The organism is Microcoleus sp. D3_18_C2 (genome assembly GCF_036702395.1).
In the GTDB taxonomy this organism is placed as follows: Bacteria; Cyanobacteriota; Cyanobacteriia; order Cyanobacteriales; family Microcoleaceae; genus Microcoleus.
The window spans coordinates 1-46,192 of record NZ_JAUBTG010000051.1 but is presented as its reverse complement, the minus strand read 5'-3'; the positions used below and the strand labels follow the sequence as shown (position 1 = coordinate 46,192).

Here is a 46,192-nt window from a genome sequence, read left to right as displayed (position 1 = left end):
CCCTTCTGGCGCTTTATTAATGTATCAACTCTCCCCAGAGTTGTCAAGCGTTTTGTGAAAATATTTTTGACTTTTTTGGAAAGCTATACACACCAAGGGTTTCGACATTTATCGCCTGCTCCGGTATCCCCTGGCTGACTCCTCTTTTAACTATGGGGTCTTTTTTTCGGCCCAAATACGGCTTTGGGGCGGACTATTTCCCCCGCATGGGTATAAGGACTCAGTGGTTCAACATGATGGGGCTTACTTGGAGTAGAGGTTAGGCAAAGTTAGAGTGTAAGGGGTGAGGCTGGAGCACTGGGTGAGGATGACAGAAGCAGGCTGGTGCATGAGTCATATATATGTAAGTGGTGTGTGCATTTCTGGGACTTTACTGAGGGAGGTTTGGATCTCAGATTGAGCCGATCGCCCTTAACAATTCCTCTGACTCAAAATCCAGAAGTTGACACGACACGGTACTCTAACCCTGATCGAACTCCCAGGAATCGATCGCCCGCAAATACACTCTCCTGAATTACACCCCCAAACTCCTTTAGTTACGCCAGTTATCAGCCTTTGATGAGCGAGCGCGAGTTGGTCTCCTCAACATCTACATCTAAAAAGTGCAAGTGACTCTCTTCCTCAGTATTGACAGCAATCACCAAACCTCTATTCCCCCAAGGAGCTATCGCCCGCGGTGAGGCAGGGCTGCTAAAATTCCCTACTTGAATCCCTTGACTGTTTAACACTTCTATCTGGCCCCCAACATCTGCCAATACCCATCCCCAATTAGCCACACAAGCAGACACGGGCAAAGTTTCAAGAGGAATTCGCGCTACCTTGAGCGGCCACAATTTCATCAACAGCACCGCCGCTTTACCACCTTGAGGAATTCCCAGCAAAGTATAAGGCTCAGGTGTCAACAGCATCTGTCCGACGCTGGCCGACAACCGCACAGAACCCACAGGGGTGCCGCGGCGAGTGTAAACTCTAAAAATAGTTTGGGGATTTTTTGGTTCGTTATCCGGCCAAACTGCTAAGACGTGTCGCCGATCCAGAAACATTAATTCTGGTAAATAGTGTTCTGGTAACGGCACAGTAGCGATCAGCTTCAGGGCTTTTTTCTGATCGCCCGCCGTGCTGTTTCCAGCTAAAGAATAAAAACGCAGTTCGCCGGGAACCGCTACTGTCAACCAGTTGCCGCGAGAGTCTACAGCAGCTTTTAAAGAATCTGGCCCTTGCCTCAAACCCATATCCAGTAAACACTGAGGCTCCCAAGATCGCTCATTGAGCCAGTAAAGTTTTTGGGGAGTGAGAACGCAGCAGCCGTTGGAAACAGGTAAAATGCCGCGCACGATTTCCGCCATTAATGAAATCGAAGTAGACATTTCTCCTGTAACTAGCTGTTTTCCCGGCTGAGACCAAACCTTGACCTCTGTACCTACAGCAGCATAGAGATAGGTTTCAGTGGCAATTAAAGCGGTCAACGGTGCAGGAAGTATCAGTGGCTTGGGCTGCGAAAGCGAATAGCGCACAGTCCGAAGTAAATTAATAGCCGACTGTGATACTTTTTCCTCTTCAACTTCCAGCAAAGAGTCAGTTTCCGACTTCAGACTTTTATCACCACTTGTGGGATTTTCCCAGGGAATAATGCAGTCGCCCAATTGCCTGACAGCGGGGTCGTACATGATCAGCCGCAGAGCTTGAGCCATTTGGGAAGCACTGGCAAAACGGCGGGCTGGCAGCTTTTCTAAAGATTTTTTGACTATTGCTTGCAAAGGTTCGGGGATGGCGTCTGGAAATTGCAAGCGTTGATTGAGGTGGGCCCACCTCAAGTCTCCGGGGGTTCCCCCGAAAGGGCGGTAGCCCATTAGCAATTCAAACAGCAGAATTCCTACTGCATATATATCTGACATCGGAGAAAAAAGACCGTAAAACCGCTCAGGGGCCATGTAAGCGGGGGAACCGACGGTAGCGTCGGGAGAAAGTTCTTGGTGGAGGCGAGTGGTACCAATTTCTGGCAGCCGACGCGCGATGCCAAAGTCAGACAGCCGGGGCGACCAACCTTTGGCCCCTAAAGTTAGGAGGATATTTTCGGGTTTGATGTCGCAGTGAACTACGCCTCGGCGGTGGGCGTAGTCTAAGCCGGCTAAAACTTCCATGACTAGCTGCAAACCTTCGAGCAGACGCAAGGGGCGCTCTTGTTTGAGCAGGTTGCGGAGGGTTCCTCCCTCGCAGTAGTCCATAACCAAGTACCTGCCTGTAGCTGTGTGTTCTAGAGCACGGCAGGTAACGATGTTCGGGTGCTGCAAGGTGATCAGAAACCACAGCTCTCGCAAGAATTCGCTAGTTGGGGCTTTTTGATGACTAAGTTCTTTGAGAGCAACCAGTTGGCTGGTGAGGCGGGAGTCCTGGGCGGGAGCTTCTCGAACGCTGGCACAAAAGACTCGACCAAATTGTCCTTGTCCGACTAGCCCTAAAATGCGGTACTTAGAATGTTGCATCGGTCTAATTATAGAAAAAGCTTGAGCTAGTATTAAAATATGTAAATAATTCTGACAAAAATTCAAATTTTTGAATCGCTCGCCAGGTACAGCCTATGTTATCTCAGGTTCATTCTCAGCCTCCTTGAGAGCGATCGCACAGTCGCACCTACTAAAATCCTTGAGCTTCGGAATCACTATCAATCTTGCCGGATGCCTGTACCCGATCGGGAACTACCTGTGGCTGCTATTTTAGTCGATCGCGACTATTACAGTTTTTTCAATGCCCTCCAGAAAGTTTCTAAGGTTTTAGCTTTTCAAGGCTAAGCTGGGGAATCGGGGCGAGGAAACAGCGATAGGAGCAAAACAGAAGTGCGGTTATGCCATAGGGGTTAGAGAGCCACAAGCCGATGCTGTGGTCAAGGCATCTTAACCTTTTTGAGTGTTAGCTAAATTTATTTGCGCTTTGAATAAGTTGATCGTAACTTGCTAAATACTGAACTTGACAGGAGCAAACATCAATATGGTTAAAATTATTAAACTAGATCCAATTGCGGAGGAAATAGCAGTCGAAACCCGATCGAATATCCTGTCTGCCTTACTTTCCAAAGACTTAGACGTTCTCAAGGAATGCGGGGGGCGGGGAATGTGCGCTACCTGCCATGTTTACATTAAAGAAGGCATGGAAGGCTTGTCGGACATGAACCGCCGCGAGAAAAGGACGTTGGAAGTCATTACTACGGCTAAAGCCAATTCGCGACTTGCTTGTCAGGCTCAAATTATGGGCGAGGGTGTGGTTGTAGAGTTGCCTGCGGGGATGTATATTAATGCTATTGAAAATGTCGAAGCTCTGATCGGCCGCCGAGCCCAGCAAGATTTATTACACCCAATTACGGGTCAAGTAGTTGTAGAATCAGGAAAGTTAATTACTCGTTCTATCGTTACACAGCTTAATGAAACCCGCTTTCAAGTAGGACAGTATTTAGTTCGCACTAAAGAAGCTTAAAACTGATATGTTTGTATTTTAGTAGTAGAGAAGAATCTATGTTGAGCCAACTTGCGCGTTTGAGCACGGAAACAGACGGACGCTACGCCAGTGCCGAAGAACTCCAATTTTTGAAAGACTACTTTCAGTCTTTGAATCACCGGATGAGTGCTTATAAAAAAATTCAAGCCTCTGAAACAGAAATTATGCGGCAAGTGGAAGCACAAATGCTGTCTCTAGACCCTAGTTTATTTAGGCGGGGGGCTAACGATATGACTGAAAAGTGCCGTGGAGATATTGTGCGGGTGTTGAGGCATTCGGCGGCAGCACTGTTGATTAATGATACTGAACGGTTGCGCGATCGGCTACTACTTTGGTTGCAAACTATTTTAGGCGCTGTTCAAGTTAGAAATACTGCGACCGTGACCTACGATGTGATGAAAAAGGTCCTCAAGCAATATCTCACGGTGGAAGAAAGGAACCTATTTTTTCCGATTCTGGACATTAACCGCACATTACTCGGCAAATAATCAAGGGGGTTGACCAGTTAACGCCGATAAACTGTGCCGTTAGGAAGAGTGGCTCCAATCAACTTCGCTCCCGTCAAATCCGCCTCAGTGAGAATCGCTCCCCGGAGGTTGGCTCCTGTCAAGTCAGCTTTCTGCAAGTTGGCTTTACTCAGGTTAGCTTTGGTCAAGTTAATTTCATGCAGGCAAGAATTAGACAGGTCGGCATTGATCAGGTAGGCTAGACTCAGGTTGGCTTTGCTGAGGTTGGCTCCGCTCAAGTTAGCTTCCATCAGATAAGCACCGCTTAAGTTGGCTTCATTCAACAATGCCTCTGCCATATTAATTCCAGTTAAAAGTTTGCGGCTCAAGTCTACACCGCTGAGGTCGGCTCCGCTGAGGTTAATACCGCTTAAGTGGCTACCATTCAAAGTAATGTTTCTCAGATAGGTTTTGCTGAGGTCTGCTTTGCACATATTGGCTCTATCCAAGCAAGCTTCGCTAAGGTCTGATCCGATCAAGCACGCGCCGTTTAAATAGGCTTGAGTGAGGTTAGCCCGCCTGAGATTAGCTTTCAACAGGTTGGCTTTGCTGAGGTTAGCGCGGGTTAAGTTGGCTCCGGCTAGGTTGGCTTTGGATAATTCGGCTCCGGTGAGCTGTGCTTCGGTCAAGTCTGCCTCTTTGAGACTCGCTAGACTTAAGTAAGCATCTTTGAAGTTTGCTCCGTTGAGATTGGATTTAATCAGATAGGCTTTACTGAGATTGGCCTGAGTGAGAACGGCTTTGGTGAGGTTAGCGGCGCTCATATCTGCACCTATGAGATTAGCATTGGGAAGAATTGCTCCGGTCAGGTTTGCCCAATTCAGATGAGATCCGGCTAGGTTGGCGCCGGTGAGATTGGCTCCGATGAGATTGGCTCCACTCAGACTTGCTGCCATGAGGTTGGCGCCGGTGAGATTGGCTCCGCTGAGGTCAGCTTTGCTGAGGTTGGCTCGACTCAGATGGGCTTTGGTGAGGTCTGCCCCGCTGAGGTTAGCACCGATTAAGTAGGGTCGTTGCTGGTGTTGGTTGAGGTTTGCCAAAATTAGAGTTGGGGCATCGCTGGAACGGTATAAATCCATCGGACTCAACACAATACCGCGCAGATTTGCCAGTCTAAAATCTCTTTCGCCGGCTGCATATCGAGTTAGAAGTTCATTGGCGTCCATTAAGTTCTAGCAAAATATTTGAGGTTTTGATTGCTTTTAAATTTTAGGAATTTCTAGAGTAAGTTATGAATTTTATTGCTGCTAGTTATAATCAGGTTTTATTTAAATTGCTAAAACCTAATTTTTTGACTTAGGAGCTTTTTTATAATTTAACTCACAGTTTTGATGATACGGTGGATAATATGACTACCAAAAAATCATTTTGACAGCTATTAGAAACAAAGTAATAGCTGTCAAATAAGTCAGTTTTTTTGGAAAAGTTGAGTGATAATAGCTTCATGGTCTTTTCCTTCTTCGACCATAGAATCTGCTGGTTGGAGGCGATCGCGCAGCCCTAAAATAAAGCGGTTGCAGTCCGAACCCAATGATTCGCAGGATGTTTGCAGGCAGTGAAGTTCTCGACCCGTAAGCTGACTAAAGAACGAACTTAAAATACCTGCTTCTAAAAAACAGGCTGGTCGCTTAGACTTGGGGGCTGTTTTAGCAAAAAGAGAGTTAGCAATTTTTACTATTAAGAATCCATGTTCGGAATAGCTGGGGTCTAGATCAAATGTTCCCCATCCATGAGTTTTCCAACACTGCTGTAAGGACTGAAGAAATTCTACCATTTCCATTTCAGAAACTGGCTGACCGTAGTATTCGCTGACTTCTTCGCAAAAACGCACGTAGAAGTTTTTACCCCACCAGCGACCGCAGTTGAAAAGCACGAGGCGGGAGGCTTGACCTGTTTCTTGTTCTAAGCCGATATAAATGGCTTGAATCAGTGTTTCTGGAAGTGCTAAGAGCCGATCGCCCCGTCGGTTTTCGAGGAGGCCGAGTTCGAGGTCGCCTCGGACGTAGGCATCGCTGGCAAAGTAGTTTCCAGGGAGTCGGGGCTGTTTGAGTAAGTCGGCAATATTAATCATCGGGAATTGGGAATTGGGAATCGGGAATTGGAAATTGGGAAGAAAGCTGATTATTTATTACCTTGATCAATAATAATTGACTGTGCTTGGTCGAAAAATGGTTGCAATATAGCCCGGGCTTGCTCGGAAAGCAATTCTTTTAAACGAGTTTGCAGCAGATTGCAAACAGTTGCTTCGATTTTTTGAGTTTGGTGGGCTTCGACTATGCCGGAAAGCCAGTCTACAAGGCGCTGTTCGAGAAAATTTTGATCGTTCAGCAGCATAGCCATAGCGCAGTACCGCAAGACTAACACCCAGTGTTTGAGCGATCGTTCTAAGGTTTCTTGTTTTTCGTCGGGGAATGTTTCTTGTAGTTGGTTGGCTACTGGTTGGAAGATGCTTGCTTCCTTCTCTCGCAAAAATTCGTAAATTTTTAAGCGCTGAACAAGGGTTACAGCTTGACGCTTAAAAGCTAGGAGTTCTTCGCCTTTTAAAAAGCGGTTTTCTGCCTGATCCAGCAGCGCCTCAATCTCAGGGTGCATGATTTTAATTAAGTGGTAATCGGTAATTGATAAAAGGAAGGAAGTTCGGCAACGAGCAGTGTACGGGATTTAACGGATTTAACGGAGGGATTTTGAAGGATGAGAAAAGAGGGGTGAGGGAAGATGGATGAGGGATTGCTCTATTTTTCATGTTCTATTCCCTAGACAGATTAAAACATATCGAATAGGTCATCAATGGTGACTTCTGCTTGTTCAGTAATAGAAATTACTGGCAAGGGTGGCGGTAGGGGTAGGGCACCTACTTCCGGAATTCCTTCCCAAGAAATAGCTTGAAAAAAGTCTGCTACTGGCTGGGTTAAACTCAGAAGTTGACCGGGGTTCGAGCCAGTTGGGGTTTCTAAAGATTTTCCCAGCCAATTATAGTGACCAAAGAATTCTTGGACGGATTGGCCCAACCATGAAGTTTGACTTTTCATCTTTCTTCCTGCCTGGAGAAATCCACCATTGCACTTTCGATCGCGAAATTGGTGGGAGGAAAGGCAGGGCAGGGAATGTGCCTTTCCAGGTTGTTTACCGCAATATTTCACCGTGTTGCAGTCGATTTTGAATATCGCGGGCGTTGGCACCTTCGTTGAGCCAGAATGCTGCTGCATCAATTTTATCTGGGTTGCCAAGCAGAAACTTGCAATAGGTTTCTCCCATTGAGTAACATTGGAGTTCTATGCAGCTCAGAGGCTTTTTGACTAAAGAGCCAAAGAAACCGGCGAACAAACCGGCGTATAGGTGACAAACCGGTTTGCCTACGTCGCCCAAAGTTCGAGCAACTGCTGAGTCAAAAAGGTTGATGAAGATACAGCCGTGTTTGCGATCGCTCATGTCCACTTCCCAGCGACCCCAACCTTGAGCTGTGAAAGGCCACCACCAAGTTTCTAGCAGAAACATGAGATTTGACTGGCGAATGTTCTGGCTGTATTCGGCACTAAACCATTTTTGAAAAAATTCGGAATCTTGGAGTCCCCATTGGCAACCAATAGTATACATGATGACAGAGGACGCAGGGCCGACTTCTTCTTCGAGTCCCTCCACCAAACCAATAATGAAGTCTTCGCTTGTAAAAATGTTGCGCGACTCGTTCCAGTCGTCAATTGTGCCCATCTGGCGATCGAAGGCAAAAAAATCCTGAAATCTATAGTGGCTATGAGTTTTAGGATGATGTTGCTTTAGTAACGATTCGCTGTGGGGGGAGATTTCTTTTTTCGCGGTAGAGACCATTGGCGGGTTATTCCTTTTTGATGTAGTTTGGTGAAAATTAGAGTCAAATAGACTGGCCTGTGTATCCAATTTAACTTTATTTTTCTAAAGGTAGACACAGGGGAGAATTTTTTACTGCAATATAAAAATTAAAATTTCTAGGATGCTAAATTTGGGCGCTTGTTGGGAGTTCTGCCTTCGGACAACTGCTCTCTGAGTGCTGGCGAAAGTGGGTATAACCTTCAGCGGCTATGTGTTATCGTTTTGTGCAAGCAGTCCACTATATATATAGGGCATATGGGGATGAAAAATCACGCTTGTATTGCAATAGGCATCAATCAATATCAGTTACTCCAGCCTTTGAGTTATGCCCAAGAGGATGCAGAGGCATTGTACGGTTTTTTGACTGAGGATGCGGGTTTTGCGCCGGAGGGATGTCTGCTGATGACCGATAGCTCGCCGTCGCTGTGGGGTCAATCTACATATCCAAATCGGGAAAATATTCTGAGATTGACCCAAAGCCTCTGCGGGGAACATGTGCAAAAGGGAGATTTACTCTGGTGTTTTTTTAGCGGCTACGGTGTCAGCTATGAAGGTAAGGATTATTTGATGCCGATTGACGGCAATCCGGCTGACATTAAGGGTACGGGGATTCCGGTAGAGTTGCTGTTGAATACTCTGAAAAACGCTCCTACGGAAACTGTATTGGTGCTGGTTGATATGAACCGCAGCCAGATTTTGAAAGCGGGGGAAACGATCGGCTCTCAAACGGTCGAGCTGGCGCGGGAACTGGAAATCCCAACGGTGCTTTCTTGCCGCCCGAATCAAGTTTCGCGGGAAACTTCGGCTTTGCGTCAGGGGTTTTTTACGACGGCGCTTTTGGAGGGGCTACGCTCGGGACAGTGCATGACGATTAAGGGTTTAGACCGTTTTTTGAGCGATCGACTGCCTGAGCTGTGTGACCACCATTTGCGTCCGAAACAAGAACCTTTGATGGTGGTGAATCCTCCAGGAAAGGCTAATTTGGTGATTTTGCCCGATGTAGGGGTACCAACTGCTGCGTTGGCCGGACGCAACGGCAATATGACGGTTGGTACGGCTGATGGGTTAGATCGCCCGCAAATGGCGACGGCTAGGGATCGAATGGATCTGCCTCCTGCAGTTCGCAACGCTCAGGATTCGTCGGTTGAGATGCCGCCTGTGTCGCAGCCGAAGGCCGTGGTTCCTGCTGATGGGGGAGGCGATCGACCGAACTTGCAAAAGCCGGAGGATGAAGATAAAGGGGGGTCGGATAAGTCATTTTTGCAGCAGCTAGTTTTGTGGAGTTCCGCTACGGCTTTGGTGTTGCTGTTGGGTGTTTTTGTGACGAACAGATCAATTTTTATTGGTCAGCAGGAAGGAGATCCTCGATCGCCTGCTGAAAATGCCCAAAACTCTGGATCTCAACAATCTACTGGTACTGGGGGGTCTCAGAACCAACCGCGGGCGGTGCAAGCAGGGGCTGGAACCAAGCAGCCACCGTCGAGCCAGCAGGTGTGGGCTGAGGCGAAAACTTTCCTTAAGGATGGTTCGGCTTCTAGTTTTAATAAAGCGGTGGTTAAGGCTCGAACGATTCCGGCTAGCGATCCGCTCTACCCGCAGGCTCAGCAGGATATTGAGCGCTGGAGTTTAACGATTTTGGATATAGCTAACGGGCGGGCTGCTCGGGGCGATTTCCAGGGGGCGATCGGGGCGGCTAAATTAATGCCGGATGTCAATAAGCCTGTTTACAATCAGTCGAAACAGGCGATCGCTCAGTGGGAGGAGCTATCCAAAGACCAGGATGTAAATGCTGCTTTGCTATCGGCTGCTAAGGGTCAAATTAAGCGGGGGGTTGCCTCTTCTTACAGTAAAGGCATCCAGCAAGCTAATAAAATTGAGCCAGGTCAGCCGAAGTATGAAGAAGCTCAACAGTTAATTGGAGAGTGGAGCGAAAGTATTCTCAAAATTGCTCAGTTGCGTGGCTCTCAAGGAAAGCTGAAAGAGGCAGTTGAAGCTGCTTCGCTGGTGCCGTCGGGTACTAAGAGTTATCAGCCGGCTCAGAAGGATATCGCCAATTGGAAAACAAAGCTCCAACGCCAGCAGAAAAAAAGTTGATTTAGTTGATAATTTCTCGGTTTCCCACCGGGAAATTATTTTAGCGACTGACCAACATTAGTCGTTGGCTAGATCGATACCTCTTGATACTGAAAAAAGAGACCTACATATCGATAATTTAAAACCAATAATTTTATTCGCCATTTCCCCTCCCAGCTTCTGCGGGAGGGGTTTTTATCTGTTGGCTGGTCGGTGCGTTTTTGTATAGTGAAAGATATCGTATGAGCTGGTTAATGAGGGTTGCATAATAGGGGAATGATTTTAATGTTTTTTGTGGATGGGGCTATGAGACCGAAGGCGTGTATTTTCACAGCAGGCGGGACGCCCAACCCTAATGCCCAAAATAATCTTCAAATTATGCAACGCCGATTAATTAATATTTTAAATTCACGTCTAGAGTTTTCTGAGCCGAAGCCTCTACCGTCAAAAAATATTTTTCTAACAAAAAAGATGGGTATAAATATAGTTAAAAAATGATAAATAAATCATGAATAAATAGCTTTTATTTGAAATTTAGAAAAAAATCAGTATATTTAATTACTTGTGATTATCAGATTAAGTTATATTTTTTTAACTTAATTTAGTAAGAAGGTTTGCTACATATAATTGCTACCTAATGCAAATCAATGGGGCAAACTCGTCATAAAAACTCGGCTATGCACAGTTAATTTCTTTATCGATTTTGGTAGACTCTTAGGAGCGATCGACGGATGGAAGACTGTTTAAACTTGTACTGTTTTTAAATTATGAACAGTGACCTATCTGTTATGAATTATACAAAATGAGCCGTTACTGACAATTCTCGCGGACGTGCGATCGCCCCCAATGAATTCAGGAAACATATTCACCGCCACACAGCACAAAATATCTGGATTCGCAAGCTGCGAGTCTTCGTTGGCCCGGAGATCACAAAGCTGCCTTAATTAACACAAATAAGGGCTTTGCAAGAAAATCCAAAAAATATTTCCTTGAGAAACAAGAATAAAAACTTGCTCGCTTATTGTAGCCCCGGTAACAACACGTATGCCTAAAGTTATAGTCCACAGCTAAGTCTACAGGACGAGCTAAATCAATAGGGTGATGTGGCAGTGTCGGGGTGTTAAGAGGGGCGATCGAATAGGAATGTTCCCGGAGCCATCGCTTCCCAATCGGGGAGTCTAAAACCTAGGAAGGCAAGGAGTTGGAGACAAGGCTGAACTTTTTGAGGTCAGGAAAGTAGCGTTAGCACTAAACTCTGCCGTATTGTGGAAATCGAGCCAAATTTGTAACAGTTCTTAACTATAAAGAATTCTGCCAAAACTGCTAGCATAGTGACACTTTTGCTAGCAAAAACAGATAAAGTAAATAAAGTTGGCTAGCTCTAGACGCGCCGATCCCCATCCTGGGGATGTTGAATCAATTTGATTCATACCAAGTGGTTTTAGAGTTACAATCGGAATCAAAGCATCGCTATTTAACTGAGTTCTTTACTTACTTTTACTTTCAGCTATGAACGTGGATTTTATCAAAGCCCAAGTCAGGTTGCTACAGGGTGCAAGTTCATCGGAGCGAGAAACCCTTATTAAAAACATCGGCGTCTGTGCTGGCGTGATCCGACCAGGAGAGTACGTGACTCCGCAACGGAAGCACGCTATTACTCTCTGGCTGCAAACAAATGCGGTTCGCCTCCGACTTCCCCAACTTCCTCTGGACTTATCAGGCCAAAAGCCTTAACAGGGAAGTAATCAAGAGGTAGCGACAGAATCAAAGAAATTAGTCAATCTTACCTAAAAGTGCGTTTTTATTGAGCTGTACAGGATCAATGAAACACGATGAAGATTGAAAAAATGTTTGTAGGGAAAGTTGGGCTCGAAAACACGCCTGTGGACAAGAAGCGGCCGACCGCCTTGGTAGAAGCAGGAAGTGAACGTCAAACCTGCTCTAAAAGTAGATTTGAGTAAGTTTCACAGAAAGGATTATTCTGCACAACTATAACCTGGGTTATTTGCTTTTAGATTTGAGATTCACGATGTAGCTGGTATTGGATAAATAGGCTATTTGTGGATCGCCTGAAAAATTATCCTATTCAATAGGTATAACTAATTACAGGGGCAGTCATTGAACTGCCCTTACTTTTGAACCCGATGCGAAACTGTTGCAAGTTACAATAAACGCATCTACTTGTAGATAGAGTTTATGTGAACTCTCGTGTAAGCAGCAGTGGCTCTATATTATTTGGTATGTTCGAGATGGGAGGGAGAGAAGGGGAGAGGGGGAGAGGATTGGACGACTTTTGATAGGGAATTAATATCATCAAACAGAACGAGTTATAGCAATCCTTGCAGGAGTCGTACCAAGATGTAGGGGATAGTACCTTTCTTTGCCTACCCTGGCCTCATGGGGCAACCACGGGGGTTTTGCCCCTACAAGAATGACACAAAGGATTTAGGATGGCTATATTACAATTCACTTGCTTTCTAATATATTTTTCCACAAAAATACTGTGAGCAAAAAACAAAAATTTCCTTATTTAGTTGGTTCCCGATGGACTTCACACCAAAAAACTTGGGGGTGGCGACACTTTCAAGTGGTCAACCGAAAAAACGAAGGTAAATGGGTATTTGCAGAAATGGTGGCGGCTTGCGATCCAAATGTGCGTTTTTGGCTGAACGCCGCACAGCTCAAAGACCGATCGCTCTGGCAAGCTGGATGGCAGTCTACGCAAGAATTAGAGGAATTAGAAACTGCCGACTAAAAGACAGGGCTGTGGGGTAGAGAGAGGGGAAGTTCCCTCGCCTGCTGCTATCGTTCCGATTCAAACCAATACGGAGTGAGACTTTCCCGGTTTTGAAAAATCTTTTACATGACTACAAGTTCGGGAAACCCTTATGTAGCTGCGTTTTTGCTTCAGTAATTAGGTGGGAAAAATCATACAGCATATTCCATGTATATGTGGTAAACACAAGAAGAGCGATCGCCTGCTGTTTGGTGCGTCGCCACCCGTCAATCTGCCATATTTATCAAATATGAAGGAACGACACACCCTACCGATTAACTAAATTAAGCCAAATGACAGAAGCCGCCAGATAAATTCCATCTAAAAGTTTGCAGCGCGTTTGTCATCGCTCGGTACTGCTTGAGATTGACTAAGGTCGATCGTCCCATATTTCCAGCGGCACAGGGCGCAACCTTCCGGCTACTTCAACACTCGGCCAATTCGGATCAAAAGTCAAATTTTCCAAAGTTCCATCGCTGTGAATTAAAAACGTATCCTCAATTTTTGCTCCCGACAAACTCGGATTCCAAGCCACAGCCATATTTTCTGCCAAAATATCTGAAGTAGCCGGATTCGCCACAATTTCGCGCGCCAAATATCCGGTAGTTCCGCCTTGATGGTGTTCCGCAATTGCTTGAGGATATCCGTGCTCTTCGTAAGCAGTTTTAAGCGTATCGTAAACCGCATTCAGCGTTACTCCAGGCCGACACAAATTTAGCGCCGCTGCTTCAATTTCTCTAACTTTTCGGTGCAACTCTGAATGCTTTTCCCCAAGAAAATCGAAACAGACAAATCTTGTTAAATTTGCATACAAACCCCCTCCCCTGGCGCAAAATACTAACATTGCTTGTCGTCCAATTTGTTCGGCGGTTGCTGTGGCGTGGCGGTACAGCGGCAAACGCCTTTCTCCAGCAACTAAGGTAAGTGCTGGATGCAAACCTCTCGCCCACAATGCCTCTGCACCGGCTCCCGCTAGCTGATATTCTGTCCATGTGGGTTTGGCGGCGGAAAGTACCTCTGTCATCGCTTCGCTGGCTAAACGCCCGACTCGCCGGTATCGCTCTAATTCGCTTGACATCATTGTCTGTTTGCGAGACTGTAAAGATGCGATTATTGGCATTTCTTGGGAAGTTGGCCGATCGCTCATCACGTTACCGCCACCAGTAATTTGTTTGACAAAAGCTTCGCGCTGTGCAACATCTGCCCAAGGATAGATGTGCATTTGAAAGTTGGCTGGCAATTCCTCGTCCTGCAAGCGTTGAGCTTCGATTTCATCGGTGAGAACCCAAGCTGTTTCGGCGGTAATTAAAAGTTCTGCCACTCCGGTTTCTGCGGTTAGCAATACTGTATGAGAACCGCCGGCTGTGGCCCAGGCAAACCAGTCTGTACCGCGCAAGCGAAGGGCGATCGCTTTTGTTTCGGTTAAGGCTTTGCGGATGAATTCGAGTTTTAAATCGACTTCTTTGTTGAATGAGTTTATCATATATGAAATAAGAAAGAAGGAAGAAGGAAGAAGGAAGAAAATCACTGATTTTAGTTAACATTTGCTAAATCTAAAATCTACAATCTCTAAAATCTAAAATCTAAAATCTAAAATCGATAGATACTGCTTGCAATTCTTTAGCTTTTTCTTCGGGTAAAGCGTCGTTTGCAAACATTCCGGCGGCGAGTTCGGTTCCTGCTAGGTATTTTAGCCGATCGCTCGATCGATAGGGCGGATAAAATTGGGCGTGCAAATGCGCTTCTGGATGGGGTTTCCCGTCTGTGGGCCCTTGAAACCAAGCCATCAAATAAGGGAACGGGCGATGCCACAAACCGTCGTATTTGAGGGTGACTGTTTTTAAGGCTTTAGCGAGTGATTGCCGCTGTTTTTGGGTCAAATCGACAAATGTAGCAGCGGGGGCGATCGGGGCAATCCACACTTCGTAAGGGTAGCGGGCACAAGCGGGGACAAAGGCGATCGCCTCTTCGTCTAAATAAATAATTCGCTGGTTGTCGGAAATCTCTTTTTGAATCAAATCTTGCAGCAAACCGCTACTGTTTTTTTGATAGTAAACCGATTGACATTCTAACATCCGTGCCGGCACCGGTGGCACGAACGGATAAGCGTAAATTTGACCGTGGGGATGGTGCAAAGTTACTCCGACTTCGACGCCGCGATTTTCAAAGGGCAAGACGTATTCAATTTCGGGATTGCTGCCGATAACTGAAGTGCGATCGGCCCATACTTCTAACAATAATTCTAAATGAGATAACTCCAAAGAACCGAGGGAAGCCAGCGGATCTTGAGTGAAAACCACGACTTCGCAAATGCCTTTAGCTGGCAAAGTTTCGACAATATTTGCAGGTGCGTTTTTTGCTTGCAAAGTCAGCGAGGGAAAGCGGTTGTCAAACACTGCTACATCGTAATCTCCCGGCGGCAATTCTGTCGGAAACTTAGGGTTAATTGTAGCAGCCAGCGGGTTGTATTCTGGCGGCGGCATGAAAGTTCTTCCCTGACGGTGGCTGGCGTATGCTACCCATTCCCCCCGCAAAGGATGCCACCGAAAGTGCGGGTTTGCCTCTACGGGTTCATTGCTGGGACTTACGGCCGCGATACCTTTTGGGATTGGGTAGCGGCTGTACAGTGTGAGTGGGCGGCCGTCTGGTTTTAGCAATGTTTGGGCGTACATTTTTTGTAGGGGCGGGCGATCGCGTTTAATATATGTTAGGAGTATAACTTCGTGTTTTGAGAATCTGCCCCTACCTAAAGTCGCAAATTATTTTAACAAGTTTAAGAATGAGAATTAAATAACTTAGAATGCGTGATGGTTCTTGTGGGATGGGCGTCCCGCCCGCCCTTTCTGGACGGGCGGGACGCCCATCCCACTTTCAAGAGTGTAAATTATTTAATTCGCGATCCTTAGTTGGCAGTACCAACCTCAGCCGATCGTCTGCTATTGTAGAACGGGCTGGAGAGCTCGGATCGGGATTCAATTTAAATGCGTAGCAGCTTACGATCGCAATTCCCAATTACCCAGTATATTTATCGCTCGACTATTCGATCGAGCTTTTCCTTAACCAACAAGTCTAACAACGAGCGCAACACAAACAAACCACCGAATCCCGAAACCGCAAAAGCGGAGATCGCCCCCGTTTGATATCCGCCCACTAGCAGCACTGCACCCGACAAAAAGACAAAACCAGTCAAACAAGCGAAAATTAGAGTTTTCAGGGCTAAATTAATGCGTTTCAAGGCTCTTTCGCTCTCTAGATTTCGCACTCTAATTTGCAGTTCGCCCTCTTCAATTCGCTGCTCCAAACGGTTGAGATAAACTTGCGATTTGCTCGGCTGTCGTAACTTATATGTAATAAAACTTCGCGCTTGCCTTGCCAATTCTCCGATCGCATTTCCCCGCCCCTTGCTCACCGCAATACTCTTGACAAAAGGCTGAGCGGATGCTAGGAAATTGTAGTCAGGGTCGAGAGTTCTAGCAATGCCGTCGAGAGTCGTCACGGACTTGACAATAAACATCATTTCTGCAGGCAAGCGAAACGGTTGCTGCTCAAACATGATGTAAAGTTCGTTCTTAATTTCATTAAAAGCTTGAAAGTCGATCGGCTTATCAATAAACTTATCCAACAGAAAAGCAATCAACCTGCGTACCGGCATCATATCCGGCATCCGCTCAACTAAGCCGATCGTAATTAAAGTATTGAGTACCTCGTCAGTATCCTTTCTCATCACAGCAAAAAACGTTTTGACCATTTGGTCTTTAGCCAGAGACTTCACCTCCGCCATCATCCCAAAATCGTAAAAAATCAAGCTACCATCTTCTGTCACCGCCAAATTTCCCGGATGGGGGTCAGCTTGAAAAAAACCGTCAATTAACAACTGTTTCAAATAACAGCAAATTCCAAGTTGATTGAGCTTCACAATATCGACTCCAATCGCCTCTAAACTAATGCGGTCGTCCACCTTAATCCCTGGTGCGTATTCTAGAGTTAGCACTTTTTTAGTAGTGTATTGCCAGTAGACTTTGGGGACAATAATCTGAGGATATTCTCGAAAATTTTGGCTAAAGCGATCGGAATTTTTACCTTCTTGCAGGTAGTCAATTTCTTGATATAAAATCTTAAAAAACTCGTGATAAATAGATTCTAGGTCGTACTTGCGCGTCCCAGGCAAATAGCGATCGCAAAAACGCATCACTTGGCGCACCGCCTTGACATCCAAATCAAATAAACTTTCCAAACCGGGACGCTGCACCTTTACAATCACATCTTCCCCGGTGTGCAGCCTTGCTTTGTGTACCTGTCCCAGACTCGCAGCAGCCAGTGGCGACGGGTCAAAATCGCGGTACAAAGCATAAATATCCTTGCCTAACTCTGATTCTACAAGAGCGATCGCCTCTTCGGAACTAAACTGAGGAACCCGATCTTGCAACTGTTCGAGTTCCTTGACATACTCAAGCGGCAGCAAATCTGCGCGAGTCGAGAGAGACTGCCCGATTTTAATAAAAGTCGGGCCTAAATTCAGCAAAGTATTGACCAACCAATGAGCGCGAATTCTTCTAGTTTGAGGCGAATTATTTTGCAGCAGTGCGTCCCACCACAAAAAAAACATAAACTTTCCCGCCGCTGCAAAAATGTCTATTTGCCGTGCCAGTGGCGAATATTTAGAACGTTGCCAACGCAGGGTTTTAGGTGCAGCTTTTGTGAGCATAATATTGGCGATCGAATTCCATGCACCGTGACAATTTTTAGGGACAATCCAGGACGCAGAAACCGGCTTGTACGAAAAGACGGGTTGCAGGCCTTTGAAACAGTTAAAAAACTCAGTTTCTTTGGTCTATACTGCGTAATACAGCGGATTCCAGGTTTATAAAGTACACCCCAGAAACCGGGTTTCTTCTGGATTTCTCGCCAGAAACCGGTTTTATTCAAGAAACCCGGTTTCTCTGTACTTCACTTACCTGGAAAGTGCTGTATCATCTCCGGCTATACAATTATAATTAAGTTCATAGTAAGTAATGCCAGTCCTGATTAATTAATAAATAGAGGACAGTCGTACTCACTAAAAACACGCGCTAATTACTGCCCAATAACCAGACATAATATCAGTCCTGGGTAAAATCAGCAATCGAGAACCGGCAATTTAGACAGCAACCAAACAAACAATTCAAAACAGAGGACTTGGTAGTGTTTACAACATTTCCAAATCTCCCTCTTCTGGCAAGTCTTGTCGTTTCGCCTGTTCGCGGCCAATTAAGAGCAGCTTCTCAACCGAACTATTCTTCTACATTACAGAGTTCCGCTGCAAATAGCGGCAGAGTCAGAGTAAAAGATGTGCGCCACAAATTGTCAGCTTCTAAACTTTCTGCCGGACAGCTAGATACATCAATAGTACCATTCAAGTGCTGCACTAAACACTTTACCAGAGCCAGCCCCAAACCCGTACCGGCGATAGCTTGGTCAGTAATGCCAGTGCCACGGCGGAACTTCTCAAAGATGTGGGGCAAATCAGCCGCAGAAATGCCACGCCCGAAATTAGAAAGGCTCAGGACAATATAACCGACTGCCTCAGACACTTCCAAAACTACCGCCGTTCCAGAAGCAGAGTATTTTCCAGCATTCGTCAGCAGTTCCAGCAGTACCCGATTGAGAATGTCCGGGTCAGTTTCCCAGCAAGGGGTCAATTTGGGCAAATCCACCTTAAGAGTCAATTGCTTATCCGCCCACTGTTTTTCAAAATCCCTAACTAAATCTTGAAATAAACGGTTGAGATCGATTTTGATTAGAGAAATTGGGACTTGCTGAGGCTCAAACTGCTTGAGGGCCAGCAAATCGTTAACCAGAGCAGTTTCCTTAGAACACTGCTGTTCTAGAATGTCGAGATACTTAGTCCGATTCGCTGACGGCTGTTCAGCTTGTTTGAGCATCAGAATCGCCAGCTTCATGATTGTTAAAGGGGTACGCAACTCGTGACTCAGAGTGCTGAGAAACTCGTCTTTAACCACCTTCAATTTCCGCATTTGCTCTAGCTGATTGGCAGATTGTTCGTACAGTTTCCCCTGCACGTCGAGACTTTGCTGCAACTGAGCGTTTCTGTCTAAGACTACGGTTTGCAATTCCTTAAGCGTTTGAGTTTGGATCATCATCTTGCTCGCTTGAGCGCTGACTGATTCGAGAACTTCTAGTTCTTCCGGGTTCCAAGTGCGCGGCTTCGAGTGCTGCAAAACCAAGAAACCCAAAACTGTTTCGTGGCAGCTACCGCCCGTGATGGGAACCAGCAGCAAGCCGCGAATGCCTTGGAGTTTCAAAATTTCTGTGGCTACTTCTTGTTCTTTGGCGATTAATTCGCCTGCATCAGCGAGGGCTAGGGGTCGGGGCGCACTGTGGAATGCTTGGTGGCACAAATTAGATTCTGACAGCCAAAAACCTGGATAGTTATTTGGTTTTGAGTTGGGGATTTTGGATGGGGACTTAGCAGTTTTATCCTTGTTTTTTCTTCTGGATGTTGAGCTTTTTTTTTCGACTGCGCTTTGTGTTATTGCCTGTTTATTTGGATCTTTTTTTACAACCGATTCGCAAACTAATTCGACTTTCGCTTTGGGAGTTTGATTGGGGGAGCGAGTTGTAAATAGAGGATCTGTATATTTCAATAGGAGGATTTGGCCTCTATCTACTTCCATGGTATCGACGGTATTTTGAATAACTTGCTGCAATATTCGATCGACTTCTGAATTGGTGCCGAGCGAGACAGCAACTAACCTGAGTAGATTTTTGTATTTAGCTTGTCGCTGTAACTGTTCGTTTAAGCTGGCAATTTCTTGAGTTTTTTGAATGTGAGAAATCGCGCTGCCGATCGCATCTGATGCTGCTTCCAGGCGCTGCCGATCGGCTACCGACCACTCGTAAGGTTGCGACTTACCAACAATTATCATGCCATTTACAGTCCCTCCAAATCGCGCAGGCCCTGCCAAAATTGCCCGAAAAGGCAGCGGAGTCGCAGGGGAATTGGGCGATGAAGCTGCCGGAATATCAAGATAGTCGGATATCACCACTATCTCTCCGTTTGCTAGGACGTTTGCCCAAGCGGGATGTTCGAGTGATATGCTAGGCGGTTTTAATCCTGTAGTTTGGGGGTGTTCCGGTGTTTGAGTCGAATCGGCAACATCCGCAACATAAGGGAGATTGCTCCAATTTTGCCAGTAAGCGTTCGGATGTACTACTTTCTGGTCAACCACAGCAGTAACCAAACAGAAATCTGCCCGCCATGCAGCCCCCAAAGTATTGGCTATTTGCAGCAGCAGGAGTTCTCGATCGAAGCTGGTGGCGAGAATTTGGCAAATTTGTCGCCCGAGAAGGGCAGGATCGACCTGGTACTGCATAAGACGATCCAGAAATTTTGGGACTGAGACTGATTCTGCGATTTGCGGTAAATGCAATGTGCAAGACTCTGACGGCGATCTGTCGATCAAAGTAAAGTCTTGATTTCTCTGGCGATCGATCATGGCAACCAAGCCTTTATTCTAAGATGTTTAAGCCGACTACCGCTGCAACAAATATAGAACCTCTCCATAACTGTCGGCTTAACCATTATGAGTCTGCTTTCTGTGTTTGTGGAGCCGATCGGCGGGTGACTCGATATGTAAAAATATACCCAGATATGACCGAGTTCTATTTTCCTGTTTTCTACGCTTGGATCTGTACGGGATGAACTTTGCCATCCTTGACCGGATGATTATCAATCCCATTCCCCTAATTTTGACCCCCTCGCATCCAGGATACCCGCCACGTGATTCATCCGTCCAAAAATCAAAAACCTGTATCCGATGAAACTTGCCCCCGAATTGATCTGTGGGGTCGCCTCTAAAATCTAAAATCTAAAATCTAAAATCGATTGACGGTTATTAGTAGTATGAATCTTTTCTAGAGACCGCTTAGTGACACCCATCTTCTCACTGTGTGATGTTTCCTATTTAAGTTTGTGATACTAGCAAATTTTTATTGTGATACAAATCCGCCGATCTAGTAACGCCGATCGCAAAAATTCAAAATCCCCAAATTATCACTCATAACGCCGGCTGAGAGTTTCCGAGTTTTGACTCAAAAACTCATTTTTCACAACACCTAGAGCAGCGCGGCGAACTCTCTTGTTAAATTTATTTATTTTGTGCTTCCTGTTGGGCTTTATCGCTATTTTGGCGATAAAGTGCCGTCCGGTTCTGAGCTGTGGTGTAGCGGGGATGTTTGGAAGGCACGGCTGCCATCAAATCGGAAGCTTGCTGCCACTTAGCAGCTACGACTAACCAATCCTCGCGAGATTGAGCGGTTTTGCCCTCGGTGGCTGCTTGTTCGGCTACTCGCACTGCTTGTGCAAAAGAGTCACCAGCAGAATTAACAGTCTCCTTAGAAATTTTCACAGCAGGTTTTGCCTCCGAGGGAGGAGCACTGGCAACTGCTTGGGTGCTGGCTTGTTTAGTGTTTGGCACTTGGGAATTAAGTCCTTTGTAGATGGCGGCCGCTGCAGCGAGCAACAGCACGCTCAAGCTGATGCCGCCGACGATACCGCGCTGAAATTGTTGCGGTTGCTGCATCGATCGAGGTATAGCCATTCTTGGCAAAGCCCGCTTGCCTCCCACAGCTTGTCGTTCGTGATGGGCTGTGGCTAAACGCTTGAACAAATTCGGCTTTCGGAGTTTAATTTCTTGAGACCACAACAGTTGATTTTCGGGATCGCGGCTAATTTCTTCCAGCCACAGCAGTTGGTGTTCTCGGACAAGCCGGCTGTTGATGTTGACTCGGCGAATATTGTGGGGCGAAATGCGTTCCAAAATTGCTCGGACTCGATCGACCAAACTAGACTCTTCGAGCAATTGGGGCGTTGCAGCTTCGCACAGCAGTTGCAACACCCCGTCTGCAAACACAGCTCGGGCCCTGACCCCTACCTGTGCCAGTTCGTCATTAAGGATTTGAATAATCGATGCAACCGAGCCCTCGCGAGCTTGTCGAGCAATGTCATCTATTGGATTTGCCATAAAACTATGTTGACGCTTAGCAACTGTTAATTGTTAACCCAAAGTCTCGGATCTAATTTTTATTCATACAGGTTATCACTGACACTGCCAGGTTAAAATGAACAGATGCAAATCTTGCATACCGATCCACTTAAAATTATCACCACAGCATCGAGCGAGGCTAACAGGAAATAAACTATGGGTAAAGTAATTAGCGGTCAAATTTTTGTTGTAGACGACAACATCGATACAGATCAAATTATCCCTGCCGAATACCTGACCCTGGTTCCCTCGAAGCCGGATGAGTACGAGAAACTAGGCAGTTACGCGATGATTGGGTTGCCCGATCGCTATGGTAAGTTTATCGAATCCGGCGAACAGAAAACCCGGTATCCGATTATCATAGCGGGCGAAAATTTTGGCTGCGGTTCTTCGCGGGAGCACGCTCCGATCGCTCTGGGGGCTGCAGGTGTCACAGCGGTGGTAGCTTTGTCTTACGCGCGCATTTTCTTTCGCAATTGCTCGGCTACTGGCGAATTGTACCCGATCGAATCAGTCGAGCGGCTTTGCGACTTGTTTGTAACGGGCCAAGAAGTGACGATCGACTTTACAGCAGAGGTAATTGTCAACCACACTCTCGATCGAACTTTCTCGCTCAAGCCGTTAGGAGAAGTAGGGCCAGTAATAGATGCCGGAGGGTTGTTTGACTACGCGCGCCAAACCGGAATGATTGCGGCTCGCTCTTAACTTTTAAACCCCCTGCAATGTCAGGGCTGTTTCGGGGCAGCCACGGGGAGTAGGGGTCGGATTGCCCCTACAGAAAACGATGATTTTGACTCTTGTAGTGCTACCCCTACTCCCCGTGCCTACCCTCCCCATCCACGATTTGCTCGTGTTTCAGAGATTGGGGCAGCCACGGGGGGCAGCCCCTACAAGAGGATGAAACAGCTCTGCCTGCAATGTAAGGTGGACGCCTGGGCGCACCTTACGAATATCTCCCTCCTCAAACCCCTGCAATGTGGGGTGAGTGCCAATTTTCTCAAATCGAGTCAATAAAATTCAATAAAATACGTTGGTGAGCAATCCCAAAAGGTCGCACATCTCCTGACTGCTCAGAAAAGCATTTGCCGGCCCGAATCTGCTGGGGTGTCAACAACTTCATATCCCAACCCTCAAGCAAAACTAAATCCTTGACATCCGCACTAAGTTGTGCATAAAAAACGTGGCGAACAACATCTTTTTCGACATCACAACAGAAAAAAGAAACACTTGCAGGAGCATAGCCAATTTCCTCTGATAATTCCCGCACTACAGCAACTTCCGGCGTTTCCCCCGGTTCCAAGTGTCCGCCAAACAAAGCCCAATGTCCGGGATACCTGATATGAGGAATATCGTCTCGCAACTGACAGAGAAACTTGCCGTCTTGGTACAAAATCGCGATCGCAACGTGAATTTTATTCATTTGTTAAAAAGCAGAAAGAAGGAAGAAGGAAGAAGGAATAAATTGCTGTAGGGGCGGGTTCACCAACATCTGTAAAACCCACCAAAAATCTAGGTAAACCCGCCCCGACCATAATATTATGGTTAATGAACTTTGAGGATAAATAAACAGATCCAAATCGCCCAAGCGCAACTATAAACCTTTGATTTTTATGAAATAGAATCACTTAATGAAATAAATTATAGCGGTTCTCAAGCGTGGTGAAATATGGGGGCGAACCCTAGGCCCACGGATCCCTATGACCACCTCATGTTACTGAGAAAGGCTATAGCATCTTCCTATTTTTATTGAGTTGCCGCTGGAGTGCGCTTTAATTGTTCCATTTCCTCAACATAAACTTCACCTAAATCTTTTCCGGCCAAATCCTTCAGAGTAATACTCTTGTAGCGGACTTCTCCCTTCAGCAATACTTCATCGCCAAGCTGGGGCAACTCTTGCTTGGTTAAAATCCAAATACTGCCAGTACCATCCTCAAGTTGATAAGCCGCAGTCCCCACAAACGGAGCGCGATTTTCCACCTTTCCCCGGAGATAAACTTCACCATCGACTTGTCGCTTTTGTTGAATGTCGCCAATGCTAGCAACATTAAAACCAAGATTAAGTTGAGACATGGGTAAATTGCCGCAACTGAAAAAACCGCTGGCGAGGATTAGCGACAAAGAGCTGGTACAGAATCTTTGAACCCAAACTTGCTTAATTGCAGTAGTCATTGTCAACTGATTTGAGATGTGAGATACGACTTACTTTAACAGAATCCCCAGAATCGATCGCAAGTAAGAAATTTCTCTAGTGTAGTCCTTGGCGGGGATTAAGCTAAAATCTAAAATCATCAGCCCCTAACCCAGAGTCTACAATGGATGCCAAAACTGCTCAAATACTAGATGGCAAAGCTTTAGCGACAAAGATTCAAAGCGAGCTGAGCGATCGAGTCCGCGCCCTACAACCCAAAAAGGGTCGTCCTCCGGGACTTGCGGTGCTGATGGTAGGGGACAACCCAGCTAGCGCAGCCTATGTTCGCAATAAAGAGCGAGCCTGCGCTAAAGTTGGGATAGCTTCCTTCGGCCAGCATTACCCAGCCAACGCTACTCAAGCCGAACTAGAACTTGCAATTCGTGCACTCAACGAGGACGATCGAGTAGACGGCATTTTAGTTCAATTACCGCTACCAGAACACTTAGATGCAATTGCGCTGCTGTATCAAATTGCCCCCGATAAAGATGCTGACGGACTTCACCCTGTAAATTTAGGCCGTCTCGTGCGCGGGGAGCAAGGTTTGCGGAGTTGTACTCCCGCCGGAGTGATGCGGTTATTGCAGGAATACCAGATTGATTTGAAAGGAAAAAATGCCGTTGTTTTGGGACGGAGTATTTTGGTGGGTAAACCGATGGCACTGATGCTATTAGAAGCCGATTGTACTGTTACTGTAGCTCATTCGCGATCGCAAAACCTAGAATCGATTACCAATCAAGCCGATATTTTAATAGCCGCAGTCGGCCGCACAGAAATGATTACAGCTAACATGGTTAAACCTGGATCAGTAGTAATTGATGTCGGTATCAACCGCGTCGTCAATCCAGACGGTACGAGTCGTTTAGCCGGAGATGTTGATTTTAATGCGGTTAAAACAGTAGCCGAATTTATCACACCGGTGCCGGGAGGAATCGGGCCGATGACTGTTGCTATGCTTTTGGAAAATACCGTTTCGAGTTACAGCATCAAGTAGTCATTAGTCATCATTACAAATACACTTAACGTAGGGTGCGTCGCTTGCAGAAAATTTCCGTAAAAAATCGAGTTTTGAAGAAGCGACGCACCATACAAAACAATTAACGTAGGGTGCGTCGCTTGCAGAAAAATCGCGTGAAAAATCGAGTTTTGAAGAAGCGACGCACCTGACGATGTTCTCGAATTTGAATATTTGCGATCGCGACGCACCCTACGGCTTGATAGCAACAACGCGAATTCGGCGATAATCTGCAATCCAATTACCATCGCGGTACAACGCCGATCGCAAACGCTCTTCAACTGCGTTAATTACCTGCGATCGCACATCATCAGACAACCCCGACAAAAACCCGCCAGCAAACATCTCAATCCAATTTACCATACCCGCGCTGCCACCTTCTAGGCGAGTCGGGCGATCGAACAAAACCGCATAACCCACATCAAATCCCTGCTTTTCCAAAAGCCCAGCATACTCGCCAATACTCGGAAAATACCAAGGATTAAGCGCTTCAGGCTCAAGCGGGCCAATTTCTGACAAAACACTCAAAAGTGCCCGGACGATCGCCCCCACGTTCCCCTTACCGCCAAACTCAGCCACAAAACGCCCTCCCCGCTTCAGCGCTTTTTCCACACAATCGATCGCAGCATCCGGCTGTTTAATCCAGTGTAAAACCGCATTAGAAAACACAGCATCTAACGGCTCTTCTACTTGAAAACTCCTCGCATCTGCGACAGAAAAGTTAATGTGAGGATAGTTAACATTTGCCGTAGAAATCATCGACAAAGATGAATCAATCCCATACACAAAAGCCCCACTTTCAGCAATCTTTTCAGTTAACTGTCCCGTACCGCAACCTAAATCTAAAATACGTTCACCAACCTTCGGAGCCAGTAATTTCAAAAGCGATTCGCCGTATTGCCAAACAAAAGCGTGCTGTTGTTCGTAGAGATTTGTATTCCAAGAATCTTGTGTCATCATAACTACTCTAAACCTTTCATCTCTCTCTGTGTTCTCTGTGTACTCTGCGGTAAAAAAAAATCCTTATTCACAAAACCAACCAACTTATTTGTTAGCGAGTTGGGCTATCGCACGTCCCTCGATGCGGCAAACCCTAATATTTTCCAAAATCCGCGCTCCCTGCTTTTCATAAAAAGCAATTCCCGGTGCATTTGCAGTATTAACAGTCCACTCAATCCGCCCGCAATTTGTGGACTCAGCAATTTGTGCCAAAGACTTTAACAGCGCTGTGCCGACTCCCATACCGCGCATAGGAGCTTGCACAAATAAATCATCAAGCCACAGGCAAGGCTGCGCCAACAAACTTGAATAAGAAGCATAAAACATAGCAAATCCTACCGCTGTTCCCGCAACTTCAGCCAACAAAACCCGCACTAGCGGAGGCTGGCAAAACAACGTTTGCTGCAATTTATCTGCTGTTGCTGTCAACAGGTTTTTAGCTCCATCGAACTCGCTTTTTTGTGAAATAAAATCCACAATTAATTCCAAATCTTCCAGCTCGGCTTCTCTAATCCTGATATCCAAATTAGCCATTGTTTAATTCTCAATCTCGCCTATTAATCACTGTATTAAATGCCATCATAAATGTCCAATATATGTTTAACTAACCACTTATACTTTTAAAATATCAATGATTGGGGAGCTATGGAACTTCGGCATTTGCGTTATTTCATTGCAGTTGCAGAGGAACTGAATTTCACTCGCGCAGCGGAAAAACTGCATATTGCCCAACCTCCGCTGAGTCAACAAATCCAGCATTTAGAGGCAGAGTTGGGGTTTCAACTGTTTCGCCGCACCAAGCGGACGGTGCATTTAACGGCTGCGGGACAGGTTTTTTTCGAGGAAGCCGGGAAAATTCTGCAGCAAGTCGATCGAGCAATTCAACTCGGCCGCCAAACCAGTCGGGGCCAACTCGGCCAACTGACGATCGGCTTTGTGAGTTCTGCTGCACACAACGTGGTTCCAGCCATTTTGCAGGCCTTTCGCACTCGGTGTCCCGCCGTCAAGCTCGAACTGCACGAACAGACAACAAACGAACAGTTGCAGCGGCTGCGGTTCGGGCAAATTGATATCGGCTTCGTGCGTCCTCCGGTTGAGGAAGAGGGGATAAATTCTGAAATCGTTTTTCGAGAACCGCTGATCGTGGCACTGCCAGAAACGCATCCGGCGGCCGATCGCACGCATCTTGAATTACGCGAACTTTCCACGGAACCCTTCATCCTATTTCCGCGTTCCCAGGCTGCGGGATTGTACGATGCGATCGTCAGTCTTTGTCAACAAGCAGGTTTTAGCCCGATCGCAGCTCAAGAAGCAATTCAAATGCAAACCATTGTGAGTCTGGTAGCCGCCGAGATGGGAGTGGCGATCGTCCCGGCGTCGATGCAAAATTTCCAGCGCAGCGGGGTTGTTTACAAAGCGTTACCAGAATCAACCTGCATTGTGGCGATCGCTCTAATTTGGCGCAGCGATCCAACGGCGGCGGTGCAGCGGTTTTTGGAAGTCGCCAGACAAATCAGCGGATTTGAGATTTGAGATTGTAAATTTTAGATTGACTGGCAATTTGACAAACTTATCAAAACTCAAAGATTTTCTGTGCAACAACACCCGTAGAATGATTAATTGATGCTCGGAGTTCGAGCAACTACTGCCGTAAAAGTCGGCACGATGCGACCTGAACGGCTCACAATATCCCATATAAATATTAAGTACAAGAGAGCAAGGGATGGTATTGGCAACAGAAATGGGTTCGTCCCAACCGGAATCCTCTTTCGATTTATCTACTTATCTAGTCAAGCGAAAAGAGGCGATCGAGGTAGCTCTCGACAGTGCACTGCCGGTCATCTACCCAGAGAAAATTTACGAAGCAATGCGCTACTCGCTGCTAGCGGGGGGCAAGCGCCTGCGTCCGATCCTGTGTCTGGCTAGCTGCGAACTGGCCGGCGGCACTACATCTATGGCAATTCCGACAGCTTGCGCTTTGGAAATGATCCACACCATGTCGCTGATCCACGACGATTTGCCGGCAATGGACAATGACGACTACCGGCGTGGCAAACTGACGAACCACAAAGTCTACGGCGAGGATATCGCCATTTTGGCTGGCGATGGTTTGTTGACCTATGCTTTTGAATTTATCGCCACTAAAACTGAGAACGTACCCCCCCAACAGGTGTTGCAGACGATCGCCCATTTAGCGCGGGCATCGGGTGCTGCTGGACTCGTAGGCGGTCAAGTGGTTGATTTGGAATCGGAAGGAAAGACAGATGTTTCTCTGGAAACTTTGAATTACATTCACGCTCACAAAACAGGCGCGCTGTTAGAGGCCTGCGTAGTTTGTGGGGCAATTCTGGCTGGGGCTTCGGCTGCGGATTTGCAGCGGCTGTCTCGTTTCGCTCAAAATATTGGGTTGGCTTTCCAGATCATTGACGACATTCTGGATATTACTGCTACCCAAGAAGAACTGGGCAAAACTGCTGGCAAAGATGTTCAAGCAGGGAAAGTCACTTATCCGAGTTTGTGGGGAATTGAGGAGTCTCGGCGCCAAGCTTCGCAGCTTGTTGCTGATGCTAAGGCTCAATTGGCAGTGTTTGGGAGCAAAGCTCTACCGCTGCTGGCGATCGCCGATTATATTACCAGCCGCAGTAACTAGAAATACTAAACACTATGCAGGAAATTTGCAGCGGCATTTTAAACAATCATGTACTCGTGGTTGCTTTGATCGCTTGTCTGGCGGCTCAGATCATGAAGTTGCCGATCGAGTTGGTCAAAAATCGCAAGTTTAATCTTCAGTATTTGGTAACAACGGGGGGAATGCCCAGCGCTCACTCGTCTTTTGTGGGCGCTTTGGCTGCTGAAGTCGGACAAACGATGGGATGGGAAAGTCCGGACTTTGCGATCGCTGCGATCTTTGCAATTATTGTCATGTACGACGCAGCAGGCGTCCGCCAAGCAGCAGGCAAGCAAGCTCGCATCCTCAACCAAATTATTGACGAGTTTTTTGAGGAAGATCACAACCTTAATGAGGCTCGCCTGAAAGAGTTGCTGGGACACACTCCTTTTCAAGTGCTTGTCGGTTTGGGGCTGGGAATCACTATTGCTTGGATCGCAGGGCCTGCATATTAGTTAACTGTTAACTGTTAACTGTTAACTTTTAACTTTTAAGTATTAGTTGTTGACTGTTAACTGTTAACTAATCACTACTGACCGAATTCTGCTTGCAGAATATCGTCGTTGTCATCGGCGATAGTGGCGACAATAGTGATAGCACGAGAAATTTCTCCGGTCGAGATTTCGGCGATCGTCCGAGTCGATATTACCGCAACTTGATTGTCAACAATGGCAAAATGAGATTCCAAAGTAGACAGCCAATTCATTTCTAGAAGTTTCCGCATTAATTGAGCTTCATTCTTCGCAGGCAACTGCAGTACAAAAGCCCAAACAGTCAAAGTATCATCTTCGGTTTCGCCGGTGAGTTGCACGAACACTTCAACACTGCCGTACTTAAACTTCCAAAGATGTCCGCCAGCTTCACTTTGACCGACCATCACTTTTTGGTCTACAGCCATGCTGGCGATGACAGTTTCAATTTCTTCTGCATAGGTGACGGCTGTGGCTTTTTCGACCTGCTCGGAGGCGATCGCGCTTTCCCTCGATAGGCTTTCTGCGGAAGCTGTTTGTATGTTCGGCTCGCTGGTAGTCATGATTATATTTAGATGGAAAACTATTCTAATAATCAGTTTACTTGCTAAAGCTTAAAATTATGACTTTAACCCTCTTTTGTCACTCTGGGAAATTAAAAATGAGACCAAAATTTTCAACTGTAGATAGATCAAGGATTTGAGCATTTATTTTCTAACAGAATGGCCCAAATCAAGGTTTTTGGTAAAAGTCTTATGCTATAACCATCCCAGATTATTTTATGCCGCAAGTGACAAAAGAGGGTTATGCTGACAAATAGGCTATCTGCCCGCAAACCATTAATCTGCTCAGAGAATAATTTCTAAGCTCGGTTAAGTTCCCTATTGATTTAGGTAACTCCCCTAACCTTGCGAGGCTAGTGACAAAATACCTCAAATAATGTTTTTGTGTTGTCAGCCTCGCAAGGTTACTGCGTAAGGGTTTGAGAATGTTGTATGAGTAGCCACAAGTTTAAATTTGAGGGAAAACCTCTGAGCCTCACAAAGAGCCTCTAAACATCTTGCACTGTCTCGGGTGTATCATAGAAGTTTCCCCCGCGAGTGGGGAAACAATTGAATGGAAACTTGAATTCTAGTGCTAACCCTTTGCCAATTACTTCTTTAGCTCCCTAATCGCTGGGAAAACTAATTGAGTGGAAACTCATAGGTTAAGGAATTACTCAACGCCTAACGGCATCAGACTCCTCACTCGCTGGGGAAAGTAATTGAATGGAAACACATAGCTTCCAGCAGCAAAGTTTCTACAGACAGCAGAACCGCCTCCCCACTAGTGGGGGAAACTAATTGAATCAGAAACCAGACTTTTCAACGTACCCAAAGGGACAGAAAATGGTAATTCGCCACAAATTGATGTTGATATGGGCGCCACTGGCGCTTTGCCTGGTTCCGATTTTACATGGCTGCACAATTACGGGAACCACCGGCGAGACCGCCACTATCGCTTCGCCCGGCGTTGCTTCGACTGGCTTCGCACCGAACAAGGTGCCTTCAACCGCAGAGCTAACAAAGTTGACAAAAGAGAGCCTGTTATCGTGGAACGAAGCCATCCAAGCCAAGGACTTCACACAATTTTACTCGACCATTTCTAAGGTGTGGCAACAGCAAACCACGGCGGAGAAATTGACGGCAGCCTCTAAGCCGATTACCGATGAAAACGAAAATGGTACGAATATCGAACCCTTTGTCAACGCGAGGGAACCAGTCTTCACGGCAGCACCAGCAATAGATAGTAATGGTGTGCTTGTCCTCCAAGGCTATTACCCCACCCCACCTACCCGAACAAGCTTCACCTTAAAATACTTACGCGAAGCGGATGCCTGGAAGTTGCTCGGAATTAATGTCATGTTAAACGATGAACCCCTTGCGGGAGATGCTAAGGACGCGCCCGCTGAAGATGTACCCGCTGAAGATGTGCCCGCTGAAGATGCGCCTGCTAAGGACACACCTTAACTCATGAACCTCACCAGTTGAAATGAGCTTATCCCCGCCTAAACCTCTAGCGGGATTTTTTCGACGGGTTATTAAGTATTTGTCGAAGTGAAAAAGATTTAGAAGACCGTCGAAAAAATAGCCACCACCTATTTTTTAATGTCTTACTTTTTGTCTTACGTCTAGTCTTACCCTTATCTCTACTCTCTAGCTTCTGATACATTTGAGTGCTGTCGATGTGAGAAGGGTGATATTCACTCACCCTCACCCTGCAACCTGCGCTCCCCTACCCTGCACCCTGAACACAGTGACTTTTTTGTCCTAAAATCCCAATTCAAAGATTGCTTTTTAGGATTTGATGTCGGGTTAGGCTATCGGAGTGTGAAGAAATTGTTTCAATCCTTAATAGGGTTTTAGGTTGTTTCCGACCAACTGGCATCACTGTATATTTCACTCCTGCATTTTGCGTAGGCACTATTCACCCTCAAGCTGGTTATAGCTAAGTTCCAAAATATTTAAAAGTTCACAAAAACAGTATAGAGGGTGTATAAATACTTACGAAAAACCACGGTTGACACAGTTAAAAAACAAAGATACAATTAAAAAGTTACCACTTAAAAAAACAAACAAAATGACTTCAAAAATTTGGGTTGAAGGCTGCAAGTATTCTGCTATAGTTGGTACCATTTTTGGGTTATTGTTACCCGGATTACCTTTGTTAGCTGCGCCTTCTGCTATTGGTGAGAACTTGAGTTCCACCTCTTCGGGAAATTTGTTGATCGCACAAGCTACCAGCCTTTGCGTGGATAATGACAAAATATATGAACACTTCTCAACAGCCAGCTATGAAATATCCATTTGTCAGGATGAATACGAGGTCAACTATCTAGTATATGTAAATAAGGGAAGTCCCGATGATTCCAATGTTCTTTTAGGCGTCGTTATGGGTGACGGAACTTATAGGGCAAAAGAGGTCACTGATAATGGAACAACATTCCTGTACTCGGTGGGAAGTTCTTTTCAAGTAAAAACCGAGGATGGTGAGATCGTTATAAGCGAAAAAACCTTCTAAAATTAAAAAATAATAATAAAAAAGCCCTCTACAGTAAAACTACTGTAAATTGCTTTTTAAATTAATATTTCTCAATCAATTCTCAGAACTACTCAACGCCTAACGGCATCAGACTCCCCACTCGCGGGGGAAACTAATTGAATCAGAAACCAGACTTTTCAACGTACCCAAAGGGACAGAAAATGGTAATTCGCCACAAATTGATGTTGATATGGGCGCCACTGGCGCTTTGCCTGGTTCCGATTTTACATGGCTGCAAAATTACGATGACCGCTGGCGAGACCGACACTATCGCTTCGCCCGGCGTTGCTTCGCCCGGCGTTGCTTCGACTGGCTTCGCACCAGACAAGGTGCCTCCAACGGCAGAGCTAACAAAGTTGACGAAAGAGACCCTGTTAGCATGGAACGAGGCCGTCCAAACCAAGAACTTTACAGAGCTCCATTCGACCATCTCTAAGCGCTGGCAAAAGGAAGTGACGGTGGAGGAATTCGCGGCAATCTTTAAGTCGTTTACCGATCTAGACACAAAAGGCACGAATATCGGACCTTTTGTCAACAAGATGGAACCAGTCTTCACGCCAGCGCCAGCAATAGATAGTGATGGTGTGCTTGTCATCAAAGGCTATTATCCCACCACACCTACCCGCATAAACTTCACAGTAGGATACCTACCGGAAGCAGATGCCTGGAAGTTAGCCCAGATTAGTCTCAATTTAGAAGAAGTGCCCGCCGGAGACGCTAAGGACGCGCCTGCTGAAGATTCGCCCGCTGAAGATGCGCCCGCTGAAGATGCGCCCGCTGAAGATGCGCCCGCTAAGGACACACCTTAGCTTATGAACCCCACCAGTTTAAATGAGCTTATCCCCGCCTAAACCTCTAGCGGGATTTTTTCGACGGGTTCTTAAGTCTTTGTCGAAGTGAAAAAGATTTAGAAGACCGTCGGAAAAATAGCCACCTGCCTATCCGGTCTAGGAAACCTAAAGCCGTGTGTCACACGCTTGACACTATTTAATGACCTTAGCGGTTCTAGTCTCTGGCTCAGGACATGCCCTTATCCCTCTTTTGTCACTCTGGGAAAATAAAAATGATACCAAAATTTTAAACTGTAGATAGATCAAGGATTTGAGCATTTATTTTCTAACAGAATGGCCCAAATCAAGGTTTTTGGTAAAAGTCTTATGCTATAACCATCCCAGATTATTTTCTGCCGAAAGTGACAAAAGAGGGTTAAATAACTGGTTCCGAGGCTATGCCAGGGAACCAGTATATCTCGCTTGTTGGCGGAGGCAGACGCAAGTTTGACTTGCAGAGCGGTTTCAACCAGGTTCGCGATCGTTTTTAAGCCTTGGGCTTAGTCGCCGCCGGCTTCTTCTCAATGGTATTCAAGCCGTTGAGGAACATGGGCACCAATTTCTCCATAAATGCCTGCGGGTCGCGGTTCCAGGCGCGCTGAGCTACATCGACTCTGGTCATTTGCAGGTCGGGGGCCAGCAGCGTTCTGGGCAAACGTTCCATCAGGTATTGCGGGCGTTCCCACATCGGCATGGTGTTGGCAATATCCACGAGGCGGGTGACACGGCGGAGTTCTGCCCCCAGCATGATATCCATTCCCGATTCAAAAGCTGCTTGTTCGATCGCCACATACTTGCGCTTGGCCTGTTCCACCTTCTGGCGGTGTTCCGGGCTTTTGGCAGCTATGGAGCCGAGCCAGCGGTTGCCCCAGCGGACGTGACCAGCTTCTTCGGGAAAAATCTTTTCGATTGTTTCGCGGATTTTGACGTTTTCTGCGGTTTGGGGAGCCTGTTTGAGGGCGTGGATGTGCGCTGAGAAGTATTCGCAGCCCCGCTTTTCGGTGACGTTAATCGCGGCCAGGGAAGAAATTACAAAGTCTTCGCGGTTTGTGGTGGGGTCTTGTTGTTCGCTGTCATACAACCTTTCAAATTCGTCAATGTAGGAGACTCCCGGCGGCGTTCCCACATTTTGGCCGAGGTCTACCAGCAAGTCGGTGAGCCACATAGCGTGTCGCGCTTCGTCGGAAATGTGCCGGGAGAGGTCGCGCACGAGTTCGGCTGGTTCCCCGTTTAGCTGTTCGATCACCTCGGTGAGGTCTTTGCAACTGCGCTGTTCGCTGTAGCGGTAGCGGTTGAGGGTGATCAGGTGAATTTCGCGATCGCGCACTACATTAGCTAAAATTTCGCGCGCTCCCATTGCGTTGCGAAGCTTGCGGGGATAGGCAACAGTCATGGTTTTATGTTGTTTTGTAAAGATACCTATATAAGTGTAACGCAGTTTTTTCGACAACCAATTACCTCGCAAGGCTGAAAGTTGTTGTGTTGCAGGCAGATTGAATTTTATACATACAATTTTTTTACTCGCAGATCGATCGACTAAAATAGTTTTGATTTGTCATTTACGCAAGCGTTCCGCGAGGCTCCCAAAGCAATCTCACGCACTCAAAACTTTTCAGGTTCCGTCGAGTCTGAAGCCTCAAGGCTAGCAGGCTCTTGTTGAAATTTGTGCATCTCCTCCACTTCCAGTCTCGCCAGCGTTGTCGCCGCATCCGCTAACTGTAAAGCCAGATTCATCCGACCAACTGGGTTTTTCTCTTTCCAAAGGTCTTTTGCCAAGAAATGCACTCGATAGCGAAACATTTTAATTGACTGTGATGGAATAACTTTAGCTGTCATGATTATAGTCTCTCTTCAACTGTAGCTAGGATGCGAAGCAGTACCCGTTCGGGTTCTAGATAGACAAATGTCAGTATGATTACTTGATCTTCATTGCTGATTGTGACATCCCAGGTGGCAGATCGCGGTTCAACCCGTTCATGCCTAACTATTACAGTATATTGTCCTGCTGCCAAGTCATCAAATCCCGCATCTGCCTCCATCAAAGCCACTGTCTCCTCGGCCAGTACCCGTCCGTCCCGATTTAGTAAAGTAATGAAGGCAATGCCATCAACTGAAGTCATTGCCATGTTATTTTGATTGCGTACCATCACAAAAATATCCGACATTATCTGCTAGTTGCTAATTGCTGCAAATTGCTAATTTACCACAACAGCAACACCGCGCAAGCAAGGCGGATAGACGGTCATCCGATTTGAGATTTGAGATTTGAGATTATGGACTTAATGGAAATAATAACAAGACTAAATTATATGCACACTCTTACTGAAGATGAATTTCATTTAGAAGCAGAGCCTTTCCTTCGGAAAATTTTTGTTCACGACAATCCGTTTAACCAACCTTTCACATCACAGGTGATAGGACGAACAATTATCTATCCTTGTGACGGTGAAAATGACCTTCTCCTGATTGACGCACTAATTAACGCAGCAGTAAATTTAGGTGATACTGGCTCCTATATCTCACTACTACCTACAGGATACCCAAGCGATCAACTCACTCACTGTTATATCTCATTATCAGAGTTTCTTGAGGGGTACTCTGGAACAGAAGAAGATAGGCTAATTGGACCGACGTTGGGTATAAATCCTTATACTTCAGACAGTGTTATTTATTCAGCCCAAGGTAAGTGGGGGCTGATGAAATCACATGAACGTTTTGGATTGCTGGGTGGATCACTAGAGTTTATCGAAGAGATTCGAGGATATGTCCCGGATTTAGACAAGCAGGTGTATGGTTTGTTTAAGCGTTTGCGAGACCTTCTGTTGGCTTGTGGTGTGAATCCCCCAGACATCACTCGAAATAAATGGTTGCCAACGTTGTTAACCCATGTGTATGGTTCTCAAGTCGCTGAAAAGTTGTTGTTGGAGGAGACAGAGCTACCCTAGAGCGCAGGTCTATCAAAGATTAGTTCAGAAGCTAATGTGGGTTAACCAAATTGAATAAGTACAGCACGGTTATGGAAGCTCACAGATCAATACACGAAGGATGCCACCGGACTGGATATAAAATTTTGAGTTCGCATAAATTATTAAAAAAGGTCGCCCTTGCAGGCGACCTTTTTTTCGATTAGACATCAACGACAAACAATGAGAATTCTCAATTGTTCAGGTTGGATTATTAACTATCTAACAGTCGTAATACAAAGCAAACTCGTAGGGGTGAGGACGCAGCCGCATCGGGTTGACTTCATTGTCGAGTTTGTAGGAAATCCAGGTTTGGATGAAGTCTTCGGTAAATACGCCGGTTTCAGTTAAGAAACTGTGGTCTTTTTCTAAAGCTTCTAAAGCGCCTTCCAAGGAACCGGGAGTTGAAGGAATCTTGCTCAATTCTTCAGGGGAAAGGTCGTAGATATCCACGTCCAAAGGTTCGCCGGGATCGATTTGATTCTTGATGCCGTCAATGCCGGCGCACAGCATGGCTGCAAATGCTAAATACGGGTTGGATGTAGCATCGGGACAGCGGAATTCTAACCGCTTGGCTTTGGGGTTGGTTCCCGACAACGGAATCCGCACTGATGCCGATCGATTTCCTTGAGAGTAAGCTAAGTTTACAGGCGCTTCAAAGCCCGGAACTAAACGCTTGTAGGAATTGGTCGTGGGGTTGGTGATTGCCAAAAGTGCCGGTGCGTGCTTGAGAATGCCGCCGATGTAATGCAGTCCCATTTGACTGAAACCAGCATATTGATCGCCTGCAAATAGAGGCTGACCGTCTTTCCAAATCGACTGGTGAACGTGCATCCCGGAACCGTTGTCGTTAAACAGCGGTTTGGGCATGAAGGTGATGGTTTTGCCGTATTTTTTGCCGACGTTTTTGATGACGTATTTGTAAGTTAGCAAGTAGTCGGCTGCTTGTACTAAAGTTGCAAAGCGGAAACCGAGTTCGCATTGACCGCCGGTGGCGACTTCGTGGTGGTGTTTTTCGATGGGTACGCCACATTTTGCCATTGTCAGCAGCATTTCCGTTCTCATGTCTTGAGAGGTGTCGGTTGGTGCTACTGGGAAATAACCTTCTTTGTAACGCGGTTTATAGCCGAGGTTGCCGCCTGCTTCTTCTTTGCCGGAATTCCAGCGACCTTCGATCGAATCTACGTAATAGTAGCCGGAATTTTGGGTTTGGTCGAAGCGAACGTCGTCAAAAATAAAGAATTCTGCTTCCGGGCCAAAGAATGCTGTATCGCCGAGACCGGTGGAAAGCAAGTAGTCTATGGCTTTTTGGGCAATGGTGCGGGGACAGCGACTGTACGGTTCGCCGGTGCGAGGTTCTTTGATGCTGCAAATGAAGCTGATGGTCGGTTCTGCCATGAACGGGTCCATCCAAGCGGTGGTCGGATCGATGACCATCGTCATGTCTGATTCGTTGATGGCTTTCCAGCCCCTAATGCTGGAACCGTCGAAGGGTACGCCGTCTGTGAATGCGGTTTCGTCGATTTGGTCGTGGTACAGGGAAAGGTGCTGCCAGATCCCCGGCATATCGATGAATTTGAGGTCAACGATCTGGATCTTATTTTCTTGTATGTAGTTTAAGGCTTCTTGGGGTGTCTGGAACATGACTTACTCCTGATATTGGTTGTGTCTTGGCGATCGGCCGATTTCAGACTGTGTGGGCGATCGTAGGCCTTCAGTATCCACTATTTTGTATCTAGGGCTACAAAAGTTTGAAATAGGGGCCCAGTGGGGCCGGGCCGTTTGAGATTCTTGCCCTGTGGATTATTTGTCGGATGAAGATACAAGGCAAACGGCTGAATTTTACGACAGTTTGCCGCGGATAGACTACCCTTGGTGAAAATCCTATCTCAAATCTTAATCAAACGCCGATTTGTAGTAGTCTACAATAGGCGGTCTGTCTCAGATAGCAAAGTATTGATAAAGATTTTTGGGAGAGAAACTTATGCGCGATGCAGTGACGAGCCTGATTGAAAATTATGATGTTGCTGGTAGGTATTTAGACCGAGATGGTATCGATCGGTTGAAATCTTATTTTGCAACGGGCACGGCACGGGTACAGGCGGCGGCTGCGATTAACAGCAATGCTGCGGCAATTGTCAAGCAAGCTGGTATCCAGCTATTTGCTGAACAGCCAGAACTGATCCGTCCCGGTGGAAATGCCTACACGACTCGTCGCTACGCGGCTTGTCTGCGGGATATGGACTACTACTTGCGCTATGCTACTTACGCCCTGGTGGCTGGAAGTACCGACGTGCTCGACGAGCGCGTGCTGCAAGGTTTGCGCGAAACTTACAATTCTCTAAGCGTTCCCATTGGCCCGACGGTGATGGGGATTAGCATTATGAAGGAGATGGTTAAGGCTCAGGTGGAAGCTGCTGGCTTGTCTGTGGGGCCTTTTTTGGATCAGCCTTTTGATTACATGATTCGCGAATTGAGCGAACAAGATATTTAAGTCAATTTGCTAGTTCTTTTAGCAGCAAATTGCACTTGTGGCTGGCAGTTAGCAGCAGTTGGATCGATCGCTTTTTTTGGCCTCACAGCCTCCAAGCGATCTTTTTTTATGGGTTATACAATTTTAGATTAAAAATTATAGGTTAAAAATTATAGGTTAAAAATTATAGATTAAAAATTTGAATTATTGGGAATGACTGATGATTTAAGGGTTTGGAGCTTCCCTATAATTGCATTCTTGTTTGAAACGGGTGCTAAAAATCGTCAACACATCCCCAGACGAGGCATTTGTCTAGGGGATTTTTGGTTTGGCGCAGATCGATTTGTGCGGTGGTTGTTGCTTCTACTTCGCCGTTGGGGTAAAGAATGTGGATGATGTCACCGCTGACGAAGGCGAGGGGATTTTCTTGACAATTGCCAGGATTTCTGATAGGAAAGTTAATTGTTTTCATGGTCGATCGCCCTGATGGTATTTGTAGCGCTTTTAGCTGCATCTAAATCATCCGCTAGCAGCCAAAATTATTGTGTGATTTTATGAAGGTATATCTGTGATAAAACTACACAATCAAAGCGATCTCAGTCACATAAGGTGAGGTGGGGCGATCGCCCCGCGACGATCAAAAAACCAAAATAATCGCCAAAAATTAGCAGTCGGGCTTGTGCGTAAGTGCTAATCTGGTACTGTTCTTAACCCTATCCGTACAGATTAAAAACCTTGGCTAAACAGCGACTAGACACTTTATTGGTCAGCCTAGATTTGTGCAGTTCCAGACAGCAAGCTCAGGCATTGATTCGGACTGGGAAAGTCTCCATCAATCAACAGGTAGTTGACAAACCGGGCACTGAGGTTGACATTGCAGCAAAAATTCAGATTAAAGAGCGATCGCGCTATGTTTCCAGAGGCGGCGACAAATTAGCCAAAGCTTTAGAAGTTTTTGCGATTCCCGTTGCAGGCAGAATTTGTCTCGACGGCGGCATTTCCACAGGCGGTTTTACCGACTGTTTGCTGCAAGCTGGGGCCGCCCTAGTCTACGGCGTAGATGTTGGCTACGGTCAAGCAGATTGGGGCTTGCGTAACGATCCGAGGGTAATTTTGAAAGAACGCACCAATTTGCGGTACATGACTGCTACTGAGCTTTACGGCAATTCACCCCCCCCAGCCCCCCCTTGTCAAGGGGGGGAGCAAGATTCACCCCCCCCAGCCCCCCCTTGTCAAGGGGGGGAGCAAGATTTACTCCCCCCAGCCCCCCCTTGTCAAGGGGGGGAGCAAGATTTACTCCCCGCTTGTCAAGGGGGGGAGCAAGATTCGTTGCTAATAGGGGCTTATGCAGATTTGGCGGTAGTAGATGTGTCGTTTATTTCCCTGGATAAGATTTTACCGGCGCTGTGGGAATTGTTGGCACCACCGCGAGAAGCGGTGTTGCTGGTAAAACCGCAGTTTGAGGTAGGGCGCGAGAGAGTTGGGAAAAAAGGCGTAGTGCGAGACTCAGCAACTCAAGCTGATGCGATTTTTCAAGTGTGGAAGGCAGCCACAGCTTTAGGATGGCAGCAACGCGGCTTAACGTGGTCGCCTTTACTTGGCCCGGCCGGTAATATCGAGTATCTTTTATGGTTGGGGATCGATCGCGAACAAGAAACAGACCACAGGGCGATCCTCTTCGAGGGCTGCGCTAACGAAGAGGATGTTGTGAAGGAACGGATCGCACAAGTCACCAAAGCGGCGGCGCGGGAACTTGTCGATCGATTGTAGATTTTAGATTTTAGATTGATTTCCAGATGTTGATCTAATCAACTTTAAAAATCAAATTTGGAACTCCAGATTGCTATAAATTTTAAAAATTTTTGTCAATCAGACTCCTAAACTTTCACAAGAGTGAATAATTCCATGCAGTCATTTAAACAAGTCGGTTCGATTTTACTCTACGTTCTAGGTGGCATTGGGTATGTGGCGATTGTAGCTACTATTGTAGGCGTTTCAATTCTGATCAAGTGGGCAGCTCTGCTACTGGCAGACAAATTATTATATACCATTCTGATTATCGGCGATTTGTTGAGAGGCCTCGAAATTATTGAACTGTTAAATATATTGATATTTGCATTTATCGGTATGGGAGTGGGTGTGGCGACAAGGCTCCTACACCCTCAATATGGTAGAAAAATTAGTGCCGCTTTGTTGATAGTTATAGTTCCTTTAGTTTTCATGATTACGCCAGCCATCAGATATAATTCTTGGCTGGAAAAAGTAGAGGAATCGGATAATTTATTACCAGCGCAAACTGCAACATTAACTAACTCATTTTTGAATAGAAAAGTGGGATTGCCTGGTTTTATGGGTTATTACGTATATACTGGTCAGTTTCCCGTTATTCCCACGAAACAATCGGAGATGAAAGACCTGGACAGCTTTGAAAAAAAAGTTAATTCCAGATTTGTACAGTTCACAGGTATTGCTCCGACTATTGTTTCTTGGTCAATGCGGGTTTGTTTTTGGTTGATTAGAATATTTTACTTTTCTATAGCAGTAATTGCCACGATCGCGCATTTTAGAGAAGGCGTTAGAATCGCGAGACGGTAATACGATTTTAGGATCGCGAATTAAATAACTTACAATTTTAATTGTTATTGTGGGATGGGCGTCCCGCCCATCCCACAAACTTGTGGAAGTTATTTAATTCTCATTCCTTAGATTTTAGATTTTAGATTAAAGAAGGGGGTATCACTGATGAGCATGGTGGTTTGGAGTTTACCTACAGTTGCATTCTTTTTTGACAGTTGTAGAAGAATAAAAGCAGTAGGGTGCGTCAGATCCTAATTCTTCAATTATCACAAATAACCCTCTCCTGACGCACCCTACTCAACTACTAGGGCAATTTTTAAGTGCCAATTTTAAACTCTTGCTGCAGGCGATCGATAATTGTATTACGCTCGATGGTAGCGAGAATTTGTTGAATTACCGTATCTTGTCCCAGGGGGCCCCAGGTGCAGCCTTTTTCTAAGTAAACTTGGGCGGCACGACCGACAGCGTAGGTTCCGTAAGCTGCTAAACTAGCTTGAGTGACAGCAACTCCGGCAAAAGTAGAAAAGCCGATGTGCGGGGCCGCTGCGGCTGCACTTTTGCCAAATCCCAACAGAAAACTGCTGCCCAATTCTCCCAAAAGTACGCCGCCAGCGCTGGAGAAAATAGTCTGCCAAAGTTTGCCGGCTTCGTAACCAGTCATGGGTAAGCCGTAAAGTCTCGATAAAGAGCGAATTAAGGCTAAATCTGCGACACTTGCTCCCATTACATCCAAGAATGCCACTGGATTTAAACCGACAGCCAAAGCTTTATATTTTGCAAATTGCCAGATTAAATCTTCGGCTTCTGTTTGTCGCAATTTGAGAACGTGACGGGCAATGTTTGCTTCGGCATCTCTAGCTTCAACTAAAGCATTTAGAGCGAGGAGCGATCGACCTTCTCTGTTAAGAATTGTCAGAATTTTATGTTTGAGTTCGTCTATCTGCGCGGGGGGCGACTCCCATTCGTTAGTTACTCTTCCGTCGGCCCATTCCACCCGCACTTGCACCGGTGCTGGTTCGGCGGCTACCATGACTATTTCTAAAGATTTGGAAGTTTTAGGCGGTGATTTTGCAGTAGATTTATCAGATGGGTTGTTTGGGCGATCGGACAAATTTTCGCTATCTGTTTCCTCTGTTACCGCAGCGGCTGCTAACTCTTCAGAATTTGCCAGCGCTTGCAAACTTTGGAAAATAGCTTTTCTGTCTAATTCTGGATACAGGTCAATTTTATTAAAAACTAAAATTACCGGTTTTTGAGCTGTTTGCAATTCGCACAGTGCTTGATATTCAGTTCGGGTAATATCGCCTGCAACGACAAACAGAATTAAGTCAGCTTGGCGAGTTACTTGTTTCGCCATTTCGCCCCGGACTTCGCCACCAACTTCATCAAGTCCGGGAGTATCGATTAATTCTACTTGCACGCCTCCTTTCCCCCCCTTGGCCAGGGGGGGTTGGGGGGATTCCTCGCTGTCAAGGAAGGATAAAGGCACACTCCAGCGCACGGAACGCGGCCACTGAGTCACGCCGTTGAGAGGGCCTGTTTGCAGAATTTTGTGACCTAAAAGCGCGTTTAATACGGCTGACTTGCCACGGCTGACTAAGCCGAAAGTAGCAATGCGGATTATGTTGTGGTCTAGTTTTTCTGAGGTGGAAGTTAAGATATCTAGCTGATATTGCAGCGCCGCTTCTAATTCTGTATTATTCGAGTTCTTTTTCCCTTGGCGCAGGTGGGAGTAGCGCGCCAGGGCTTCGCGCAAACTGGCGCGGGCAAGGGATAAGCGATTTTCTTGAAGGGAATTGTCAGCCATTGGCGATCGGCTTTTTTAAGCAGGTAGAATTGATCGTCGAATTATAAATCCTATTTCTTATTTTAATACAATTTTTCATAAATTTATAATTTTTTGGTAAAATTTCCAAAAAATATTGAACGGGCAAGATGCCCGTTCCACAATAACAAAAAATTTTTTGTGGAACAGGCATCTTGCCTGTTCTTCCACAATAACAAAATTTTTTGTGGAACAGGCATCTTGCCTGTTCTTCCACAATAACAAAAAATTTTTTGTGGAACAGGCATCTTGCCTGTTCTTCCACAATAACGGGCAAGATGCCCGTTCCACAATAACAAAAATTTTTTGTGGAAGAACAGGCATCTTGCCTGTTCTTCCACAACCAAAAAACTGTCTTGTGGAACAGGCATCTTGCCTGTTCTTCCACAACCAAAAAATTTTTTGTGGAACAGGCATCTTGCCTGTTCCTTTATTTTACTTAATTGGCCACGGACTTAACAGTTTCGGGCCCAGATACCTGAGAGGAAAGGCGACTCGCCACTTGGTTGACGAAAGATTGCAAGAAAGAAACTTGCTGATTTTGCGTAAATACGGCTTGCAAAGTTTTAGTCAAATGGTCGATATTTAAAATGCCTATTCCAGCATTTTCCCCTTCTCGACTTTGGAAATATTCAATTAAACTTAGTCCAGCTATTCTGGTAAAATATGCTGCACTAATTCCCTGCACCGCGCCTCCTGCTACGTAGGTGACAGCATTGCTTTTCAGCAGTCCAGTAATAGTTTGAGTAGACAGTTCTACTAATCCCAATTTAAACATTTGAGTTGCCAAAGTTCCGGCTACTGTCTTAGCTTGGTCTAAGGAAAACTTTTGCTGGTAGATGGCGCCGAGGTCGATTACGAGTTGGGTGCTGATAGCGGTTGTTGCTAGCAAGTCTAAAGCTGGAACCGGGTTAGTAAAGACGGCGGCGGCGGCGATGTACTGATATTGTTCGATAATGGGAATTGCCCGATCGCGCCTGACTGCATTTAAGAAGGTTTTTGCCTCTAACTTGATACTTGCAGCCTCCCGCACTGCACTCGCCCAGACCAACTGTTGCCGTTCTTCCGTTAAGATTTTAGTCAATCTTTCCGTCAGCGCGTCGAGTTGAGAGACTTGATTTTCGATCCGTTCTTTAAATGTGCCGTCCGCTTGGTGCTGGCGCACTTTAATAGAATTGGGAGAAGCGGCGATCGCAATTATCTCTTCTGTCCCCAATATTCCTTGCATTTTCTGCTGCAAAGAGTTCAAAACCTGCGACTGCTGTTCTGGCAAATATTGGTCTTGTTTGTTCCAGACTAGCAGCACGCGCTGACCGGCGGACGCTAGCTGAGATAATGTTTTAAATTCCGAATCTGTGATGTCGCCCGCTGTCACAAACAGCACTAAATCACCGCCGATTTTGGCATCGGCATTTGTATTAGCAAACAGCGCTGCAGTTTCTTGTAAACTAAGCTTTTGCGGGTGTTGAGATGCCCAATTAGAATTTAAAACTTGAATTAAGGCAGTTTTGCCGACAGCTTTGCCGCCAGTTACGGTAATCCGTAAATCTTGTCTGTCTAATTCGGCTCTGAGCCGATCGAGCTTTGCTGTTAGATTAGCAGGATCGGCGGAGTTTTGAGCTTCTGAGGCTAGCAATTTAATTGCGGTTTCTGAAGCCGCGATCGCTTTTTCGGCTGCTTCCCGGTTCGCCAGGGGTTGCGGGAGTGCGAGTTCGAGTTTGGGGGATTGTTGTTTCCACCACCAATAACCCGCACCGGCAGCAGCCAAGCCGATGAGTGCCGTTTCGCCCATTTCTGAACCCGAATGCTGTAGAGTTTCCAGCAGCCACAGCGCTGCTGAAAGTCCTATTCCGCCTATCAAAATCGGTCGCCGCAAGTTAAGTGTCATTTTTCCCTTCCTCTGGGTATTGTCGCCAAGCTTAACCTTACCGGGCTTGGCCTCCCTCCCTATATTCCATCGTACCTCTGCGGCATCCAAACTGGCAGGCGGGCGATCCGACTTTTTGCGATCGGGATTTGCGGCCCCGGCGACAATCAACTTTTTGCACTTCTACAAACGGGGAATGAAGGACTGAAGTCCTCACTACAAACCAATAGATTTTTACATGATTTTGCAAATATAATAGTTGATTTTTTCTCTAGGTTGGTAATGCTTGAGATTGTGATTCAAAAATATCAATTATTTGTTTGGGAATTGCTCGCGGGCGCATGGTGGTAACTTCAACCCAAACCCAAAGCGCCTCTGCTTTTAACAATATTTCGTCACTTCCAGCCAAGCGAATTTCGTAGCGGCGGACAGCGCGCGGGCCGCGCATTTGTTCGATCCAAGTGGATATCTCCAATCGATCGCCCGATGCGGCAGATCGCAAATAGTCAATTTCTATCCGTCGCATTACAAAGACGCCGCCCAATTCCCGGTAGCGAGCGAGAGTAAATCCCAAATGTTCTAAATGTTCGATCGCAGCGTGTTCTAAATAATGCTGGTAAACAGCATTATTTACGTGACCGAGAGCATCCATTTCATAATGTCGCACTCTAATTTCTGTAGTAAATGGTGTCAAATTCTCACCTTTCCAGTTGTTGCGGTATTTTGTAGTTCCGAGTGCGATCGCACTCTGGGTCGATACTGGCTCAGAACTGATTGCAAGTTACACTCAATAGTTGAAACGTCACTGCTTCCAGGTTAATCTTACTCCTGGAAGCACAGACGGTCAATCGATTTTAGATTTTAGATTTTAGATTTTAGATTTATCCCACGGATAAATGCGGGGGCTTGAGGATTTTCGATTTTCGATTTTGGATTGATTCCACGGATAAATCACGTGGCGGATACCACATGAAGAAATTCTTGGTCAATCGATTTTAGATTTTAGATTTTAGATTTTAGATTGACTTGCGCGAGATAAATGCGGGGGCTGGAGGATTTTCGATTTTCGATTTGGGATTGATTCCACGGATAAATCACGTGGCGGATACCACATGAAGAAATTCTTGGTCAATCGATTTTAGATTTTAGATTTTAGATTTTAGATTGACTTGCGCGAGATAAATGCGGGGGCTGGAGGATTTTCGATTTTCGATTTGGGATTGATTCCACGGATAAATCACGTGGCGGATACCACATGAAGAAATTCTTGGTCAATCGATTTTAGATTTTAGATTTTAGATTTTAGATTGACTTGCGCGAGATAAATGCGGGGGCTGGAGGATTTTCGATTTTCGATTTGGGATTGATTCCACGGATAAATCACGTGGCGGATACCACATGAAGAAATTCTTGGTCAATCGATTTTAGATTTTAGATTTTGGATTTTAGATTGACTTGCGCGAGATAAATGCGGGGGCTGGAGGATTTTCGATTTTCGATTT

General features: G+C 46.1%; 41 protein-coding genes and 1 pseudogene. 17 read left to right on the top strand and 25 right to left on the bottom strand.

What is annotated here, in order from left to right:
• Positions 1-548: 548 nt before the first annotated feature.
• Positions 549-2,483 carry a serine/threonine-protein kinase gene (locus tag QUA88_RS23485; protein WP_333057693.1) on the bottom strand — a complete coding sequence of 645 codons (1,935 nt, stop codon included), beginning with the start codon at positions 2,481-2,483 and terminating at the stop codon, positions 549-551.
• A 502-nt stretch (positions 2,484-2,985) separates the two neighbouring features.
• On the opposite strand from QUA88_RS23485, the gene QUA88_RS23480 reads away from it, so the two are divergent.
• Together QUA88_RS23480 and QUA88_RS23475 are read left to right on the top strand one after the other, a co-directional pair.
• Positions 2,986-3,468, top strand: a complete 483-nt coding sequence (locus QUA88_RS23480; RefSeq protein WP_333057691.1) for a 2Fe-2S iron-sulfur cluster-binding protein — start codon at positions 2,986-2,988, stop codon at positions 3,466-3,468.
• Between the two features lie 38 nt (positions 3,469-3,506).
• Entirely contained in the window at positions 3,507-3,977 is a 471-nt protein-coding gene (locus QUA88_RS23475; protein ID WP_333057690.1) for a phycobilisome protein, read from the top strand.
• 17 nt (positions 3,978-3,994) lie between these two features.
• On the opposite strand, the gene QUA88_RS23470 is transcribed toward QUA88_RS23475, so the two are convergent.
• The 5 genes from QUA88_RS23470 to QUA88_RS23450 form a co-directional block, all read right to left on the bottom strand.
• Complete coding sequence (locus tag QUA88_RS23470; protein WP_333274124.1) at positions 3,995-5,161, bottom strand: pentapeptide repeat-containing protein; 1,167 nt, start codon at positions 5,159-5,161, stop codon at positions 3,995-3,997.
• A 242-nt stretch (positions 5,162-5,403) separates the two neighbouring features.
• Positions 5,404-6,066 carry a V4R domain-containing protein gene (locus QUA88_RS23465; RefSeq protein ID WP_333057688.1) on the bottom strand — a complete coding sequence of 221 codons (663 nt, stop codon included), beginning with the start codon at positions 6,064-6,066 and terminating at the stop codon, positions 5,404-5,406.
• 50 nt (positions 6,067-6,116) lie between these two features.
• Positions 6,117-6,587: a phycobilisome protein gene (locus tag QUA88_RS23460; RefSeq protein WP_333057685.1), complete on the bottom strand. Its 471-nt coding sequence runs from the start codon at positions 6,585-6,587 to the stop codon at positions 6,117-6,119.
• 170 nt (positions 6,588-6,757) lie between these two features.
• On the bottom strand, positions 6,758-7,024 hold the full coding sequence (locus QUA88_RS23455; protein ID WP_333057683.1) for a hypothetical protein: 267 nt from the start codon (positions 7,022-7,024) through the stop codon (positions 6,758-6,760).
• 94 nt (positions 7,025-7,118) lie between these two features.
• A complete protein-coding gene (locus tag QUA88_RS23450) occupies positions 7,119-7,820 on the bottom strand; it encodes a V4R domain-containing protein (protein WP_333057681.1) in 702 nt (233 codons plus the stop codon).
• A gap of 282 nt (positions 7,821-8,102) precedes the next feature.
• On the opposite strand from QUA88_RS23450, the gene QUA88_RS23445 reads away from it, so the two are divergent.
• From QUA88_RS23445 to QUA88_RS23435, 3 genes are all read left to right on the top strand, one after another.
• Entirely contained in the window at positions 8,103-9,935 is a 1,833-nt protein-coding gene (locus QUA88_RS23445) for a peptidase C14 (protein ID WP_333057680.1), read from the top strand.
• Between the two features lie 1,488 nt (positions 9,936-11,423).
• Positions 11,424-11,648, top strand: a complete 225-nt coding sequence (locus QUA88_RS23440; protein ID WP_006635912.1) for a hypothetical protein — start codon at positions 11,424-11,426, stop codon at positions 11,646-11,648.
• Positions 11,649-12,417: 769 nt separating this feature from the next.
• Positions 12,418-12,669 carry a TIGR02450 family Trp-rich protein gene (locus QUA88_RS23435; protein WP_242725377.1) on the top strand — a complete coding sequence of 84 codons (252 nt, stop codon included), beginning with the start codon at positions 12,418-12,420 and terminating at the stop codon, positions 12,667-12,669.
• A 391-nt stretch (positions 12,670-13,060) separates the two neighbouring features.
• Here QUA88_RS23435 and QUA88_RS23430 read toward each other — a convergent pair whose 3' ends face one another.
• From QUA88_RS23430 to QUA88_RS23410, 5 genes are all read right to left on the bottom strand, one after another.
• Positions 13,061-14,173, bottom strand: coding sequence for a M24 family metallopeptidase (locus tag QUA88_RS23430; protein WP_333263394.1), 1,113 nt, complete (start codon positions 14,171-14,173; stop codon positions 13,061-13,063).
• Positions 14,174-14,273: 100 nt separating this feature from the next.
• On the bottom strand, positions 14,274-15,362 hold the full coding sequence (gene galT / locus QUA88_RS23425; protein ID WP_333211782.1) for a galactose-1-phosphate uridylyltransferase: 1,089 nt from the start codon (positions 15,360-15,362) through the stop codon (positions 14,274-14,276).
• A gap of 353 nt (positions 15,363-15,715) precedes the next feature.
• Positions 15,716-17,395 (bottom strand): AarF/ABC1/UbiB kinase family protein, encoded by a 1,680-nt coding sequence (locus QUA88_RS23420; RefSeq protein ID WP_333211784.1) that lies wholly within the window; start codon positions 17,393-17,395, stop codon positions 15,716-15,718.
• A 565-nt stretch (positions 17,396-17,960) separates the two neighbouring features.
• Positions 17,961-20,063, bottom strand: a complete 2,103-nt coding sequence (locus QUA88_RS23415; protein ID WP_333274118.1) for an ATP-binding protein — start codon at positions 20,061-20,063, stop codon at positions 17,961-17,963.
• A gap of 774 nt (positions 20,064-20,837) precedes the next feature.
• Positions 20,838-21,713 carry a hypothetical protein gene (locus QUA88_RS23410; RefSeq protein ID WP_333057675.1) on the bottom strand — a complete coding sequence of 292 codons (876 nt, stop codon included), beginning with the start codon at positions 21,711-21,713 and terminating at the stop codon, positions 20,838-20,840.
• A 177-nt stretch (positions 21,714-21,890) separates the two neighbouring features.
• Here QUA88_RS23410 and QUA88_RS23405 point away from each other — a divergent pair, with 177 nt between their 5' ends.
• Positions 21,891-22,439, top strand: coding sequence for a LeuD/DmdB family oxidoreductase small subunit (locus QUA88_RS23405; protein ID WP_333042404.1), 549 nt, complete (start codon positions 21,891-21,893; stop codon positions 22,437-22,439).
• Positions 22,440-22,731: 292 nt separating this feature from the next.
• Here QUA88_RS23405 and QUA88_RS23400 read toward each other — a convergent pair whose 3' ends face one another.
• Together QUA88_RS23400 and QUA88_RS23395 are read right to left on the bottom strand one after the other, a co-directional pair.
• Complete coding sequence (locus QUA88_RS23400) at positions 22,732-23,154, bottom strand: NUDIX hydrolase (protein ID WP_333057671.1); 423 nt, start codon at positions 23,152-23,154, stop codon at positions 22,732-22,734.
• A 323-nt stretch (positions 23,155-23,477) separates the two neighbouring features.
• Positions 23,478-23,903 carry a DNA-binding protein gene (locus QUA88_RS23395; RefSeq protein WP_333057669.1) on the bottom strand — a complete coding sequence of 142 codons (426 nt, stop codon included), beginning with the start codon at positions 23,901-23,903 and terminating at the stop codon, positions 23,478-23,480.
• Positions 23,904-24,046: 143 nt separating this feature from the next.
• Between QUA88_RS23395 and folD the strand changes: the two genes are divergently transcribed.
• Positions 24,047-24,916: a bifunctional methylenetetrahydrofolate dehydrogenase/methenyltetrahydrofolate cyclohydrolase FolD gene (gene folD / locus QUA88_RS23390; protein ID WP_333211790.1), complete on the top strand. Its 870-nt coding sequence runs from the start codon at positions 24,047-24,049 to the stop codon at positions 24,914-24,916.
• 213 nt (positions 24,917-25,129) lie between these two features.
• On the opposite strand, the pseudogene QUA88_RS23385 reads toward folD, so the two are convergent.
• Positions 25,130-25,903 (bottom strand): annotated as a pseudogene (locus QUA88_RS23385) (class I SAM-dependent methyltransferase); the annotation flags it as partial.
• A 78-nt stretch (positions 25,904-25,981) separates the two neighbouring features.
• Positions 25,982-26,470 (bottom strand): GNAT family N-acetyltransferase, encoded by a 489-nt coding sequence (locus tag QUA88_RS23380; RefSeq protein ID WP_333274114.1) that lies wholly within the window; start codon positions 26,468-26,470, stop codon positions 25,982-25,984.
• Positions 26,471-26,581: 111 nt separating this feature from the next.
• Between QUA88_RS23380 and QUA88_RS23375 the strand changes: the two genes are divergently transcribed.
• The 3 genes from QUA88_RS23375 (at position 26,582) to QUA88_RS23365 (ending at position 29,059) form a co-directional block, all read left to right on the top strand.
• A complete protein-coding gene (locus QUA88_RS23375; protein WP_333274111.1) occupies positions 26,582-27,469 on the top strand; it encodes a LysR family transcriptional regulator in 888 nt (295 codons plus the stop codon).
• 190 nt (positions 27,470-27,659) lie between these two features.
• A complete protein-coding gene (gene crtE / locus QUA88_RS23370) occupies positions 27,660-28,586 on the top strand; it encodes a geranylgeranyl diphosphate synthase CrtE (protein ID WP_333057663.1) in 927 nt (308 codons plus the stop codon).
• Positions 28,587-28,600: 14 nt separating this feature from the next.
• Positions 28,601-29,059, top strand: a complete 459-nt coding sequence (locus QUA88_RS23365; RefSeq protein ID WP_333057662.1) for a divergent PAP2 family protein — start codon at positions 28,601-28,603, stop codon at positions 29,057-29,059.
• Between the two features lie 74 nt (positions 29,060-29,133).
• On the opposite strand, the gene QUA88_RS23360 is transcribed toward QUA88_RS23365, so the two are convergent.
• Entirely contained in the window at positions 29,134-29,637 is a 504-nt protein-coding gene (locus QUA88_RS23360; protein WP_333057661.1) for a YbjN domain-containing protein, read from the bottom strand.
• Between the two features lie 1,005 nt (positions 29,638-30,642).
• Here QUA88_RS23360 and QUA88_RS23355 point away from each other — a divergent pair.
• The 3 genes from QUA88_RS23355 (at position 30,643) to QUA88_RS23345 (ending at position 32,964) form a co-directional block, all read left to right on the top strand.
• The gene (locus QUA88_RS23355) at positions 30,643-31,083 is read left to right on the top strand and encodes a hypothetical protein (RefSeq protein ID WP_333263369.1); all 441 of its coding nucleotides are present in this window, start codon (positions 30,643-30,645) and stop codon (positions 31,081-31,083) included.
• 550 nt (positions 31,084-31,633) lie between these two features.
• Positions 31,634-32,134 carry a hypothetical protein gene (locus QUA88_RS23350; RefSeq protein WP_333263366.1) on the top strand — a complete coding sequence of 167 codons (501 nt, stop codon included), beginning with the start codon at positions 31,634-31,636 and terminating at the stop codon, positions 32,132-32,134.
• Positions 32,135-32,316: 182 nt separating this feature from the next.
• Positions 32,317-32,964, top strand: coding sequence for a hypothetical protein (locus QUA88_RS23345; RefSeq protein WP_333274106.1), 648 nt, complete (start codon positions 32,317-32,319; stop codon positions 32,962-32,964).
• Positions 32,965-33,472: 508 nt separating this feature from the next.
• On the opposite strand, the gene QUA88_RS23340 is transcribed toward QUA88_RS23345, so the two are convergent.
• The 3 genes from QUA88_RS23340 to QUA88_RS23330 all read right to left on the bottom strand — a co-directional run bounded on the left by QUA88_RS23340 (position 33,473) and on the right by QUA88_RS23330 (position 35,150).
• Complete coding sequence (locus QUA88_RS23340; protein WP_333263359.1) at positions 33,473-34,378, bottom strand: ferritin-like domain-containing protein; 906 nt, start codon at positions 34,376-34,378, stop codon at positions 33,473-33,475.
• Between the two features lie 209 nt (positions 34,379-34,587).
• Positions 34,588-34,821 (bottom strand): hypothetical protein, encoded by a 234-nt coding sequence (locus QUA88_RS23335; protein WP_333048876.1) that lies wholly within the window; start codon positions 34,819-34,821, stop codon positions 34,588-34,590.
• A 2-nt stretch (positions 34,822-34,823) separates the two neighbouring features.
• Entirely contained in the window at positions 34,824-35,150 is a 327-nt protein-coding gene (locus QUA88_RS23330; protein ID WP_333057658.1) for a hypothetical protein, read from the bottom strand.
• A gap of 108 nt (positions 35,151-35,258) precedes the next feature.
• On the opposite strand from QUA88_RS23330, the gene QUA88_RS23325 reads away from it, so the two are divergent.
• Entirely contained in the window at positions 35,259-35,930 is a 672-nt protein-coding gene (locus QUA88_RS23325; RefSeq protein ID WP_333211800.1) for a hypothetical protein, read from the top strand.
• 240 nt (positions 35,931-36,170) lie between these two features.
• On the opposite strand, the gene glnA is transcribed toward QUA88_RS23325, so the two are convergent.
• The gene (glnA, locus tag QUA88_RS23320; protein ID WP_333057654.1) at positions 36,171-37,592 is read right to left on the bottom strand and encodes a type I glutamate--ammonia ligase; all 1,422 of its coding nucleotides are present in this window, start codon (positions 37,590-37,592) and stop codon (positions 36,171-36,173) included.
• Between the two features lie 340 nt (positions 37,593-37,932).
• On the opposite strand from glnA, the gene apcB reads away from it, so the two are divergent.
• A complete protein-coding gene (apcB, locus tag QUA88_RS23315) occupies positions 37,933-38,442 on the top strand; it encodes an allophycocyanin subunit beta (protein WP_293258696.1) in 510 nt (169 codons plus the stop codon).
• Between the two features lie 253 nt (positions 38,443-38,695).
• Here the strand turns inward: apcB and QUA88_RS23310 are convergent, their stop codons facing one another.
• Positions 38,696-38,935 carry a hypothetical protein gene (locus QUA88_RS23310; RefSeq protein ID WP_333057652.1) on the bottom strand — a complete coding sequence of 80 codons (240 nt, stop codon included), beginning with the start codon at positions 38,933-38,935 and terminating at the stop codon, positions 38,696-38,698.
• Positions 38,936-39,156: 221 nt separating this feature from the next.
• On the opposite strand from QUA88_RS23310, the gene QUA88_RS23305 reads away from it, so the two are divergent.
• Positions 39,157-40,191 carry an SAM-dependent methyltransferase gene (locus tag QUA88_RS23305; protein ID WP_333274101.1) on the top strand — a complete coding sequence of 345 codons (1,035 nt, stop codon included), beginning with the start codon at positions 39,157-39,159 and terminating at the stop codon, positions 40,189-40,191.
• A gap of 135 nt (positions 40,192-40,326) precedes the next feature.
• Complete coding sequence (locus QUA88_RS23300; RefSeq protein ID WP_333274098.1) at positions 40,327-41,016, top strand: hypothetical protein; 690 nt, start codon at positions 40,327-40,329, stop codon at positions 41,014-41,016.
• Positions 41,017-41,314: 298 nt separating this feature from the next.
• Here the strand turns inward: QUA88_RS23300 and QUA88_RS23295 are convergent, their stop codons facing one another.
• The 4 genes from QUA88_RS23295 to QUA88_RS23280 all read right to left on the bottom strand — a co-directional run bounded on the left by QUA88_RS23295 (position 41,315) and on the right by QUA88_RS23280 (position 45,384).
• Positions 41,315-42,805: a DUF697 domain-containing protein gene (locus QUA88_RS23295; protein WP_333057649.1), complete on the bottom strand. Its 1,491-nt coding sequence runs from the start codon at positions 42,803-42,805 to the stop codon at positions 41,315-41,317.
• Between the two features lie 75 nt (positions 42,806-42,880).
• Positions 42,881-43,240, bottom strand: a complete 360-nt coding sequence (locus tag QUA88_RS23290) for a hypothetical protein (RefSeq protein ID WP_333274095.1) — start codon at positions 43,238-43,240, stop codon at positions 42,881-42,883.
• 22 nt (positions 43,241-43,262) lie between these two features.
• Positions 43,263-44,711 (bottom strand): slr1306 family protein, encoded by a 1,449-nt coding sequence (locus tag QUA88_RS23285; RefSeq protein ID WP_333274093.1) that lies wholly within the window; start codon positions 44,709-44,711, stop codon positions 43,263-43,265.
• A gap of 250 nt (positions 44,712-44,961) precedes the next feature.
• Positions 44,962-45,384, bottom strand: a complete 423-nt coding sequence (locus QUA88_RS23280) for a thioesterase family protein (RefSeq protein ID WP_333274090.1) — start codon at positions 45,382-45,384, stop codon at positions 44,962-44,964.
• Positions 45,385-46,192: the final 808 nt, after the last annotated feature.

What these genes read in the sequence shown, in the direction of transcription:
- QUA88_RS23430 (WP_333263394.1), bottom strand. Translation starts at nt 14,173, where the DNA reads ATGATAAACTCATTCAACAAAGAAGTCGATTTAAAACTCGAATTCATC.
- QUA88_RS23285 (WP_333274093.1), bottom strand. Translation starts at nt 44,711, where the DNA reads ATGACACTTAACTTGCGGCGACCGATTTTGATAGGCGGAATAGGACTT.
- QUA88_RS23395 (WP_333057669.1), bottom strand. Translation starts at nt 23,903, where the DNA reads ATGACTACTGCAATTAAGCAAGTTTGGGTTCAAAGATTCTGTACCAGC.
- QUA88_RS23485 (WP_333057693.1), bottom strand. Translation starts at nt 2,483, where the DNA reads ATGCAACATTCTAAGTACCGCATTTTAGGGCTAGTCGGACAAGGACAA.
- QUA88_RS23330 (WP_333057658.1), bottom strand. Translation starts at nt 35,150, where the DNA reads ATGTCGGATATTTTTGTGATGGTACGCAATCAAAATAACATGGCAATG.
- QUA88_RS23300 (WP_333274098.1), top strand. Translation starts at nt 40,327, where the DNA reads ATGCAGTCATTTAAACAAGTCGGTTCGATTTTACTCTACGTTCTAGGT.
- QUA88_RS23290 (WP_333274095.1), bottom strand. Translation starts at nt 43,240, where the DNA reads ATGCCTGTTCCACAAAAAATTTTTTGGTTGTGGAAGAACAGGCAAGAT.
- QUA88_RS23450 (WP_333057681.1), bottom strand. Translation starts at nt 7,820, where the DNA reads ATGGTCTCTACCGCGAAAAAAGAAATCTCCCCCCACAGCGAATCGTTA.
- QUA88_RS23375 (WP_333274111.1), top strand. Translation starts at nt 26,582, where the DNA reads ATGGAACTTCGGCATTTGCGTTATTTCATTGCAGTTGCAGAGGAACTG.
- glnA (WP_333057654.1), bottom strand. Translation starts at nt 37,592, where the DNA reads ATGTTCCAGACACCCCAAGAAGCCTTAAACTACATACAAGAAAATAAG.
- QUA88_RS23360 (WP_333057661.1), bottom strand. Translation starts at nt 29,637, where the DNA reads ATGACTACCAGCGAGCCGAACATACAAACAGCTTCCGCAGAAAGCCTA.
- QUA88_RS23445 (WP_333057680.1), top strand. Translation starts at nt 8,103, where the DNA reads ATGAAAAATCACGCTTGTATTGCAATAGGCATCAATCAATATCAGTTA.
- QUA88_RS23420 (WP_333211784.1), bottom strand. Translation starts at nt 17,395, where the DNA reads ATGCTCACAAAAGCTGCACCTAAAACCCTGCGTTGGCAACGTTCTAAA.
- QUA88_RS23295 (WP_333057649.1), bottom strand. Translation starts at nt 42,805, where the DNA reads ATGGCTGACAATTCCCTTCAAGAAAATCGCTTATCCCTTGCCCGCGCC.
- QUA88_RS23440 (WP_006635912.1), top strand. Translation starts at nt 11,424, where the DNA reads ATGAACGTGGATTTTATCAAAGCCCAAGTCAGGTTGCTACAGGGTGCA.
- QUA88_RS23365 (WP_333057662.1), top strand. Translation starts at nt 28,601, where the DNA reads ATGCAGGAAATTTGCAGCGGCATTTTAAACAATCATGTACTCGTGGTT.
- QUA88_RS23470 (WP_333274124.1), bottom strand. Translation starts at nt 5,161, where the DNA reads ATGGACGCCAATGAACTTCTAACTCGATATGCAGCCGGCGAAAGAGAT.
- folD (WP_333211790.1), top strand. Translation starts at nt 24,047, where the DNA reads ATGGATGCCAAAACTGCTCAAATACTAGATGGCAAAGCTTTAGCGACA.
- QUA88_RS23460 (WP_333057685.1), bottom strand. Translation starts at nt 6,587, where the DNA reads ATGCACCCTGAGATTGAGGCGCTGCTGGATCAGGCAGAAAACCGCTTT.
- QUA88_RS23465 (WP_333057688.1), bottom strand. Translation starts at nt 6,066, where the DNA reads ATGATTAATATTGCCGACTTACTCAAACAGCCCCGACTCCCTGGAAAC.
- QUA88_RS23480 (WP_333057691.1), top strand. Translation starts at nt 2,986, where the DNA reads ATGGTTAAAATTATTAAACTAGATCCAATTGCGGAGGAAATAGCAGTC.
- QUA88_RS23310 (WP_333057652.1), bottom strand. Translation starts at nt 38,935, where the DNA reads ATGCAGCTAAAAGCGCTACAAATACCATCAGGGCGATCGACCATGAAA.
- QUA88_RS23475 (WP_333057690.1), top strand. Translation starts at nt 3,507, where the DNA reads ATGTTGAGCCAACTTGCGCGTTTGAGCACGGAAACAGACGGACGCTAC.
- crtE (WP_333057663.1), top strand. Translation starts at nt 27,660, where the DNA reads ATGGTATTGGCAACAGAAATGGGTTCGTCCCAACCGGAATCCTCTTTC.
- QUA88_RS23340 (WP_333263359.1), bottom strand. Translation starts at nt 34,378, where the DNA reads ATGACTGTTGCCTATCCCCGCAAGCTTCGCAACGCAATGGGAGCGCGC.
- QUA88_RS23345 (WP_333274106.1), top strand. Translation starts at nt 32,317, where the DNA reads ATGGTAATTCGCCACAAATTGATGTTGATATGGGCGCCACTGGCGCTT.
- QUA88_RS23335 (WP_333048876.1), bottom strand. Translation starts at nt 34,821, where the DNA reads ATGACAGCTAAAGTTATTCCATCACAGTCAATTAAAATGTTTCGCTAT.
- QUA88_RS23405 (WP_333042404.1), top strand. Translation starts at nt 21,891, where the DNA reads ATGGGTAAAGTAATTAGCGGTCAAATTTTTGTTGTAGACGACAACATC.
- QUA88_RS23410 (WP_333057675.1), bottom strand. Translation starts at nt 21,713, where the DNA reads ATGGCAAATCCAATAGATGACATTGCTCGACAAGCTCGCGAGGGCTCG.
- apcB (WP_293258696.1), top strand. Translation starts at nt 37,933, where the DNA reads ATGCGCGATGCAGTGACGAGCCTGATTGAAAATTATGATGTTGCTGGT.
- galT (WP_333211782.1), bottom strand. Translation starts at nt 15,362, where the DNA reads ATGTACGCCCAAACATTGCTAAAACCAGACGGCCGCCCACTCACACTG.
- QUA88_RS23415 (WP_333274118.1), bottom strand. Translation starts at nt 20,063, where the DNA reads ATGCAGTACCAGGTCGATCCTGCCCTTCTCGGGCGACAAATTTGCCAA.
- QUA88_RS23455 (WP_333057683.1), bottom strand. Translation starts at nt 7,024, where the DNA reads ATGAAAAGTCAAACTTCATGGTTGGGCCAATCCGTCCAAGAATTCTTT.
- QUA88_RS23380 (WP_333274114.1), bottom strand. Translation starts at nt 26,470, where the DNA reads ATGGCTAATTTGGATATCAGGATTAGAGAAGCCGAGCTGGAAGATTTG.
- QUA88_RS23400 (WP_333057671.1), bottom strand. Translation starts at nt 23,154, where the DNA reads ATGAATAAAATTCACGTTGCGATCGCGATTTTGTACCAAGACGGCAAG.
- QUA88_RS23325 (WP_333211800.1), top strand. Translation starts at nt 35,259, where the DNA reads ATGGACTTAATGGAAATAATAACAAGACTAAATTATATGCACACTCTT.